Origin of the sequence: Marinimicrobium agarilyticum DSM 16975 (assembly GCF_000423345.1) — a bacterium.
Classification (GTDB): domain Bacteria; phylum Pseudomonadota; class Gammaproteobacteria; order Pseudomonadales; family Cellvibrionaceae; genus Marinimicrobium; species Marinimicrobium agarilyticum.
The window spans coordinates 705,571-756,692 of the sequence record NZ_KE384008.1 but is presented as its reverse complement, the minus strand read 5'-3'; the positions used below and the strand labels follow the sequence as shown (position 1 = coordinate 756,692).

Annotated in this window: 43 protein-coding genes, 2 tRNA genes and 2 pseudogenes (1 of these 47 running past the window's edge); 30 read left to right on the top strand and 17 right to left on the bottom strand. The window is 57.8% G+C overall.

Annotation, left to right across the window (positions count from 1 at the left end):
- Window positions 1-153: 153 nt before the first annotated feature.
- The gene (murI, locus tag G547_RS0119290; protein ID WP_027331231.1) at window positions 154-966 is read right to left on the bottom strand and encodes a glutamate racemase; all 813 of its coding nucleotides are present in this window, start codon (window positions 964-966) and stop codon (window positions 154-156) included.
- Between the two features lie 212 nt (window positions 967-1,178).
- Here murI and G547_RS22370 point away from each other — a divergent pair, with 212 nt between their 5' ends.
- Window positions 1,179-2,720 carry a DNA recombination protein RmuC gene (locus G547_RS22370; protein WP_036189401.1) on the top strand — a complete coding sequence of 514 codons (1,542 nt, stop codon included), beginning with the start codon at window positions 1,179-1,181 and terminating at the stop codon, window positions 2,718-2,720.
- 4 nt (window positions 2,721-2,724) lie between these two features.
- A complete protein-coding gene (locus G547_RS22365) occupies window positions 2,725-3,186 on the top strand; it encodes a DUF2489 domain-containing protein (RefSeq protein WP_027331230.1) in 462 nt (153 codons plus the stop codon).
- 27 nt (window positions 3,187-3,213) lie between these two features.
- Here the strand turns inward: G547_RS22365 and trmA are convergent, their stop codons facing one another.
- The 3 genes from trmA to G547_RS22360 form a co-directional block, all read right to left on the bottom strand.
- A complete protein-coding gene (gene trmA, locus G547_RS0119275; protein WP_027331229.1) occupies window positions 3,214-4,302 on the bottom strand; it encodes a tRNA (uridine(54)-C5)-methyltransferase TrmA in 1,089 nt (362 codons plus the stop codon).
- A 71-nt stretch (window positions 4,303-4,373) separates the two neighbouring features.
- Complete coding sequence (locus tag G547_RS0119270) at window positions 4,374-5,138, bottom strand: hypothetical protein (RefSeq protein WP_027331228.1); 765 nt, start codon at window positions 5,136-5,138, stop codon at window positions 4,374-4,376.
- The gene (locus G547_RS22360) at window positions 5,135-6,703 is read right to left on the bottom strand and encodes a two-component system sensor histidine kinase NtrB (RefSeq protein ID WP_051235735.1); all 1,569 of its coding nucleotides are present in this window, start codon (window positions 6,701-6,703) and stop codon (window positions 5,135-5,137) included. Before G547_RS22360 ends, G547_RS0119270 begins: the two co-directional genes overlap by 4 nt.
- Before the next feature lie 289 nt (window positions 6,704-6,992).
- On the opposite strand from G547_RS22360, the gene G547_RS0119260 reads away from it, so the two are divergent.
- The 10 genes from G547_RS0119260 to pepN all read left to right on the top strand — a co-directional run bounded on the left by G547_RS0119260 (window position 6,993) and on the right by pepN (window position 16,943).
- Window positions 6,993-7,068: transfer RNA gene (locus tag G547_RS0119260), tRNA-Val, on the top strand.
- A gap of 43 nt (window positions 7,069-7,111) precedes the next feature.
- A tRNA-Asp gene (locus G547_RS0119255) sits at window positions 7,112-7,188 on the top strand.
- 585 nt (window positions 7,189-7,773) lie between these two features.
- Entirely contained in the window at window positions 7,774-7,905 is a 132-nt protein-coding gene (locus tag G547_RS23985; protein ID WP_281167796.1) for a hypothetical protein, read from the top strand.
- A 179-nt stretch (window positions 7,906-8,084) separates the two neighbouring features.
- Window positions 8,085-9,428 (top strand): synaptonemal complex protein 1, encoded by a 1,344-nt coding sequence (locus G547_RS0119245; RefSeq protein WP_051235734.1) that lies wholly within the window; start codon window positions 8,085-8,087, stop codon window positions 9,426-9,428.
- Window positions 9,429-9,501: 73 nt separating this feature from the next.
- Window positions 9,502-10,641: a cyclic nucleotide-binding domain-containing protein gene (locus tag G547_RS22355; protein WP_051235733.1), complete on the top strand. Its 1,140-nt coding sequence runs from the start codon at window positions 9,502-9,504 to the stop codon at window positions 10,639-10,641.
- 150 nt (window positions 10,642-10,791) lie between these two features.
- Window positions 10,792-11,688, top strand: a complete 897-nt coding sequence (locus G547_RS0119235; protein ID WP_027331226.1) for an NAD(+) kinase — start codon at window positions 10,792-10,794, stop codon at window positions 11,686-11,688.
- A 9-nt stretch (window positions 11,689-11,697) separates the two neighbouring features.
- The gene (locus tag G547_RS0119230) at window positions 11,698-12,663 is read left to right on the top strand and encodes a metallophosphoesterase (protein ID WP_027331225.1); all 966 of its coding nucleotides are present in this window, start codon (window positions 11,698-11,700) and stop codon (window positions 12,661-12,663) included.
- A 49-nt stretch (window positions 12,664-12,712) separates the two neighbouring features.
- Complete coding sequence (locus G547_RS0119225) at window positions 12,713-13,561, top strand: rhomboid family intramembrane serine protease (RefSeq protein ID WP_027331224.1); 849 nt, start codon at window positions 12,713-12,715, stop codon at window positions 13,559-13,561.
- A gap of 58 nt (window positions 13,562-13,619) precedes the next feature.
- The gene (locus G547_RS0119220; RefSeq protein WP_027331223.1) at window positions 13,620-13,880 is read left to right on the top strand and encodes a YeaC family protein; all 261 of its coding nucleotides are present in this window, start codon (window positions 13,620-13,622) and stop codon (window positions 13,878-13,880) included.
- Between the two features lie 381 nt (window positions 13,881-14,261).
- Window positions 14,262-16,943, top strand: a complete 2,682-nt coding sequence (pepN, locus tag G547_RS0119215) for an aminopeptidase N (RefSeq protein ID WP_027331222.1) — start codon at window positions 14,262-14,264, stop codon at window positions 16,941-16,943.
- 111 nt (window positions 16,944-17,054) lie between these two features.
- Here pepN and G547_RS0119210 read toward each other — a convergent pair whose 3' ends face one another.
- Both G547_RS0119210 and G547_RS0119205 read right to left on the bottom strand, forming a co-directional pair.
- On the bottom strand, window positions 17,055-17,777 hold the full coding sequence (locus G547_RS0119210; RefSeq protein WP_027331221.1) for a UDP-2,3-diacylglucosamine diphosphatase: 723 nt from the start codon (window positions 17,775-17,777) through the stop codon (window positions 17,055-17,057).
- A gap of 9 nt (window positions 17,778-17,786) precedes the next feature.
- Entirely contained in the window at window positions 17,787-18,296 is a 510-nt protein-coding gene (locus G547_RS0119205; RefSeq protein ID WP_027331220.1) for a peptidylprolyl isomerase, read from the bottom strand.
- A 199-nt stretch (window positions 18,297-18,495) separates the two neighbouring features.
- On the opposite strand from G547_RS0119205, the gene tmk reads away from it, so the two are divergent.
- Window positions 18,496-19,113, top strand: a complete 618-nt coding sequence (tmk, locus tag G547_RS0119200) for a dTMP kinase (protein ID WP_027331219.1) — start codon at window positions 18,496-18,498, stop codon at window positions 19,111-19,113.
- A 51-nt stretch (window positions 19,114-19,164) separates the two neighbouring features.
- Here tmk and traF read toward each other — a convergent pair whose 3' ends face one another.
- Together traF and G547_RS0119190 are read right to left on the bottom strand one after the other, a co-directional pair.
- Window positions 19,165-20,418 (bottom strand): conjugal transfer protein TraF, encoded by a 1,254-nt coding sequence (traF, locus tag G547_RS0119195; RefSeq protein WP_027331218.1) that lies wholly within the window; start codon window positions 20,416-20,418, stop codon window positions 19,165-19,167.
- A 164-nt stretch (window positions 20,419-20,582) separates the two neighbouring features.
- Complete coding sequence (locus tag G547_RS0119190) at window positions 20,583-21,206, bottom strand: RluA family pseudouridine synthase (protein WP_027331217.1); 624 nt, start codon at window positions 21,204-21,206, stop codon at window positions 20,583-20,585.
- Between the two features lie 137 nt (window positions 21,207-21,343).
- Here G547_RS0119190 and G547_RS0119185 point away from each other — a divergent pair, with 137 nt between their 5' ends.
- From G547_RS0119185 to rfaH, 6 genes are all read left to right on the top strand, one after another.
- Entirely contained in the window at window positions 21,344-22,357 is a 1,014-nt protein-coding gene (locus G547_RS0119185) for a DNA polymerase III subunit delta' (protein WP_027331216.1), read from the top strand.
- Between the two features lie 141 nt (window positions 22,358-22,498).
- Window positions 22,499-22,849: a PilZ domain-containing protein gene (locus tag G547_RS0119180; RefSeq protein WP_027331215.1), complete on the top strand. Its 351-nt coding sequence runs from the start codon at window positions 22,499-22,501 to the stop codon at window positions 22,847-22,849.
- Window positions 22,850-22,943: 94 nt separating this feature from the next.
- Window positions 22,944-23,729 carry a TatD family hydrolase gene (locus G547_RS0119175; RefSeq protein ID WP_027331214.1) on the top strand — a complete coding sequence of 262 codons (786 nt, stop codon included), beginning with the start codon at window positions 22,944-22,946 and terminating at the stop codon, window positions 23,727-23,729.
- A 172-nt stretch (window positions 23,730-23,901) separates the two neighbouring features.
- Entirely contained in the window at window positions 23,902-24,522 is a 621-nt protein-coding gene (locus G547_RS0119170; protein ID WP_036189396.1) for a dUTP diphosphatase, read from the top strand.
- A 75-nt stretch (window positions 24,523-24,597) separates the two neighbouring features.
- Complete coding sequence (locus G547_RS0119165; protein WP_027331212.1) at window positions 24,598-25,926, top strand: UDP-glucose dehydrogenase family protein; 1,329 nt, start codon at window positions 24,598-24,600, stop codon at window positions 25,924-25,926.
- A gap of 194 nt (window positions 25,927-26,120) precedes the next feature.
- Entirely contained in the window at window positions 26,121-26,618 is a 498-nt protein-coding gene (rfaH, locus tag G547_RS0119160; protein ID WP_027331211.1) for a transcription/translation regulatory transformer protein RfaH, read from the top strand.
- Window positions 26,619-26,696: 78 nt separating this feature from the next.
- On the opposite strand, the gene cysN is transcribed toward rfaH, so the two are convergent.
- The 4 genes and pseudogenes from cysN to G547_RS0119145 form a co-directional block, all read right to left on the bottom strand.
- Window positions 26,697-28,601, bottom strand: coding sequence for a sulfate adenylyltransferase subunit CysN (cysN, locus tag G547_RS0119155; protein ID WP_027331210.1), 1,905 nt, complete (start codon window positions 28,599-28,601; stop codon window positions 26,697-26,699).
- 150 nt (window positions 28,602-28,751) lie between these two features.
- Window positions 28,752-29,657, bottom strand: a pseudogene (gene cysD / locus G547_RS23910) (sulfate adenylyltransferase subunit CysD); the annotation flags it as partial.
- Between the two features lie 666 nt (window positions 29,658-30,323).
- Window positions 30,324-30,509 (bottom strand): annotated as a pseudogene (locus G547_RS23905) (helix-turn-helix domain-containing protein); the annotation flags it as partial.
- 537 nt (window positions 30,510-31,046) lie between these two features.
- Window positions 31,047-32,048 (bottom strand): Rpn family recombination-promoting nuclease/putative transposase, encoded by a 1,002-nt coding sequence (locus G547_RS0119145; RefSeq protein ID WP_027331208.1) that lies wholly within the window; start codon window positions 32,046-32,048, stop codon window positions 31,047-31,049.
- A gap of 232 nt (window positions 32,049-32,280) precedes the next feature.
- Here G547_RS0119145 and G547_RS0119140 point away from each other — a divergent pair, with 232 nt between their 5' ends.
- Both G547_RS0119140 and G547_RS0119135 read left to right on the top strand, forming a co-directional pair.
- Complete coding sequence (locus G547_RS0119140; RefSeq protein WP_027331207.1) at window positions 32,281-32,532, top strand: type II toxin-antitoxin system ParD family antitoxin; 252 nt, start codon at window positions 32,281-32,283, stop codon at window positions 32,530-32,532.
- Window positions 32,529-32,807, top strand: coding sequence for a type II toxin-antitoxin system RelE/ParE family toxin (locus G547_RS0119135; RefSeq protein WP_027331206.1), 279 nt, complete (start codon window positions 32,529-32,531; stop codon window positions 32,805-32,807). Before G547_RS0119140 ends, G547_RS0119135 begins: the two co-directional genes overlap by 4 nt.
- A gap of 51 nt (window positions 32,808-32,858) precedes the next feature.
- Here G547_RS0119135 and G547_RS0119130 read toward each other — a convergent pair whose 3' ends face one another.
- The 3 genes from G547_RS0119130 to G547_RS23720 form a co-directional block, all read right to left on the bottom strand.
- Window positions 32,859-33,239: a type II toxin-antitoxin system VapC family toxin gene (locus tag G547_RS0119130; RefSeq protein WP_211224596.1), complete on the bottom strand. Its 381-nt coding sequence runs from the start codon at window positions 33,237-33,239 to the stop codon at window positions 32,859-32,861.
- Window positions 33,226-33,477: a type II toxin-antitoxin system Phd/YefM family antitoxin gene (locus G547_RS23255; RefSeq protein WP_084646238.1), complete on the bottom strand. Its 252-nt coding sequence runs from the start codon at window positions 33,475-33,477 to the stop codon at window positions 33,226-33,228. Before G547_RS23255 ends, G547_RS0119130 begins: the two co-directional genes overlap by 14 nt.
- Before the next feature lie 147 nt (window positions 33,478-33,624).
- Complete coding sequence (locus G547_RS23720; RefSeq protein WP_027331204.1) at window positions 33,625-35,061, bottom strand: YecA family protein; 1,437 nt, start codon at window positions 35,059-35,061, stop codon at window positions 33,625-33,627.
- A 183-nt stretch (window positions 35,062-35,244) separates the two neighbouring features.
- On the opposite strand from G547_RS23720, the gene G547_RS0119120 reads away from it, so the two are divergent.
- Complete coding sequence (locus G547_RS0119120) at window positions 35,245-35,508, top strand: type II toxin-antitoxin system RelE family toxin (RefSeq protein ID WP_027331203.1); 264 nt, start codon at window positions 35,245-35,247, stop codon at window positions 35,506-35,508.
- 566 nt (window positions 35,509-36,074) lie between these two features.
- On the opposite strand, the gene G547_RS0119115 is transcribed toward G547_RS0119120, so the two are convergent.
- Window positions 36,075-37,088 carry an Rpn family recombination-promoting nuclease/putative transposase gene (locus G547_RS0119115; protein ID WP_027331202.1) on the bottom strand — a complete coding sequence of 338 codons (1,014 nt, stop codon included), beginning with the start codon at window positions 37,086-37,088 and terminating at the stop codon, window positions 36,075-36,077.
- A gap of 396 nt (window positions 37,089-37,484) precedes the next feature.
- On the opposite strand from G547_RS0119115, the gene G547_RS0119110 reads away from it, so the two are divergent.
- Entirely contained in the window at window positions 37,485-38,909 is a 1,425-nt protein-coding gene (locus tag G547_RS0119110) for an MBL fold metallo-hydrolase RNA specificity domain-containing protein (protein ID WP_036189393.1), read from the top strand.
- 38 nt (window positions 38,910-38,947) lie between these two features.
- Here G547_RS0119110 and G547_RS0119105 read toward each other — a convergent pair whose 3' ends face one another.
- Entirely contained in the window at window positions 38,948-39,973 is a 1,026-nt protein-coding gene (locus G547_RS0119105) for an Rpn family recombination-promoting nuclease/putative transposase (protein WP_027331200.1), read from the bottom strand.
- A 387-nt stretch (window positions 39,974-40,360) separates the two neighbouring features.
- Between G547_RS0119105 and G547_RS0119100 the strand changes: the two genes are divergently transcribed.
- The 7 genes from G547_RS0119100 to wecB form a co-directional block, all read left to right on the top strand.
- Window positions 40,361-42,967, top strand: a complete 2,607-nt coding sequence (locus tag G547_RS0119100; protein WP_027331199.1) for a hypothetical protein — start codon at window positions 40,361-40,363, stop codon at window positions 42,965-42,967.
- Window positions 42,968-42,969: 2 nt separating this feature from the next.
- Window positions 42,970-44,052, top strand: coding sequence for a hypothetical protein (locus G547_RS0119095; RefSeq protein ID WP_027331198.1), 1,083 nt, complete (start codon window positions 42,970-42,972; stop codon window positions 44,050-44,052).
- Between the two features lie 315 nt (window positions 44,053-44,367).
- Window positions 44,368-45,738 (top strand): hypothetical protein, encoded by a 1,371-nt coding sequence (locus tag G547_RS0119090; RefSeq protein WP_027331197.1) that lies wholly within the window; start codon window positions 44,368-44,370, stop codon window positions 45,736-45,738.
- Window positions 45,739-46,047: 309 nt separating this feature from the next.
- Window positions 46,048-47,610, top strand: a complete 1,563-nt coding sequence (locus tag G547_RS0119085; protein ID WP_027331196.1) for a coiled-coil domain-containing protein — start codon at window positions 46,048-46,050, stop codon at window positions 47,608-47,610.
- 169 nt (window positions 47,611-47,779) lie between these two features.
- On the top strand, window positions 47,780-49,753 hold the full coding sequence (locus G547_RS0119080) for a coiled-coil domain-containing protein (protein ID WP_027331195.1): 1,974 nt from the start codon (window positions 47,780-47,782) through the stop codon (window positions 49,751-49,753).
- A 22-nt stretch (window positions 49,754-49,775) separates the two neighbouring features.
- Complete coding sequence (locus G547_RS0119075) at window positions 49,776-50,060, top strand: hypothetical protein (protein WP_027331194.1); 285 nt, start codon at window positions 49,776-49,778, stop codon at window positions 50,058-50,060.
- 26 nt (window positions 50,061-50,086) lie between these two features.
- On the top strand, window positions 50,087-51,122 hold the 5' portion of the coding sequence (gene wecB / locus G547_RS0119070; protein WP_027331193.1) for a non-hydrolyzing UDP-N-acetylglucosamine 2-epimerase. It continues 83 nt past the right edge of the window; the window shows 1,036 of its 1,119 coding nt (coding positions 1-1,036); the start codon lies at window positions 50,087-50,089; its stop codon lies beyond the right edge, outside the window.

Here is a 51,122-nt window from a genome sequence, read left to right as displayed (position 1 = left end):
ACGATGAGGTCTCCATTCTGATGCCGCCGGACCAACGCTACGGCGACGAGGAAGACGACGATGAGCGCTACTCCGCAGACTACTGAGCGGGGCAGTCATCACCATGGAATCACAGAGGCCGTAACAGCCAGTTGGGAGAGTGATCCGTTTCGCTCACATTAAGCGCCACTCCACGGTGTCAATCCCCAGTACCTTTAACGCGGGCTTCAACCCCTCAACATCCTCGGAGTGGCGGGTGAATACAGCCGTGTGCTCTGTCGAGGTCGCCCCGGGTGTCAGCTTGAGCTCATCCAGCCAATAGCTGACCCGACGGGCAATGGCCTCCCCCGAATCCACCAGGGTGATGCGGTCGCCGAGCAATGCCTGCAGTTGCGGCCGCAGCAGAGGGAAGTGGGTGCAGGCCAGCACCAGGGTGTCCATGTCGGCAAACCTCGGGTGAGCGAACAGTGGTGAGAGCAGCTCCCGCAGGGATTCGGTGGTTACGGTTTTGCCCCGCAAGTGCTCCTCGGCTCGGTGAACCAGCTCCGAACTCCCCTGGGAAACCACCGTGCAGTCCGAGGCGAACCGGGCGATCAGGTCCCGTGTGTAGGCACGCGCGACGGTGCCCGGCGTGGCGAGTAAGCCGATGACCCTGGAGCGGGATTGCGCCGCTGCCGGCTTGATGGCCGGGACGACCCCCACGATGGGCACGGTGAAATGGGCGCGAATCTGTGGCAGGGCCAGGGTGCTGGCACTGTTGCAGGCCACCACCACCACGTCGGGCTCAACCTTATCGATCAGCGCCCGGAGGACGGCGTCGACGCGCTCGACCAGTTCCGCCTCGCCCTTGGTGCCATAGGGGAAAGCGGCATTGTCCGAGGCGTAGGTAATGGCGCAGCCAGGCAGCAACTGTTGGACATCGGCCACAATGCTCAGGCCGCCGACACCGGAGTCGAAGATCAGAAGGCGGGGGGCGCGGTGGTTCATGGTAGTGTGAGTCCTGGCAGCAAGTCGGCAATGGTGATCAGCAGAACCCAGCCGGCCGCAGGCCATTCATAACGCGGCTTGGGCAGGGCCAGCCAAGCTTGGTAGAATGCACGCCGTGCCGGTGGGTCGCGTAACGAACTGGTGATTGTATTTTGCCCCCCGGTTCCACACAAGCGAACCGGCCTAAAAATGGGAACCACTCTTTGCCTCTGATGAATCTGACATTGTTAATCGCCGCCGGTGGCGGTTTTCTGGCCGGGCTGGTGATCGCGGCACTTCTCTACTACGGGCGCATCAAGGGTGCTTTTGCCGCCCGCCTTCAGGCGCAGGAACTTAGCCTTCAGCGCGCGGAGGGCGACTGGGCGCTGAAGGAGTCCGGTTATCGCCACCAGCAAATGCAACTCGAACGCCAGCTCTCGGAACGGCGGGAGCGGGAGCAGGAGCAGCGCCGGCAATGGCAGGAGGTGCAACAACAGCGGGAGGCGGTGCAGGGCCGCCTGGGCGAGACCCAGCAGGAACTGGCCGCCGCCCGGGAAAAGCTCCAGTACCTCAACGAGATCCAGCAGGAGCTGCGCCAGCGCGATGCTCAATTGGCGGAGAGCCGCAGTCAGGTCACCGAGCTGCAGACCCGGCTGGGGCAGGAGCGCGAGCACTTCGAAGCGCAGCTGGCACTGCTGCAGGATGCCAAGAAGCAGCTTACCGGTGAGTTTGAAAATCTGGCCAACCGGATTTTTGAAAGCAAGCAGCAACAGTTCTCCAACAGTAGCAAGACCCTGCTGGAAACCACCATTGATCCGCTCAAATCCCAGTTAACCGAATTTCGCCGAAAAGTCGAAGATGTCTACGATAAAGAGAATGCCGAGCGCAATCGGTTGGCCGGGCAAGTCGTAGAGCTGCAAAAGCAGGCCCAGAAGATCGGTCAGGATGCGGTCAGCCTGGCCCAGGCCCTAAAGGGCAACACCAAGTCCCAGGGCAACTGGGGCGAGGTGGTGCTTGAGCGGCTGCTGGAGCAATCGGGGCTGCAGAAAGGACGCGAATATGAGACCCAGGTCAGCTTTGCCAGTGCGGACGGCGGACGACGCACCCCGGATGTGATCGTGCGTCTGCCAGAGAACAAAGACATCATTATCGATGCCAAGGTCTCGCTGGTGGATTATGAGAAATACTGCAACACCGAGGATGCGGCCGAGCGCGAGCAATACCTGGCGCAACATATTCAGTCTTTACGCAACCATATTCGTGGATTGAGCGTAAAAGACTATGAGCAGCTCGAGGGTGTGCGGGCGCTCGACTTCGTTTTCATTTTCGTCCCCATCGAAGCGGCGTTTATGTTGGCGCTGCAGCAAGACCCGAAACTCTACAGTGACGCCTACGACAAGCACATCATCCTGGCGAGCCCGACCACGCTGCTGGCGATTCTTCGGACCGTGGAAAACATCTGGCGGTACGAAAAGCAGAACAAAAACGCCGAGCGCATCGCTCGGGACGCGGGAAAACTGCACGATCAGTTCGTGTTGCTGCTGGATGCTCTGGACACGGTGGGCAATCACATCGATAAAAGCCGGGAGGCCTACGAGACCGCGCGCAAGCGCCTGGCCTCGGGCAACGGCAACCTGCTGCGTCGGGTGGACAACATTCGGAAGTTGGGCGCCAAAACCAAGAAAACGATCGGGCGGGACAAACTGGAAGACGCGGATGAGCTCGACGGGCTCGAAGCGTTGGATGACCCCGCTGAACAAACGAGTGAGGAATAACCCTATGAGTGTATGGCAAGGCCTGGCCGTCGTTGGCGCCGTGGTGATACTGATACTGGCCGTGGTGGCCGGGGTGCTTCAGTACAAAGTGCATCGATTGAACCGCGCGCGAAAGGCCCAGCAGCAGGAGCTGGAAGCGGCGAGCGAGGCGCAGCGCGAGCGCATCAACAAGAGTATTCAGGTGATCGCCCACTCCGTGGGCTCGAACGATATCACCCTCACCGAAGCCAGCATCCGCATCAGCGTGCTGCTCGACAGTCTGGGTGTGGAAGATCCGGTGCGCGAAGAGTTCTCGGCGTTTTACGAGCTGAAGACCGCGACCGAACACATTCCCATTCTGCAGGCCTGGAAGGATCTGAGCACCAAGCAGAAATTCAAATACGACCGTGACCGCACCACTCAGGAGCAGTTTCACGAGAAGGCCGTTGTGGAGGCCGCCAAGCGGATTCGCGGCCGTCAGTTCTGACCGGCCGCGAGGCTTAGGGCCGGTCGGTCAGCGCCGGGTCAGAATGACCCCACACTCCAGGTGATGGGTGTAAGGGAACTGATCAAACACCGCGAAATGCTCAATGCGGTGGGTTTGCGTGATGGTGTCCAGATTGTGTTTTAGCGTGTCCGGGTTACAGGAGACGTACACAATGTGGTCGAACCGTTGGGTGATACGGGTGGTGTGCGGATCGAGACCGGCACGGGGCGGGTCGACAAAAATGGTGCTGAATTCATAGCTGTCCAGGTCGATGTGGCGCAACCGGCGAAAGGGCCGCACCTTGTCCATTGCCTGGGCGAAGTCCTCGCTGGACATGCGAACCAACGTCAGATTGTCGACCCCGTTCAGGTTCTGGTTGAATTCGGCCGAGGCCAACGAACTTTTGGCCAGCTCGGTCGCCAACACCTGGCGAAAGTTCTGTGACAGGGGGAGGGTGAAATTGCCGTTGCCGCAGTAGAGTTCGAGCAGGTCCCCGCCAACACCTTCGGTATGGCCCACGGCCCAGGAGAGCATTTTCTCGCAGATTCGGGCGTTGGGCTGGGTAAAGCCGGTTTCGACCTGTTGGTACTGAAACTCCCGCCCCCTGACCTGCAAACGCTCAATCACATAGTCCCGGTCCAGCACGATTTTCTGTTTCCGGCTGCGGCCGATCAGGCGAATGTTGAGGGCATCCTGCAAAGGCTTCGCCTCCGCCTCCCACTCTTCACCCAGGCGTTTGTGGTAGAGCAGGGTAACCAGGGCTTCCCCGGAAAGGGTGGTCAGAAACTCCACCTGAAACAGTTTCAGGCGCAGCATCGGGTTTGAGTTGATCGCCTCCAGCAGCGGCGCCATCAAGTCGTTGATGCGCTGGGAGGCCACCGGAAACTCATCAATAAGAAAGGGCTTTTTGTATTCCCCGGGTTGGTACATGGCGTAGTTCGCGCGACCGTCTTCCTGCCACATCTTGAATTCGGCCCGCATCCGGTAATGCTTGTCGGGCGAGCGGAATACCTCGATCTCCGGCAGGTTGAAGCGGGCAAAACTCTCCCGGAGCTGTTCCACTTTCTGGGCCAGCTGGCGCTCGTACTGCTCCGGGAATACTTGATGTATGGCCATAGGGTCGGATCTTCACCGGTGGAAAAAGGGCCGCGATTGTACCAGTTGTTTCCCCACCGGTGAAAAACGCGTCAGGGCGCGCGGCATTCGCCCCATTCACAGACCACAAAGCTCTGGCTCTGCTCACCACAGTAGATGCCGTAGGCTTCGTGGGGCCAGGTGTTATGAATGACCACCAGGGCCGCATCCGGGCACCGGCCCTCCATGCGTTTCTCGATCTCCCGGTAGCTGCGCCCGGGTTCCAGGTCCCGGGGAACGTCGGCGGCAATCGTGGGTACCTCGGCCAGGGTGACCGGCCCGTCCGCCGCCTCAATCAGTTGCTCGTGGATCATGGCGTCTCGCTCGGAGGCCGGGTCCAGGTAGGCCTTCTCCGTCAGCGTCGTCTCGAGCTCATCGAAGCGACGCTCACAGACAATACGCTGATTATCCGCGCCTCGGGCCCGAAGCCGCAGCTCCGCCACCGCCCGGTTCTGATGGCGGTGCTTGAACCGAACCGCTCTGAGGGCGAGCGGTTGCTCCTGGTAGATGGTGACCTCATCGGCCAGCGACTGCGAATACTGGGCGTCGGCCCCGGCAAGCACATCCCCGTGGCTGTACATCCACATGGCGCGCAAGTCCTGAGCGTAGTTTTTCAGTTCCGGGCCCACACCACCGCATTCGGACAGCAGCGTCTCGGTATATACAGCGTCAGCCAGTACAGCGCCGGCCATCAGGTCCAGTTCCTCATCGGTGGGCGGCACGACTTCCGGCGCGGCGCAGCCGGCCAGCCAGGAAAAGAGCACGGTTGCCATGAGTGATTTGCCGGTCGTGGTGAATCGTTGGTAGCTCAATGTCATGTTGTTGACCCCGAAGAATGTGAATTGCTCGTGGTAAGCGAATTAACAGTGCGGTGGTGCTCGGTGTGGCCCGCCAATGGTAAGCGGATGGTAAAGCATGACCCTTCACCGGGTATAGAGTCCACTTCGATGGTGCCGGAATGGTGCTCGGTGATAATGAAGTAGGAAACGGACAGCCCGAGACCTGTGCCCTGGCCCACATCCTTGGTGGTAAAAAACGGCTCGAAAATGTGGCGCCGGATTTCCTCGGTCATCCCCGGGCCATTGTCCTCGATCTGAAGAACAGCGCTGCCCCGGTCCAGAAAAGCGCGCAGCCGGATAACCGGTGGCGAGGCCGAGTCACTGGCTTGAAACGCCTGTACGGCGTTGCGCAGCAGGTTGAGAATCACCTGTTGGATTTCCGCTGCCGACCCTACCACCGGAGGGATGCCCTCGGCCAGTTCGGTGATCACCTGGGGGCGTTGCTGACCCTGGCTGGTCTGCTGACTCAGCGTATTGTCTCCCAGCTCCAGCGTGTGGCGGACGATGCGCACCAGGTCAAAATGATCGTGGGAGCGGCTGTTGCCGCGGGAGAATTCCAGCATATTACTGACAATATGCATGGACCGCTCGCCGGCCTCGCGAATGTCGTCCAGAAAATGGAACACCCGCCGGTGGGCCAGGTATTTGTGGAGTTGCTCAAGGTCCACGCCCAGCTCCCGGGCGACTTTCTGGTTCTGCGGCAGTTCCAGCGAGGTTCGCCGCTGAATGTTCTGCACGCCGTGCAACACCGTGCTCAGCGGGTTGTTGATCTCGTGAGCCATGCCCGCCGCGAGCTCTCCCAGCGACATCATCTTCTCATTCTGGATCATCATGTTTTCAATGCGCACGCGCATGGTGATGTCATCCAGGCGAATGACCGCGCCAATCGCCTGAACGGCAATCAGGGGGTAGATGCTGAGGTCGGTGTAGTGGGCGTTGCTCCCCTGGCCCTCCTGGAGGTTTTCGTTGAGATAAGGCACACCGCTCTGGATGGTGCGATTGACGGTCTCCATGGTCACCGGCAAATCGGGGTAAACCTCCGTCAGCGGCTGGCCCAGGGCATGGTCGGAGTCGACGCCGGTTATCCGCTCGGCGGCGCTGTTCCAGTGAGTGACAAGGCCCTCGGGAGTCACGCCAATCAGTACCGAGGGCATGGCGTTGATGACGCTGTGCAGGTAGTCCTGGGTTTCGCGCAACAGAATTTCCGTAACCTGGTGGTGCGCCACCTCATCCTGCAGTTGTTGATTGGTCTGGTTAAGGCTCTCCGTGCGCTCGGCGATTCGGGCCTCAAGATCGGTCTGGTTGCGCCGCAACGCGTTGCGGGCGCGTTTATTGTTCAGGCGGCTGCGCTGCAATCCGATGATCAGCAACGTCTGCAACAGCAGCAACATCGCAATCACCGACCAGAGTAGGGCCGTGGGCCACCCCGCCGGTTCCTGAGCGTAGGCGACACCGGGCCATGTCAGGAGGCTGCTCCCCGCCAACAAACCGAAACCGGCGGGGAGGGGGTCTTGTGCAAGCGGGTGCGCAATCAAAAGAGGCATCACTCGTGTTGTTATCGGTGACAAAGGTTCATTCTAACCCCCCGGGCCCGGAACTTCTAACGAACTGCGTCATAATTATCACCTTCCTCCCGCGCCCCGTTTACTGTCCAAAACCATCCGCTGAAAGCACCCTTGAAGACGGTTAAATAAGATGGTTTTGGTGACATGTGCCAGGCCTGTAAATGATCAAAAAATGTCCAACAATCAATATCTTGGCTTTTTTCCCAACAATTCCCAGAAAGTGTTTGACACCCGATCGGATTTCGGTAGAATGCGCAGCCCATGGCGAGGGTGGTTAGCTCAGTTGGTAGAGCGGCGCCCTTACAAGGCGTAGGTCACAGGTTCGACTCCTGTACCACCCACCAGTTTAGCTAAAGTGACACGATTTAGCCCTTGCCATGACAAAGCGGACCGGTAGTTCAGTTGGTTAGAATGCCGGCCTGTCACGCCGGAGGTCGCGGGTTCGAGTCCCGTCCGGTCCGCCATATTACGAAAAAGCCCCATACGTTGGGGCTTTTTTGTGCCCGAAAGAAACTGCCGTGGTACGTCGCGGACGGGGCTCGAACCCGCGGGGTCGACCAATTTGTCGGGAACAAATTGGGACGGCGCAGCCGCCCGAAGGGCGAGCCTCAGGATGAGGCGAATCACTAAATGGCAGGATAGCCATTTTGCACAGCCGCAGGCTGCCCGAAGGGTGGGCGCCATGGGCCGAGAACTGCTCCTGCGTTTTCGGCATTTCCGCCATCCATGGCGGCCATGGCGCCCATGACTAAACGGCAGGATAGCCGTTTTGCACAGCGGAGGCTGCCCGCAGGGCGAGGGCCATGGATGGCCCGAGTGAGCCCCGTCCGGTCCGCCGCAGCGCGAAGCGCTGCCGCTCAGAATCTCGTTTGGCTGCCATTAAAAGACCTAAAATGGTAGGTGGCGGGCTCACGCCCTTACCAACCCTACGCCGGCCGATGTGTTCCTCCAGTCAAGCTTCCGATATTTTTGCCTCCCTCTAAATTTCTCCGGAACCAATCACAAAATTGTCACACCAAGCCCTTACTCTATTCATGACGGATCGGCGCATGGAAGGGATTCCACTATTAACTCACCCACTTCCGGAGGAAAAAGCCGTGGAAGACTATGTAGAAGACCTACTGGAATACAGCTTTGATGACGCGGAGGACGAAGGCGCGGAAGACTACTCCGACCTGTAACTCCCTCTGCTCCCACCTTTCCCGCCCATTCGGGCGCTGCCCTGCGGGGCGAGACCCATTCCATTTCTGCCGACCGGTTCACACCTTTGGTGCCAAACACCCGGCATAATTCCCTCAAGCGCTTGAGTCTTCGCGAATTTTGGCGTTAACTGAAACAGTCGACGGCGCCCGAGTTATCTATGGCCACTCCCATCTCGGAACATACCGAAGCGGTATACCTTTTTTCTGGTGACAAGCTTGCCAGGGAGATGCTGTATCCGGAATTTGAGGCTGTACTGGATGGTTTTGTACCGGTGCCCGAATACGCCGGTCGCACCGCTAAAGCGGTATACCTGACCATAAGCCCCCAACTGACCATCAGTGCCCTGGTTTTCTTCGTGATTGAGTTCGACACCGGTGGCATGGCTGACCGGCGTTGGAACCTTCCCCTTCAGCAATTGATTCAACAGGCCTCCCGAGGCCCCGATCTTGGCGGTGGGCCGGTGCGCCTGGTGTGCTTCAGCCAGTGTCCGGTCGCGTGGCAGCAGAAACACCTCTGGGACCCGCAGATGGAGCCGGGCCGGAACAGTTTTGTGGCACTGCGCAAGGCCGTGGCACGCAACCGTCTGGGGCTGGTACGCAGCGAGCCCGAACCGGCACCGGCCGCGGAAAGAGAGCCCGAAATCGCCCCGAAGGCAGCTCAGCAGCTGAAAAAAGTCCTCCACGAGCACTATTCGCAGGAAATGCGGGACCGTCTGGCCCGTATGCTGAAAGAACAGCGCCTGCGCATTACCACTCTGGCGAACCAGCAGACGCGCAAAATCGACAAACTCAACCAGACCCATCAGCAGCGTCTGCAGGCCTATCGGGACAAGGTCAAACAGCTTCAGGCCCAGAACAGCGAGCTGACCGAACGCCTGGAAACGCTCAAGGAAAACTTCGACGCTCAGGTTCAGAAGATCGAAGGCATGCGGGAATATTTCAGCCATAAGCTGAAGGCAGCCCACGCCGACGAGAACCTTCAGCTTCAGACGCTGCAGGAAAATTATGAAATGGAGCTGGCGGCAAGGGTCCACAGCGCCACGTCCGAGCTGGAAGAGCGGCTCGAGATGCGGGAAATGGAGCTCTTCTACCGTCATCAGCAGGAAAACAACCTGAAAGAAGAAATCTCCCGCCTGCGCCTCGAAAACCAGACCCTGTTGGAGCAGGGGGGTGGACAACTGCTGGAACGGCTGGACACTGCCGGCATCAGTTTTGTGGCCTTCCATGCCGGCGTGGGGCAGCTCACCGTCCCTCCGGCGGAAATGGCCGCGTACCTGGATGACCCCGACACCTTCGCCGCCCGAGCCCTGGGCGTAGAGCCGGAATTGTACAAGGGCTGGCTGGCCCATGGGCGCAATCCGCATTGCACCGGCGTGGATCCCAATGGCAACCTCTGTGGTCGGGAATTGCCGCGCGTGGCGCGTCCTTCCGACTTCCACCCCGGCGAAAGTGACCGTTGTCCGGCGCACCAGACTTTGGTGACTCAGCGCTTGGCACAGTAAGTAAAACGGCGCACAATGAGTGCAAATAAACGCGCCAATGGCCAGTGGCCAATGGAATGGAAAGGAAGTAACCATGCTGTCATCACAGCCGCAAGCGCCCGACAATAAAGCGTCTTTTGATCTGGCGCTGACCCGCACGCTCGTGCCCCTGAAAGACATGAGCGAGAGTCACCTTGAAGACCTTCTCTCGCAAAGCCAGGCCGACGTGGTATTCGCCGGCCAGACGCTGTTTCGTGCCGGTGAGTACGATGGTCGACATGTCTATCTGTTGCATGGCGATGTGCGGCTCGAAGCCCCCAACGGCGACGTCACCCCGATCAAAGGCCGTTCGACCTTGTTGCCACTGGCGCACCAACAGCCACGCGCCGTGTCGGCCATCGCGCAGACCGACTGCAGCGTACTGCGCATCGACAGTGAGCAACTGGACAAACTGCTGACCTGGAGCCAGGTATCCGACTACCTGCAACTCAACATTTCCCGTCAGCGCGACCTGGACGAAGACATCGACTGGATGACCACCGTCCTGCGCTCCAATCTGTTTTTCAAAGTCCCGCCGCTGAATGTCGAGCAGATTTTCTACCGGCTGCGGCCCCAGGTGGTTCACGCCGGTGACATCGTGATTCGCCAGGGCGAAATGGGTGACTGCTGCTATTTCATCAAGGAGGGTGAAGCGGAAGTGCATCGGCGCGGCGAAGCCGGATGGACCCATCTGGCGGATGTGGGCAAAGGCCGTTGTTTCGGTGAGGATGCCCTGGTCAATGATGCCCCCCGCAACGCTCGGGTGCGCATGCTGAGTGATGGCGTGCTGATGGTGCTGGATAAACAGGACTTCTACCGCCTGCTCAAAGCGCCGGAAGTGCCCACCATTCCCGTGAAAACCCTCCCGGAGGTGCGCGAGCGCAACGCAGTCTTGGTGGATACTCGCAGCGAGGAAGAATACAGCCAACGGCACCTGTCCCGTGCGGTCAACATTCCCTTGAGCCTGCTGGCCATCAAATCCCGCCTGCTGGCCGAAGAGCAGGAATACGTCTGCTATTGCGATACCGGCCGACGCAGTCGGGCGACCGCCCACCTGCTTCGTCAGCAGGGCTATCGTGCCCAGGCACTCGATCACTGCCCGCAATTGTTTTCCGACCCGCAATGGGAGACTATGCTCGAATCCGACGTGCGCTATGTGTTAAAAGAGGGCAAAGCGCAGGCGGAACAGCCCTGAGCGTTGCCCAGAAACACAGCCTTGAGCTGTCTGGTTAGACAGCCCTGAGCGGCTGGTTAGAAAGCCTTGAGCGGCTTGGTTAAACAGCCCTGAGCGGCTGATTAAAAAGCCCTGAGCATTCTCCCGTAATTCCGGTTAGTGAGACACTGAATGTCCGAATTCACCACCATCGGTCTGATTGTACGCCGCAACAGCGAGCGTGCCGTTTACTCCCTGAAGCGCCTGATCCGCTTCCTCCAGTCCAACGGCCGTGACTTCGTGCTGGAGCAGGAAACGGCCGACCACTTGCCCGACCAGAGCCTGCGGGATGAAGCCAACCATACGGCCTCCCTCGCGGAATTGGGCAAGCACTGTGATCTGGTCATCGTGGTCGGGGGCGACGGCAGCATGCTCAGCGGCGCCCGTGCCCTGGTGGAGAGCGGCGTCCCGCTGCTGGGCGTCAATCGCGGCCGCCTGGGCTTTCTCACCGACATCACCCCCGACGACATCGAAGACAAAGTGGGCGAAGTGCTTGCCGGCAACTACTTCGAGGAAAAGCGCTTCCTTCTGGATATGCAGGTCATCCGCCAGGGGCAACTGGTCAGCGCCGGAGACGCGCTCAACGACGTGGTACTGCACCCCGGTGAATTCATCCGCATGCTCGAGTTCGAGCTCTATGTGGATGGCCACTTCGTCACCAGCCAGCGCTCCGACGGCATGATCGTCTCCACCCCGACAGGCTCCACCGCCTATGCCTTGAGCGGGGGCGGCCCCATCCTGCATCCCAGGCTGGATGCCATCGGCCTCGTTCCCATGAACCCCCATACCCTGAGCAGTCGACCCATGGTGGTGCCCGGGGACAGCGAAATTCGAATACTGGTGGGCGAGCACAACAACACCAACCCTCAGGTCACGTGTGACGGACAGATTCACTTCGTCGCCTGCCCGGGCGATGAAGTGGTCATCCGGAAAAAACCCAAAGAACTCACCCTGATTCACCCACAGAACCACAACTTTTACGAGCGATGCCGATCCAAGTTGGGGTGGGGCGGGCACCTGCTGGACTGAGGAGTATTGATGACCGATGCAGTAACCCCTGGGCTCCAAGGCTATGACGTGATCGGTGACGTTCACGGCTGCGCCGATACCCTGGAGCGGTTGCTGGACAAGCTGGGATACCACCTCGGGCCCAACGGCTACCACCATCCCCGCCGACAGGTCGTGTTTGTGGGGGACATCATTGACCGGGGCCCCAGAATCCGGGAAGCGCTGCTACTGGTTCGCACCATGGTAGAGTCGGGCGCGGCGCACATGGTGCTCGGCAACCACGAATTCAACGCCCTGATGTACTGCACACCCAACGAGGGGCCTGAGGGCGGCTACCTGCGGCCTCACTCCCCCCGCAATGCCTGGCAATTGGCCGAAACCCTGGAGCAGTTCGCCGACTATCCCGACGAGTGGCAGGATCACCTGGACTGGTTTCAGCGCCTGCCGCTGTTTCTCGAATGGCACAGCTTCCGGGTCGTACACGCCTGCTGGGACGCCCACCTGATCGCCTGCCACCGGGCCCGCTTCGGCAGCGGGCACTTCGACCGGGCGTTTCTGCAGGAAACCGCCGACTCTCATAGCGTCGCGGCGCGAACCAAACAACGGTTGACCAGCGGCATCGATCTACCGCTTCCCCAGGGGATGAGCATCGTCTCCAGCGACGGGGTCGAACGGACCCACTTCCGCACCAAGTTCTGGGCCCCGGAGGCCGAGACCTACGGCCAACTGCTGTTCCAGCCCGACCCCTTGCCCGAAGGCGTGTCTGAGCAACCCATCGACCCGGCCCATCGGGAGCGCATGATCACATATGGCGAGAACGAAAAACCTGTTTTCGTCGGCCACTATTGGCTCAAGGGGCGTCCCGCCCCGGTCGCCCCCAATATTGCCTGCCTCGACTACAGCGCCGTGAAATTCGGGCGACTGGTGGCTTACCGGTTTGACGGTGAAAAGCAACTCGATCCGAAAAAATTTGTCTGGAGCTATGTCGATCCCTGACAATACCCGTACAACTCCCACAATGATGCCCACAACCTAGAGAGAACGAGTGAACTGGATTCCCGTCAAACAGCTCCCACTGGACCGAGACCTGACCGAGCTGAGCCGCTTCCTGCACCAGCGCGGACTGGTACACCGCATCACCGATGAAGGCCAACACCAGGAGATCTGGGTTCAGGACCCGGCCATGGTCGACCCCTTGGGGGAGCTGACAGACCGCTGGCTAAAAGGGGAGGTGGAACTGCCCGAGGGCGAGCAACCACGCCGGACCATGCCCAAAGGGCCGAGCCCGCGTCAGTTCCCGGCGACCGTCGTTCTCCTGCTCCTGAGCGCCGCCGGCGCTCTGATAGGAATGCAGATACTCGGCGGTGCCCTCGTCCCCTACCTGACGTTCCAACCCGTAGGCATGGGCTTTAACGGCCCGGAGTTCGGTGACTGGGGCGAGGCCATGGCGAGCGGCGAGTTCTGGCGATTGCTCACCCCGGCGTTTCTCCACTTCAGCATGTTTCACATTCTGTTCAACGGCCTGTGGATCTGGGAGCTCGGCCGACGCCTGGAAGCCGTCCTCGGGCCCTGGCGCTACTTGCTATTCGTTGTGGTGACTGCCATCGCCGCCAACCTTGGCCAGTTTCTGGCGGGTCCTTCCGTATTCGGCGGTATGTCCGGCGTGGTCTACGCCCTGATCGGTTACCTCTGGATGCGCCAGCGCTTCAACCCCCACCCGATGCTGGCGGTCCCTCCGGGCATCATCGGATTTATGCTAGTGTGGCTGGTCATCTGCATGACGGGCATCGTTGATAAGTTCATTGGCGGCTCAGTCGCCAACGGCGCTCACCTGGGCGGATTGGTGGCCGGGGTGGTCTGGGGCATCCTTTCCTCCGGTCGGCGCGTATCGTAAGGTAGAGTGGGGCGGGGGTTTGTTATACTGCACCCTGAAGTAACTGTGGGATTTGTGCATGAATTACAGTGATTTGCTCGAACGCATCACACCGGAGATTTACGAGAACCTGAAGCGTGCGGTGGAGCTGGGCAAGTGGCCGGACGGCCGGGTGGTAACCCCCGAGCAGCGTCAGCATTGTCTGGAGGCGGTGATTGCTTATGAGCACCAGCACCTGCCCCCGGAGGAGCGCACGGGCTACATTCCTCCCAAACCCCACACTCACTGTGGCGGAGAGGGCGAGGTCGCCGAAGCTGATCAACCTCTTAGGTGGAAATAGGTTTTCTACATTTAGGGTTTGACGAAGTCGCATCGTCCGGCCTGGAGTGGTGTATACCGTTGGGAGACCCGCCGTGAACCCATCCATGGGGGCTTCTCATCGGCATCCATGCCTCAGAGAGTCTCCCAACGGTATACACCACTCCAGGCCTCTCAACTATCGTTAGAACCATGTGGTGGTTGTTACTTGCATTCACCACTAAACAACAATTGTGGCACGGAGGCCGTAGGCGGGGTGTACCCTTCAGAGACTCTCTGAGGCATGGATGCCGATGAGAAGCCTACAGGGATGTATTTACGGCGGGTCTCTGAAGGGTACACCCCGCCTACGGCCGGACTTCCCGTCTACCACCACATTCGCAATTCTTTGTTGGAGTTAATTATGTCCGCACGTGATGCACAGCCGAAAGCCATCCAGTTGAAGGACTATCGGCCGCCGGAATACCTGATCGACCGGACCGAACTGCACTTCGACCTCAAAGACGACAAAACCCGCGTCACCAGCACCTTAAAACTGCGTCGCAACCCCGAGGTTAACGCCAGCGGAAACGAACTGCCACTCAATGGCCAGGAAATCGACCTCATCTCCGTCGCCATTGACGGCAAAACACTCGACGACAAACAATACCGCCTCGACGACGAAACCCTCACACTGCTCAACGTCCCCGACGAATTTGAACTCGTTACCGTCGGCGACATCGACCCCAAAAACAACACCTCACTCGATGGCCTCTACCAGTCCAAAACCATGTACTGCACCCAGTGCGAAGCCGAAGGCTTTCGCAAGATCACCTGGTACCTGGACCGGCCCGACGTCATGAGCGAGTTTTTTACCACCGTCGTCGCCGACAAAAAACGCTTCCCCGTGCTGCTCTCCAACGGCAACCCCATCGAGCAGGGCGATACCGACGACGGTCGGCACTTTGCCACCTGGCACGACCCCCACAAAAAACCCGCGTACCTGTTCGCCCTTGTGGCCGGGGATCTGGAACAGATTGAAGACAGCTTTACCACCCAATCCGGCCGGAAAGTGGCGCTGCGCATTTTTGTCGAAGGAAAAGACCTGGATAAATGCGACCACGCCATGACCTCCCTGAAAAACGCCATGCGTTGGGACGAGGAAATGTATGGCCGGGAATACGATCTGGATATTTTCATGATCGTCGCCGTGGACGACTTCAACATGGGGGCCATGGAAAACAAAGGCCTGAATATTTTCAATACCGCCTGTGTGCTGGCCAAACCTGAAACCACCACTGACGCCGGCTTCCAGCGGGTCGAAGGCGTGGTGGCGCACGAGTATTTTCACAACTGGTCCGGCAACCGGGTCACCTGTCGGGACTGGTTCCAGTTGAGCCTGAAAGAAGGTTTTACCGTCTTTCGCGACGCGACTTTTTCCGCGGACATGGGCTCGCCCACGGTCAAGCGGGTGGAAGATGTGTCCGTGCTCAGAACCATGCAGTTCGCCGAAGACGCTGGCCCCATGGCGCATCCGATTCGGCCGGACTCCTATATCGAAATCTCCAACTTCTACACGCTGACCATCTACGAGAAAGGCCACGAAGTGGTTCGCATGTTGCGCAACCTGTTGGGGTGGGAATTGTTCCGCAAGGGCACCGACCTCTACTTTGAGCGCCACGACGGCCAGGCGGTGACCACCGAAGACTTTGTCGCCGCAATGGAAGACGTCTCCGGTCGGGACCTGACCCAGTTCAAACGCTGGTACTCCCAGGCTGGCACCCCCCGGCTCAACGTGACGGACCACTGGGACGAAGCATCCGGCGAATACCGGCTGACCATCGCCCAGAGCTGTCCGCCCACGCCGGAGAACCAGAACAAGCAACCGTTCCATATTCCCGTCGCCATGGGGCTGCTGGGCAGCGCGGGTGCGCTGCCGCTGAAACTCAAAGGCCAGGCGCCGGACCCGGAAACCAGTGACAATACTCACACCGTTCTGGAACTGACCGAGCCCGAGCACACCTTTGTGTTTGAGCAACTGCCGGAAAAACCGGTGCCTTCATTGCTGCGCGGCTTCTCCGCCCCCGTGAAGCTGTATTACGACTACGGCCGTGATGACCTGATGCGCTTGATGAGCGCCGACCCGGACGGCTTCTGCCGCTGGGATGCCAGCCAGCAGTTGGCCATGCAGGTAATCGACGATGTCATGACCGCCTACCACCGCGGTGAGGACGTAAACACCGCGTCGGTGGATGAACGCCTGATCGAAGCCTATCGGCGCGTGCTGCAGGATGACTCCCTCGATAAAGCCATGGTCGCGTTGATGCTGACGCTGCCCTCGGAAGCCTACCTCAGTGAACAGGCCGATAAAATCGAGGTGGAGGCCATCCACTACAGCCGCGCCGCCGTCAAGCGGGCCCTGGCGAAATCATTGACGCAGGAAATGCGCGAGATTTACGAACGTTACGATCACCGCAAAACCTACCGCCCGACGGCCGAGGATATCGCCGAGCGCAGCCTGAAAAATGTTGCCCTCAGTTATCTGATGGAACTGAACGACGCCGAGCGGTTGAAAGCCTGTGACGCTCAGTACCGCGCGGCCAACAATATGACCGACGCCATGGCCGCGTTGACACAAATCGTGAACAGCGAGGCCGAGGGCGCCGATGCGGTGCGCGAGCGCGCGCTTGAGGACTTCTACGAGCAGTGGAAGGACGAGCCGCTGGTGGTGGATCAGTGGTTGCGGGTTCAGGCCACCAGTACCCAGCCCAATACCCTGACGCGGGTGCGGGAGCTGGAAAAACACGCGGCCTTCGAACCCAACAACCCGAACAAAATTCGGGCCCTGGTGGGCGCCTTCACCAACGCCAATCCCGTCAACTTCCACATTGCCAGTGGGGAAGGGTACGGCTTTCTGGCCGAGCAGGTGTTGCGCCTGAACCACACCAACCCGCAGATTGCGGCGCGGTTGTTAACGCCGTTGACCCGTTGGAGACGCTACCCGGAGAATTTGGGCAACGCCATGAAGGCGGAGTTGGAAAGGATTAAAGCCGAGCCGAAATTGTCGAAGGATGTGTATGAAGTGGTGAGTAAGAGTTTGGTTTAAGACGCTAGCGTTAGGGTCTGTTTTGGTAGGTGGCGCTTCGCTTACCTACCCTACACATCTTTCCAACCGCGTAGGGTAGGTAAGCGCAGCGCCACCTACCAAAAAAACCGCCTACAACGTCCAAGACTCCAAATTCAAAATACCCGGCGCGGCCACCAGACACCAGCCCCGGTCGTGCCAATCTCCCAACACAATCCGCTCCGCGGGCTCGCCATTCAATTCCAACGGATGGCGCGCGGGCCGGTGGGTGTGGCCGTGAATCAACAAGGGGGTTTTCTCCTTGCGCATCGCCTTGGTCACTTCCTCCGGTGTCACATCCATGATGTCCTGCGCTTTGTTGCTGTTCATACTCTGGCTCTGCTGGCGCATCTTGCGGGCCAGCTCACGGCGTTCCTCCAACGGCATGCCCAGCACTTCGGCCTGCCATTGCGGCGCCCGCACTTTGCGCCGGAACGCCATGTACTCCTTGTCCTGTGTGCACAGACTGTCGCCGTGCATCAACAGGGCCGGGCGCCCGTAAAGGTTGATCACGCTGGGGTCAGATAATAACTCGGCCCCCGCCGCTCGGGTGAAATCTTTGCCGAGCAGAAAGTCCCGGTTACCGTGCATCAGGTAAAGCCGGGTGCCATTATCCGACAGGGTACGAAGGGCGTGGATGACTTCCCGTGAGAGCGCGCTGTCATCGTCGTCGCCGATCCAGGCGTCGAAGAAATCACCGAGAATATAGAGCGCCTCAGCCCCATGAGCGCGGTCTCTGAGAAACCGCATGAACCCTTCCGTAACCTGGGGCTGGTTCTCGTTCAAATGCAAATCCGCTATAAACAACCTCGTCATAAGGCGCGCTTACTCGCTGACCGTGACCTTTTTAATCATCACCGGGTCAACGGGAACATCCTGGTGACCACCCTTGCTGCCGGTTTTCACCGCCTTGATTTTGTTGACGGTATCCATGCCCTCAGCCACTTTACCGAACACACAGTAACCCCAGCCCTGCATGCTCTTGTCGCGGTGGTTCAGGAAACTGTTGTCCTGCACGTTGATGAAAAATTGTGCAGAGGCGCTGTGCGGATCACTGGTGCGGGCCATCGCCACGCTACCGACCACATTACCCAGGCCGTTGTCGGCTTCGTTTTCGATGGGGGCGCGGGTGGGCTTCTGCTGCATGTCTTCCGTCATGCCGCCGCCCTGAACCATGAAGTTGCTGATCACACGATGGAAAATGGTGTCATCGTAAAAACCTTCCTGCGCGTACTGGGCAAAATTCGCAGCGGTTTTCGGGGCCTTCTCGTGGTTCAGTTCAATGGTGATGTCGCCATAGTCGGTGTGCAGAGTAACTTTGGATGCTGTGCTCATGATTTGTCCCGTCGCAGAGTGTCAAATGAAAGGGCGAAATCTTAACACAGTTCAGTGCTCGGCCGGGTCGCCGAGACCTTGCGTATTCGGGTGATGCTGGGCATTACTCGGCCGATGGGGAAGAGTGTTAAACTGCGACATCTGCACCTTCTATCAGTCGCGGAAGGTCAACTGATGTCATGAACAGAAGAGTCAACGAGTGAACCAGGGCCGATTTATTACTGTGGAAGGCACCGAAGGTGTCGGCAAAAGCACCAACCTCGCTTTTATTCAGCAATGGCTGGAGGCGCAGGGGCACAAGGTGCTCGTCACCCGGGAGCCGGGCGGCACGCCCATGGCCGAAGAGGTGAGGGCGCTGCTGCTGACTCCGCGAGAGGAGCCCGTCGCGCCCACGGCGGAGCTGCTGTTGATCTTTGCGGCCCGGGCGCAGCACCTGGAGCAGGTGGTGAAGCCGGCGCTCGCCGCAGGCACCTGGGTATTGTGCGACCGTTTTACCGATTCCACCTATGCCTATCAAGGGGGCGGGCGCGGTTTTGACCAGAGCGCGATCGCGGAACTGGAGGCCCTGGTGCAGGGCGATTTGCGGCCGGACCTGACGTTGATTCTGGATATCGACGTGCAAACGGGCCTGGCCCGAGCCAGTGCCCGCAGCGAGCCGGACCGTTTTGAAGGGGAGGCCGTGGCATTTTTTGAGCGGGTCAGGGCTGTCTACCGGGATCTGGCCGCGCGTGCGCCCGAGCGTTACCGAATCGTGGATGCGGGCTCGCCACTTGAGCGGGTACAGGGGGATATCCGGGCGATTTTGGAGCAGCTATAAATAAAAAGCCCCGCGAGAGCGGGGCCAGAAAAGCGGGTGTCGGGTCGCTTGCTAGAAGCGCATGCCCAACTGAAGGGCTGCCCCGCCGGTATTGGTATCGCCGCTGCTGAGCTCGCCCAGATCTTCCGCGAACACCGCCAGGTCGACATTGACCACATTAAACGGGGAGAAACCCACGCCCACGGAAACCATGTCCGCTACGTTGTCTTCCAGGTCGCGCTGAAAACCCACACGCAACTGAGCCCAGTTGGCCGCGTTCAGCTCCGCACCGACACGAGCGTATTTGGTGTCTTCGCCGGTCGCGAAATTCGGGCTGGTGTTAAGGTCGACAGAGGCTTCCGCCGTAAACCAGCTGCTCTTGTACCCCAGCGCGGTGGTAGCGCGCGGCTCCAGCTTCAGTGTGCGAGTCGGGTCGATGGTCTCATACTCGCCACTGATGGCGTTGGCCACAGTCAGGGCATAGCGCATGTTGCCGCACTGGTAGGTTGCGCCCAGGTCCAGGTTGACATCGTTTTCTTCAACGGTGTACTCATCCCCGTCGAAATCGTCCTCGTCGAAAGAGTCCACATCCGCACGATAAATAAAGGTGGCGATGTGCATGTATTTCGGTGTCACCCCCAGTAGCAGGCGAGAATCCTCGCCGGTTTTCAGGCTCTTGGCCATGGTCAGCCCGACTTCGGAAACCGCGGCGCCTACGCCCATCCCGTAGGACTCGAGCTCATCGGCATCAAAGCCGACTTGATTGACCGCGTCCTGGATGTAGGCGTAGTCGTCGTCATCAACGAATGACAGCACGGCCGCTTCCAGATGAGACTTGCCCACGATGCTCAGAGAAAGTACGTCGTTGGGGATGGCCACGACAAAGCTGCCCGAGGCGCCCACTTTGGTGGTCTTGTCATCCACATTTCGCAGCAGACGCGTGGCTTCCTCGGCTTCTTCTTCAAGCAGCTCGCGGGCGTTCTGTTCGAAGGCATCCGGGTTGTTCGGGTCGAATCCACCCACATCATCAATCAGACCGGCAGTGGTGCGCTGCTCAAGCTCGTCCAGATAGTCGGAAAGCTCCTCCAGGCCGTCGAGCAGCTCGTCCTCATCATCACCGATCAGGCCACCGTTCAACACCAGGGCAAAATCATCTTTTTCCCCGTGGGAGGCGCCCAGGCTCGGGTTCAACAGCACTCCATCGGCATAACCACCGGTTGCATAACCCGCGCCCGCCATACCGGTGAGCCGACCATTGTAGTATTCCGCGGCAGCGGTAGTGCCGGAGGCGGCAATCAAAGCCAGACTGAGGAGCGTCTTTTTCATAGTAAAACCTGTGTGAATCAATCGTGGAGCTGGGGCGAACCTGTTAAAAAATGTTAGCGATTGAAGTGTGGCCCAATATATAAGCAACTGCAATAACCAAATAGCTGCTTATTATAAAACAGTCTTGAGTGGTCCTGTTGCAGAAAGTTTGGCAATAACGACGGTCAAAAAACCGGCGTTGAATCACAGTGAACCTGTGAGCCAGTCCTTGGGTGGGTAAATTCAATGGAAGCGGCGTGCAGCAACAGGCGCTCAGACGCACTTATGGTTTCGGAAGTTCCGTAAAGGGTATCACCCAAAATGGGATGACCCAAGGCCATCATATGAACGCGCAACTGATGGGAACGTCCGGTCACCGGCTCAAGGGCCATGCGGGTGCCTGCCTCGTCATGGGAAACCACCCGGTAGCGGGTCAATGCCGGTTTACCTTCAGTGTAGTCCACTTTCTGGCGGGGGCGATTGGGCCAGTCACAAATCAGCGGCAGGTCGACCTCCCCCTCCAGCGGATCGGGCCGGCCGGCAACCACGGCGATGTACCGCTTGTGGACCTGGCGTTGTTCGAACTGCCGCGCCAGATGTTTCTGGGGTTCATACCCCAGCGGAATGATCACCAGCCCGGAGGTGGGCTGATCCAGGCGGTGCACGATCCGGGCATTGGGGTAGTGGGGCAGGATCCGGTTGATCAGGCAATCCTGCTTGTCCGGCCCCCGGCCGGGGACAGTGAGCAACCCGGCGGGTTTTTCCACCACCAGCAAGGCACTGTCTTGGTAAACCACGGGCGGGAGCATGCCGAACCTCTCTGAGCACAAAAGGGCGCCATTCTAACGTGATTCGGGCCAACGGGAATCGGGCGCTCGCAAGACGCTGTCTATTGCAGCGCAAATCCGTACAATAGAGGCTTGTTTTTCCGGCCAACGCGAACCCCATGACCGAACACTTTCCGGCACTGCCGTACCCCTGGCAAAAAGACGAATGGCAACGGCTCAATCGCCACATCGACGAGCGCCAGTTGCCCCATGCTCTGATGTTCTCGGGCCCACTCGGGGTAGGGAAATTCCACCTGGCGCGAGCCTTCGCCCAACGGCTGCTGTGTCAGGCGCCCCAGCAGGGCACCGCCTGCGGTAAATGCCACAGCTGTGGCCTGTTAAAGGCCCAGACCCACCCGGATCTGACCATCCTGCAGCCCGAAGAGCCCGGCAAGGCCATCAAGATCGACGCCGTTCGGGAGCTCACCCGCTCCCTGGGCAACACCGCCCAGCAGGGCGGATACAAAGTGGTCGTGATCGAACCGGCGGAGGCGATGAACGTCAACGCCGCCAACGCCCTGCTCAAAACCCTGGAGGAGCCCGCCGACAAGACGCTATTGCTCCTGGTGAGCCATACCCCCAGCGCGGTTATGCCTACCATTCGGAGCCGTTGCCAGATTCGGCCCCTGCCGCTACCTCCGGCCTCCCGCGTGCTGGAATGGCTCAAGCCCCTGGTTTCGGGCAGCGGTTTTGAAGCCGGTGAGCTGCTGGATCGGGCCCGTGGCGCGCCCTTGACCGCGCTCGGCCTGCTGGATGGGGACCGCCTGGAACAGCGCCGCCAGAGAGAGCAGGACTTTCTCAAACTCTGCGATCAGAAACTGACGGCAATGCAACTGGCGGACAATTGGCAGAAAGGCGACGTGGGCGAAGCCATCGAATGGCTCCTCGGCTGGCTCTATGACCTGGCGCGCTGGCAAGCCGGGGTGGGGGTATCGGCCCTGGACGCACTGCCGGCGCACTTACAGCAGACCCTGACACGGGTTCCGCCCGCGCTCCTGCACCGCTACCTGGAAAAGCTGATAACGGTAAAACGCCAGTGGCTCAGCGGTGCCAACCCCAATAAGCAGCTATTATTGGAAGAGTTGCTGCTGGACTGGGGTGTCGTGCTCCGCCAGGCCATGAAAGCCGCGTAACAGAAGCCGCGTGAAAGCGCCCGCAGGCGCCGGCAAATCTGGCCCCGGGGTTCTGGCAAATCTGGCCCGGGGTTCCGGCAAATCTGGACAGCGCCGAACGAATCCTTTACTGTTTCTTCCAAATCCACTTCGGAGTGAACTATGCACGCACTCGGCGGCGCCCGTAACGGCATACTTTCCCTGACCATCAAAGACAAAGCGGTGCTCTACGCCGCCTACATGCCCTTCGTGCAAAATGGCGGGCTATTCATTCCCACCGGCAAAAGCTACAAACTCGGGGATGAGGTGTTCATGCTTCTGAACCTGATGGACGAGGCGGAAAAAATCCCCGTGGCGGGCAAAGTCGTCTGGGTGACCCCCAAAGGCGCCCAGGGCAACCGGGCGGCTGGCATCGGTGTCCAGTTCAGCGACCAGGACAACACCGCGGTGAACAAGATCGAGACCTACCTGGCCGGCTCGCTGGAATCCGAACGCCCCACTCACACCATGTAGTCGTACCCCGTTTATCCATACTCCGCAGGTCGGTTTCGCGCAGCGTAAACCGACACGCTGATGTTGAACACACTCTCAGACAAAACGCTTGCTCATGCTGACCGACTCCCATTGCCACCTGGACCGTATCGACCTGACCCCCTATAACGGCGACCTAAATGCCGCCCTGGACGCTGCCCGCGAGCGCGGCATCCGGCAGTTTCTGTGTATCGGCGTCAGTCTGGACAACCGCGAAGCGGTGGTCGACATTGCCCGCCAACACCCGGACGTGCACGCTTCCGTGGGTGTGCACCCTTGTGATGTAGAGTCCGGCACCGCCACCGTGGAACAGCTGGTGGAGTGGGGTAGCGCCCCGGAAGTGATTGGCCTGGGGGAGACCGGGCTGGACTACCACTACGCGGAACAGACCAAGGAGCTGCAGCAGGAAAGCTTCGCACTCCACCTCAAAGCGGGCGCCCGAGCCGGCCTGCCGATCATCGTCCATACCCGCGAGGCCCGGGAAGACACCCTGGACCTGATTCGCGAACACGGCGATCCGGCCTCCGCCGGCGTGCTCCACTGCTTTACCGAGACCTGGGAGATGGCCAGCGCCGCCATGGACATGGGGTATTACATCTCCCTCTCCGGCATCGTTACCTTCAAAAGCGCCGAAGCCCTGCGGGAAGTGGCCAAAAAAGTGCCGTTGGACCGCCTTCTGGTGGAAACCGACTCTCCTTACCTGGCGCCGGTGCCGTACCGCGGCAAATCCAATGAACCGCAGTACGTGCGCGAAGTGGCCGAATTCGTCGCGGACCTGCGGGGCATCCCGCTGGAGGCGCTCGCCGAGCACACCACAGACAACTTCCATCGCCTCTTCCCGAAAGCCCAAGGCCACGTATAACCCCTACTTCCGTACTCCCCCGCTGCCCGGCGGCCGTATTGCCAACTTGCCCGCCTGCCGTAGGGTAGGTAAGCGCAGCGCCACCTACCACACAACACCGCCAAACATTCCTATCGCCCCTCAACATCCCGTACAATACTCGCTTTTACTCATCATTCAGCCGGAGCCATCCATGCCCCGTACGCAACAGATTCTGACCATGTTGGAACTTCAAGAGGCAATGAACACCAAAGTCCATCCGGAGTGGCGGGCTCAAGGGTTCGAGTTCTACCGGGCCATCTGGATTGAATGCGCGGAGTTGTTGGAACACTACGGTTGGAAGTGGTGGAAGAAACAGACACCGGATACCGAGCAGGTGGCACTGGAGCTGATCGACATCTGGCACTTTGGGCTGAGCATCCGCCTGCAGGGTAGCGACGACCTCGACGCTCTGGCGGCCGACATTGATCAGGAATTGATCGTGAAGACAGACGAGCCCGATTTTCGTCTGGACCTGGAAGCCTTCGCCGGTGCCACTTTGGCGGACCAGCAGTTCCACATCGGCAAATTCGGCCGGATGATGGCGGGCATCCGCATGAGCTTCGACGAGCTTTACCGCGGGTACGTCGGTAAAAACGTGCTGAACTTTTTCCGCCAGGACAACGGCTATAAAGAGGGCAGCTACCGCAAGAACTGGCACGACGGCCGTGAGGACAACGAGCACCTGGTGGAAGTGGTTCACAGCCTGGACGCCGCCAGCCCCAGCTTTAAAGACGAGCTGTACGCTGCTCTCGAAGGGCGCTACCGGCAATAATTAACGCCCGGGCCGTAGTTGCTTCGGCCGGGCATTCAAATTGTGTTTACCTGAAAGCTAAAAGGATTCAAGTCAATGAAAGTCACCGTATTCGGAACCGGCTATGTCGGCCTGGTGCAAGGCGCCATTTTGTCGGAAGTGGGACACGACGTTATCTGTGTGGATGTGGACGCAGCCAAGGTCGAACGACTGAAGAACGGGGACATCCCCATCTACGAGCCGGGCCTGGAGCCCATCGTCACTGAAAACTATGCCGCTGGCCGTCTGCATTTCACCACCGATGCGGCCGAAGCGGTCAAACATGGGGAAATCCAGTTTATCGCCGTGGGCACGCCCCCGGACGAAGACGGCTCCGCCGACCTCAAATACGTGCTTGCCGTGGCGGAGACCATCGCCACCCATATGGAAAAGCGCCAGGTCATCATCGACAAGTCCACCGTCCCGGTGGGCACCGCCGACAAGGTCAAAGCCAAAGTGGCCGAAACGCTGGAAAAGCTTGGCCGCACTGATCTGGAATTCGATGTGGTCTCCAACCCCGAATTTCTGAAGGAAGGCTCCGCCGTCGCCGACTGCATGAAGCCGGACCGGATCATCATCGGCACCGACAGCGACTACGCCGAAGAAGTGATGCGTGAGTTGTACGCGCCGTTCAACCGCAACCACGACAAAGTCATGATCATGGACGTGCGCAGCGCCGAGCTGACCAAATACGCCGCCAACTGCATGCTTGCCACCAAGATCAGCTTTATCAATGAAATTGCCAACCTGGCCGAACTGCTCGGGGCGGACATCGAGTCCGTGCGCAAAGGCATCGGCAGCGACCCGCGCATCGGCTACCAGTTTATTTATCCGGGGGTTGGCTACGGCGGCTCCTGCTTTCCGAAAGACGTTCAGGCGTTGATTCGTGCAGCGGATCAAATCAACTTCGATGCCAAGGTCCTCAAGTCCGTTGAGGCCCGCAACCACGAACAGAAAACCACGCTGTTCCAGAAGATCAACAAGCACTACGGTGGAGACTTGAAAGGCAAAACCTTTGCACTCTGGGGCCTGTCATTCAAACCCAACACCGATGACATGCGCGAAGCGCCGTCCCGCGTGCTGATGGAAGCGCTCTGGGCGGCCGGCGCCAAAGTCCAGGCCTATGACCCGGAAGCCATGGAAGAGACCCAGCGCATCTACAGCAGCCGTGATGACCTGAACCTCTGCGGCACCAAGGAAAGCGCCTTGCGCGGCGCCGATGCCCTGATCATCGTGACCGAGTGGCAGGCCTTCCGCGCTCCGGATTTCGACCTGCTCAAGGAGCAGCTGGCGCAGCCGTTGATTTTCGACGGGCGGAATCTGTACGATCCCAAGCGAATGGTGAAGAAAGGGTTTACCTACTACTCCGTCGGTCGCCCGGCGTAGGTCCGACCTTAAATGGTAGGTGGCGCTTCGCTTACCTACCCTACGCACGTTTGGCCGTGTAGGGTAGGTAAGCGCAGCGCCACCTACCAATCAAGCCTCCATCCACCTTAATACGTAGGGTAGGCTGGTCCGACGCTTCGGAGCGAAGGCCACCTACCAATAAACATTCAACCGCACACCGCTGTGAAGCGTCTATGACCCAACCCCACTGGTACCTGGTGCAATGCAAACCCCGGCACACCTTCCGGGCCGAAGAGCACCTGACGCACCAGGGCTTTGAATGCTTCTTGCCCACGCACCCGGTCAAGCGCAAACATCGCCAGACCACACGGATCGTCACCGACCCCTTGTTCCCGCACTACCTCTTCCTTCGGCTCGACAACCGCAGCAACTGGAGCGTCATCCGCTCGACCCGCGGCGTGGCTCACGTGGTCACCTTCAATGGCGTCCCCAAGCCCGTACCTGAAACCGTAATCGAAGCCCTGCGCCAGCATTGCGCCATCCTGAACGGTGCCGAACCCGAGCCAATGTTCAAAGCGGGTGAGAAAGTCGTGATTACCCAGGGCGCCTTTCGCGAACTCGAAGCCGTCGTTCACGCCACCAAAGGCGAAGAACGGGTAGTGCTGCTGCTGAACCTGCTAAATCAACCCCAATACCTCGAAGTCCCAGTCCACAGCATCACCACCCGCTAACGCTTCAAACACTCATGAAGTATCCGTAGGGTAGGTAAGCGCAGCGCCACCTACCAATCAACCCCAACACCGGCGCACCTAAACCAAATACCCCCGATCCACCATAAACGCAATCACCCGATCGGCGGCTTCCTCAGCCGACATCTCGGTAGTATTCAACACACATTCCGGATTCTCCGGCGGCTCATAGGGCGAATCAATCCCGGTAAAGTTTTTCAATTCACCTTTACGCGCTTTCCGGTACAGGCCCTTCACATCCCGCTGTTCCGCCACCTCCAGCGGCGTATCCACATACACTTCCACAAACTCATTGGCATCCAGAAGGCTGCGGGCCATATCCCGCTCGGAGCGGAAGGGTGAGATAAACGCGGTAATCACAATCAACCCCGCATCCACCATCAGCTTGGCGACCTCCGCCACCCGGCGAATGTTTTCCACCCGGTCCGCATCGGTAAAGCCCAGGTCCTTGTTCAACCCGTGGCGGACGTTGTCGCCGTCCAGCAGATAGGTGTGGCTGCCTCGGGCGTACAGCTTTTTCTCTACAAGGTTGGCAATGGTGGACTTGCCGGCCCCGGACAAACCCGTGAGCCAGAGCACACAGGGCTTCTGGTTCTTCAGCTCCTGGCGCGCCTGTTTGTTCACATCCACGTGCTGCACAGTGATGTTCTGGCTGCGCCGCAGGGAGAAGTGAATCATGCCCGCGCCCATGGTGTTGTACGTAAGCCGGTCAATCAGAATGAAGCTGCCGGTATCGTGGTTCTCCTCGTAGGGATCAAAGGCAATGTTCTGGTCCAGGTTGATGGTGCACACACCGATGGCGTTCAGCTCCAGCTTCTTCGCCGCCGTATGCTCCAGCGTATTCACGTTCACCTGGTACTTGATATCCGTCAGCGTGGCGGAAACCGTTTTGGTGCCACACTTCATCAGGTAAGTACGGCCCGGCAGCATGGGGTCATCGTTCATCCACACCACGGTGACCTCAAACTGATTGGCCACCGACGCCGGCTCGCTCGCCTGGGAAATCAGATCGCCCCGGGAAATATCGATTTCATCGGTCAATGTCAGGGTGACCGACTGGCCGGCCACGGCCTGATCCAGGTCACCGTCGTGGGTATAGATGCGATCGATATGGCTTTCCTTGCCCGAGGGTAGGGCGCGGACCTTGTCACCGGGGCGAAGCACGCCACTGGCGATTTGCCCGGAGAAACCCCGGAAATCCAGGTTGGGGCGGTTGACCCACTGCACGGGCATCCGGAACGGCGATGCCTGCATCAACTCGTCGTCCACCTCCACAGTTTCCAGGTAGCCCATCAGCGTGGTGCCGCGGTACCAGGGCATCCGTTCGCTCGGGGTAATAATGTTGTCGCCCTTCAGCGCCGAGAGCGGAATGAACGTAATGTTCTCAAGCCCGATCTGCTTGGCGAACACGCGGTAGTCTTCCACAATGCGGTTGAAGGTTTTTTCCGAGTAGTCCATCAAATCCATTTTGTTGATGGCCACCACCACGTGGCGAATACCGATGAGCGCCGCCAGGTAACTGTGACGCTTGGTCTGGGTCAGAATGCCCCGGCGGGCGTCGACCATCAAAATGGCCGCATCGGCGGTGGAAGCGCCGGTCACCATGTTGCGGGTGTACTGCTCGTGCCCCGGCGTGTCCGCCACAATAAATTTGCGTCGATCAGTGGAGAAAAACCGGTAGGCCACATCAATGGTAATGCCTTGCTCGCGCTCGGCGGCCAGGCCGTCCACCAGCAGAGCGAAGTCCATATCCTCGCCCTGGGTGCCCCACTTCCGGGAGTCCGCTTCCACGGCGGCCAGTTGGTCTTCAAACAGCATTTTGGACTCAAACAGCAAGCGCCCGATTAGCGTGCTCTTACCGTCGTCCACACTGCCACAGGTAATAAAACGCAACAGGCTCTTGTGCTCATGCTGCGCCAGATATTCGTTAATGTCTTCCGCGATCAATTCCGATTGATGGCTCATAATCTGTCTCTTCGTTGTCCGGTTTTCTTGGTAGGTGGCGGCTGACGCCTTACCAACCCTACGCTTATATGGCGCGTAGGGTAGGTAAGCGCGCGGAGCGCGCGCCACCTACCAAACAAATCCCAATCCTGTCACTACTGTAAAGGACAATTAAAAATAACCTTCTTGCTTCTTCTTCTCCATCGAAGCCGAAGAATCATGGTCAATCATCCGCCCCTGACGCTCGGAGGTCTTGGTCAACAACATTTCCTGAATAATATCCGGCAAGGTATCCGCCTCGGATTCCACCGCACCGGTTAACGGGTAACAACCCAGCGTGCGGAAGCGCACCTTCTTCATCATCGGCACCTCACCCGGGTTCAACGGCATACGGTCGTCATCCACCATAATCAGAGTGCCGTCGCGCTCCACCACCGGCCGCTCGGCCGAGTAGTACAGGGGCACGATGGGAATCTGCTCCAGGTGGATGTACTGCCAGATGTCCAGCTCCGTCCAGTTCGACAGCGGGAACACCCGGATGGACTCGCCCCGATGCTTGCGTGCGTTAAACAGTTTCCAGATTTCCGGCCGTTGGTTTTTGGGGTCCCACCGGTGCTGAGCGGTCCGGAACGAGAAAATACGCTCTTTGGCCCGGGATTTTTCCTCGTCCCGACGGGCACCGCCGAAAGCAGCATCAAAGCCGTACTTATCCAGTGCCTGCTTCAGTGCCTCGGTTTTCATAATATCGGTATGAATGGCCGAGCCGTGGGTGAACGGGTTGATGCCCTGAGCGCGGCCCTCCTCATTCACATGCACCAGCAGCTTCATGCCGGTTTCATCCGCCATACGTTTGCGGAATTTATACATTTCCTGAAACTTCCAGGTGGTATCCACGTGCAGCAGAGGGAAGGGCGGAATAGACGGTGAGAATGCCTTCATCGCCAAGTGCAGCATGACCGCGCTGTCTTTGCCGATGGAGTACAGCATCACCGGGTTTTCCGTCTCCGCGACCACTTCACGCATGATCTGAATGCTCTCGGCTTCCAGCCGCTGAAGGTGTGTGAGTGCCATAGGGTTCCTCTTGAAAGTAGCAGCGGGCTCGCTTGCAGCCCGGTCGGGTGTAAAAGATAAAGAGTCAGAGTCATGACTCTGCCAATGTGGTGTGGTGACCAATTGCAGTGCGCGCTCCCCGTTCAACCAGGGGGCGAGCACCTTGTGGTTTTCCAGGGAGGGGCTTTTGAAGATCAGAATAGCGTCGGGGAAACGCCCGGCCAGCTGTTCGAGAAAAGCCGCGATATCGTCCGCCTTGAACGGCGAGCGCTGCGTCACCCAGAACAGCCGACCCCGGCCGTCCTGAGCATAGAGCTGATGCCCGTGCGAGCTTTCGCCAGCCTGCTCACCCGAAAACGTGCGAACACTCCCCGAAAGCAATGCCCGCTTTCCCGGGTCAATGCCTTGGTGCGACAGAATAGCCTCAAGTTCGGCCCGGCCCGGCGAATCCGACACCGCCAGCCCCCAGCGCTCCAGGTACCGGGCGACACTGCGCCCACTCACCGAAACGCCCTGACTCTCAAGCCACTCCTCAACCTGCTCCAGTGACCAGAGCTCAGGGTCTCGGTCTGGCGTAGGGTACGGTAAGGGCGAACGCCCGCCACCTACCGAATTGGCCTTATTTGACCCCCCGGAAGCCAATGGCGCGTTCTTCGCCCCAGCCCGCTCAACCTTCGTCCCCTTGGGCGCCCCACGAGCCCGATTCTCCACCGCAGCCCAACCCCCACCCAGAAACTTCTTGTAAGCATCCGAAATGGTAGGCCGGGTCAAACCGGTTATGTCACTGATTTCCTTAAGAGTTTTCTTCTCCAGGCGCAGCCGAACCGCCTCTTTACGAAGCTCGTTGATCCGTTCCGCTGTCAGCCGCTTTCCACTCATGGGTCGCCATCATTAGTCGGGAAAACCCTGATGCTACCGCGACCGACAAGCAATGTAAAACATTTGTTGTCTCGGTATGAATAGCATCGACGAATCGGGCTGGTGAGATCTGCATCACAAAAAACCTCCGTTGTCGTCAATCTCCTACAAACCGTTGCGGGAATCTCGCCTATTCAGGCGACGGCGTCAGCGCGAGAATGTGAATCACAGGGACGCGAAAGGAAACACACCCCCGCCAGACAGAAACCGGCACCAGGAACTCAAGGCAGGAAGCCACCAGGAAGAGCGTTGGCATGAGGCCACAGGACAAAAAGCTCAGAGTAGGGGAACCAAGGATGGCTGCCGCAGTGGACTGACTCTCCCGCAGTACCACGGCCAGGGACGAAAACACCACGGTTCAGGACGAGCCCGCGCGGTCCGCCACGTCAGGCCAAGACCGTTACTACCAGGGGGCCAGCCGAAAGGCTGGCCCCTGTTCTTATGGAAGACGAGAATTCTTTATCGAGCTCCTGGTGTGGGCCGCCACCAGGACTTGCTCTACTCAAAAACCTCCTCAACCGAGTCGGCATCCAACACCCGGTCGCTCCAGCTTTCTATTTCTTGCAATGAAGCGCTCTCCACTCGTTGGAGCGTCACACCATCTAACGGGCCAAAGCGCTTGACCAAAAAACGAATCAGCATGGCGGCGGCTTCCTGCTGGCGCCCTTGCATTACGCCTTGCTCCAAACCTTCTTTGCGGCCAGCCTCCAATCCCTCTCGCTTCCACTGCTCTGTCCAGTCAGCCAGATTTTCAGACAACATGACGTCTACCTCATGTAAGTTATGAAGCTCAGGTATTGCTTCGTTTCTAAATCTTACTCTCAACAGCCGGTTAAGCCAAATGGCTACCGAGCGCTGCAGCGGGCCGCTATCCGGAGCGCTCAGCAGTGCTCTCAGTTGCTTGATCCGGTGATGCATTTCATCGGCACTCCGGCTGAACCCCAGCGCGATAACGTGTCCCAGCACGTTCTCAGGGTGAACCTCGCTGAATCGCTTTGGAATATCGCGCTCTTCCACCAAGCAATAACTCAAATCTGGCACAAACCGGGCCAGGGCCGGGTGGGGTCGGTGCACCAGGTTCGCTATGTTCACCGGTCCGGTCCAATTGCCGCTGCCCGAGTAGAGAACCACAGGCAGCACCGATGGCAGTTTTTGCCCCTTTTTGAGTGGTTCATGCCGAATAATGTCTTGATACAGCAACCCCACATAGGTCATGATCCGGCAAGCCATAAAGTGATCATCAGAGGACTGGAACTCAATCAGCAGATACAAATACAGCCAGTCCGGCCCTAATTTCACCCGCCAGATACTGTCGTCATGGCGCTCGCGTAAATCATCCGTCGAAAAACTGGCCTTGAACGGCTCCAGTGTCTGGAAGTCAATCTCGTCAACCCACTCCGGCTTTACGAACCCTTCAAGCAGATCTTGAACGATTTTTGGGTTGCTAAACAGCAACTTATAGCCAGCGTCGAACGGGGTAGAATTCTTGTTCTTGGGCATGATGACTCCTAAAAACTGTATGAATAAACAGTATTTCAGGCTTGCCGGCTTGTCAACGCTGTATATAACGCCAAGGCTGGCCCCCAGGCGCTGAGAGAACAGCCTTGAGACCTGGTTCACAAAAAACCTCCATTGTCGTCAATCTCCTACAAACCAGTGCGGGAATCTCGCCTATTTGTGTTGTTGACAAGGTTTGCCATAAGTCGGATTATGGGCGTCGGAGGTATCCACTATGGCGACAATGAACATTTCCCTGCCCGATCCCATGAAGTCCTGGGCGGAACAGCAAGCCAAGACAGGCAAGTACAGCAACACCAGTGACTATGTCCGGGATCTGATCCGAAAAGATCAGGAAAAGGCGGAAAAAATAGCTCATCTCCAGGGCTTGGTGGACCAGGGGCTCAGCAGCGGTCCCGGTTCGGCCGACATGAAAACTCTCAAAGATATCGCTAGAAAGGCATGGCTGGGAGGTCGTGGCGAGTGAGCTACCAATTAAGCAGGGAGGCGGAACAAGACATTCTGAACATCTTTCTGCACACAGCTGAAGAATTTGGAATAGCTCAAGCTGAGCGATATCACGACAAGTTAGCGGCCTGCTTTGAATTTCTGGCGGAGAACCCATCGGCGGCCCCGCTCCGCCGTGAAATCATCCCGCCCGTTCGAATTCATCCTATCGGTGCTCACATCGTCGTCTATACCCTAGATGAAGCAGGCTGCCTTTTTGTCGTGCGCGTCCGCCATCAACATGAAGACTGGTAGCAAGCGGACGAAACAACCAATGACGGACAGCTACCCCGGTTTGAGGTGCTACTACGGGCGAAAGACCTCAATCTCCAGATTGTCAATAAACCGGTAATGCTTATCGTTGGCTGTAACAAGAGTCTCACCGATGGTGATGGCGGTTGAGGCGATCAGCGCGTCCGCCAGTTGCAAGCCGTGGCTGAGCGAATACTCTTCGACCAAGTACATGGCCCGGGAGGAAACCGCCTCGGAAATAGGCTCAATGTCCGCTTCCCAATAATGCATAGCCTGTCGTAGCGCTTTAAGTTCCGCCTTGTTACGCAACCCCTGAACCAGTTCCATATAAGTGACGGCGGAAAGCTGGAGCTGAGGTTGTGCGTCCAGGAATTCCCGCGCACGCTCATTCCCTCGCAAATTCCAAATCAGAACATCCGTGTCAATCAACATCATCAAAGCTCCTGGGCTGGCGCAATTGTCGAACCAGGTCGTCCACGCTGGTTGGCTCTTCCAGGTTTGCCCACAAACCGAAAAGCGGGTTCGCACCACGGCGCGTGGGGAGGGTGTTATCTAAAGGCACGAGCTTCGCCCGTTTTTTCCCACGGTAGGAAATAATAACTTCCTCTCCACGCGACGTGGCGGCCATTAGCGATTTGGTGTGTAGTCGCAAGTCTTTGGTTGTCGCTTCCATAAATCACCCAGTAAAGTTACACTTTAAATTGTAACCAGCCTTATTGATTGTGGCAAGCGTGCGTTTCATCGGGGGTGTCCTTCCTTGCAGAGCTGGTTTTCGCGCCTGACAATCTGTTACAACCTCGTTCGATAAACCGACGGGGCTTTACGATGGCATTCCCAAACGCTCACGCAAAACGTCAACATCCGGGTCAAAGGGGGTGCCGCTCTCTTTCCCCTCAAATTCCAATAGCAACAACTCGAGCCGCTCCCGTCCGCTGGCGGTGCGGCTCGCCTGGCGGGGTGTTTTGTCATCCAGCGCCGGCAGCGGGTCGTCCAGCCACTGCTCCCAATGGGCGCGAGCCATATTTGCAATAGCCTCCTGAACTTCCGGTGCCTGCATCAACTCGTCTTGGGAGGGGGCGGTTGACGGGGCATTTTCGCTCGCCTCCAAATCATCAAACGATCCCTCGACTTCCCCCACAAAGCGAGCGCGGCCACCGTTCAGGCGCTGGCCAATGCGCCGCTTGATGGAGGTGGCGCGAGCCTCGGAGTTGACCTCAACCTCCAGGCGGGAGCCTTCGATAATAATCCTTGCCATCACCGTTTTCTTTAAATGCGGATCTGTGGCGTTCCCCCGACGTAGCCAGGGGAACGAGGCCCGAATAAGAGCACCGCTGCCGTCGTACTCAGCCTCCGCCAGCACCTCCTCTTCGCTGCCACCGTTTTGGATATTCAGCGTTTTTAACGCTTGGACGGCCTGCTCCGGGGAACAATCCAATTCATAGCGCAAGGTAATAAAGGTCAGTGGATCACCATCGGTGTTGGTCAATTCCGGCGGGGCGGGGTTGAGCAACATATTACGGAGTTCACCGTACAATTCACGCAGCTCGGGGGCGACTTCATGCAAGGCCTGAGTGTCGAGAGCGCCGAACATCTTCACGAAGCGGTCCCGCTCCTGGAGAATGGGCCCCGAATAGCCGCCGGGAATAATAACCGGCGCCGTACCGAGCATGACGGTGGCGTTGTCGACCGATACGATGCGGGTAAATAAAATATGCCCTAAGCGTACCGACTCACTCGCCATCTGCTCCAGCACCGTGACCTCGCGGTTGAGCAGTAGGTCTCTCAACGTTATTGAGTGGCTGGGCGTTGCGTCGGTCACTACAAAAAAGCTGAAGGGTTCGGCCGTGGCTGCCTCTATAAACCGTTGTGTGTAAAGGTCCGCCCGGCGACTCCCGTGCCGCAGATAGTGTTCGGCGATGGTCTCCTCGGGCCAGTGTTCGGCTTCTGGCAATTCCGCATTATCGGGAATCCAGTTGTACAGCATCCAGGGCAAGAAGATCGTTTCCACTTCCGCCGTGTCTTCCGAGAGGGGCCAATCGAAACCGACTTTGAAGTCCACCCAGGCCTCCATCATAAACTCCGCGCCGTAGGCACTTTCAGCATGGCGCAAGAGCGGTTCTACCAGAGTGGCCTCGGTTTTTCTAAGGCGCTGGCGGGCGAGATCGCTGACGGGCGCGGGCGCATTGAGTAGGCAACACTTCTTATACTTGCGTCCGCTACCACACGGGCAGGGATCATTGCGGCCGGTTTTGCTCATTAAAATACCTCTTGCAAGTGTTTTGGCGCCCAGCTTCTCAGAGAGCGCTTCATCTTTAAATTTTACTCTCAGCAACCGGTTAAGCCAAATGGCCACCGAGCGTTGCAGTGGGCCGCTGTCCGGCGCACTCAGCAGCGCCTTCAGTTGCTTGCTATGAGGCCCTGCTGAACGACCTGAAGGCTCATGGCAAACTATAAGCTCGTCTTCAGAAAGTCGGTCTCCAAAGACCTTTGGCCCATTCCGAACAACGATGTGGTCCGCATTCTTCAGTGCATAGAGGAATTGCAGGACAACCCTCGCCCCACCGGCAGTGAAAAGCTCTCAGGGCAAGAGCGCTACCGACTTCCACAGGGTGTGTACCGAATCATCTATGAAGTAAAAGAGGAGCTGCTTGTCGTAACGGTTGTGAAGGTGGGTCATCGCAAGCATGTCTATAAGCGCCGCTAACCCGCGATGCAATTGACGCTCTGAGGGCGCTCTAAAAGGCGGGTAGCGCTGCAGGGATAGTCTAATCTGCGTGGCAAGTAACCGGCGGACGTTACGTCATTCCGCTTCACCGCTACGGCCGAAAGACCTCAATCTCCAGATCAGAACATCCTTGAGACCTGGTTCACAAAAAACCTCCGTTGTCGTCAATCTCCTACAAACCGTTGCGGGAATCTCGCCTATTCAGGCGACGGCCTCAGCGAGAGAATGTGAATCACAGGGACGCGAAAGGAAACACACCCCGCCAGACAGGAACCGGCACAAGGAACTCAAGGCAGGAAGCCACCAGGAAGAGCGTTGGCATGAGGCCACAGGACAAAAAGCTCAGAGCAGGGGAACCAGCCAGGATGGCTGCCGCAGTGGACTGACTCTCCCGCAGTACCACGGCCAGGGACGAAAACACCACGGTTCAGGACGAGCCCGCGCGGTCCGCCACGTCAGGCCAAGACCGTTACTATCAGGGGCCAGCCGAAAGGTTGGCCCCTGTTCTATATTAGGGATAAAAGCTTATGAATAAGGACAACAGCCTACTTACAGAATACCTCTTCGACGGTTTCGGCGTCCAGAATGCGCTCTCCCCACGCTTCCAACTGCTCTGTGGGAGCGGCCTGAATACGTTGGTGATGGGTGTCCGTCAATGGACCGAAGCGTTTTTCCAAAAGCTTCAGAAGAAAGGCAGCCTCTCTTTGCCGGCCTTCTTCCAGGCCTTGTTGCAGGCCTTGCTCCAGACCTTCTTTGCGGCCAGCTTCCAATCCTTGTTGCTTCCATTGTTCTGTCCAGTCAGTCAGTTTTTCAGACAGCATGGCGTCTACCTCATTTAGGTTATGAAGCTCCGGTATTGCTTCGTTTCTAAATCTTACCCTTAACAGCCGGTTAAGCCAAATGGCCACCGAGCGCTGCAGCGGGCCGCTATCCGGAGCGCTCAGTAGCGCTCTCAGTCGCCTGACCCGGTGATGCATCTCATCGGTACTCTGGCTGAAACCCAGCCCGATAACGTGTCCCAGCACGTTTCCAGGGTGAACTTCGCTGAACTGCTCCGGAATATCACGCTCTTCGACCAGGCAATAACTCAAATCCGGTACAAACTGGGTCAGGGCTGGGTGAGGTCGGTGAACCAGGTTCGCTATATTTGCCGGTCCGGTCCAATTGCCGCTGCCCGAGTAGAGAACCACAGGCAGCACCGGCGGCAGTTTTTGCCCCTTTTTGAGCGGTTCATGCCGAATAATGTCCTGATACAGCAACCCCATATAGGTCATGATCCGGCAAGCCATAAAGTAATCATCAGAGGACTGGAACTCAATCAGCAGATACAAATACAGCCAGTCCGGCCCTAATTTCACCCGCCAGATACTGTCGTCATGGCGCTCGCGTAAATCATCCGTCGAAAAACTGGCCTTGAACGGCTCCAGTGTCTGGAAGTCAATCTCGTCAACCCACTCCGGCTTTACGAACCCTTCAAGCAGATCTTGAACGATTTTGGGGTTGCTAAACAGCAACTTATAGCCTGCGTCGAACGGGGTAGAATCCTTGTTGTTAGGCATGATGACTCCTAAAAACTGTATGAATAAACAGTGTTTCAGGCTTGCCGGCTTGTCAACGCTGTATATAACGCCAAGGCTGGCCCCCAGGCGCTGAAAGAACAGCCTTGAGACCTGGTTCACAAAAAACCTCCATTGTCGTCAATCTCCTACAAACCATTGCGGGAATCTCGCCTGTTCAGGCGACGGCGTTAGCGAGAGAATGTGAATCACAGGAACGCGAAAGGAAGCACACCCCCGCCAGACAGGCACAAGGAACTCAAGGCAGGAAGCCACCACGGTTCAGGACGAGCCCGCGCGGTCCGCCACGTCAGGCCCAGACCGTTACTACCAGGGGCCAGCCGAAAGGTTGGCCCCTGTTCTATATTAGGGGTAAAGGCTTATGGAGAAGGAGCACCTATGACGAAACAATCAATGACGGAAAGCTACCCCCGGTTTCTCCACCACGGCGGCGCCGACGGCGTGACGGGCAGCTGCCACCGCTATATCGCCAGCCCCGAGCACGCCATGCTGGTGGACTGCGGCCTATTTCAGGGGCAGGACGCCGACCACCTCGACAGCCTCGAACAGCACCGAATTCGCTTCGACCTGGACAGCGTCTTCGCGCTGGTCGTCACCCACGTTCATATCGACCACATCGGTCGCTTACCCTACCTGATGGCGGCCGGCTTCGACGGGCCCATCTACTGCTCTGAACCCTCTGCCAAACTGCTGCCCCTGGTCATCGAAGACGCCCTCAAAATCGGCTTCACCCGGGACCGGCGCCTGATCGAGCAGTTCCTGAACAAAGTCGACCAGCAGCTGGTCCCGCTCCCGTACAAAACCTGGAAAACCGTGCTGGACGAGAAGGGGCGCCGCGTTCAAATCCGCCTCCAACGCGCCGGCCATATTCTCGGTTCCGCCTACGTGGAAGTGGACCAGAGAGAACCGGACGGCCAGACTCACCGCACCGTCTTCTCCGGCGACCTGGGCGCGCCCTACGCACCGCTGCTGCCGGCTCCGAAATCCCCCTACAAGGCCGACACTCTCATTATTGAAAGCACCTACGGCAACCGCCTCCACGAAAGCCGCAAGGACCGACGCCTGAAACTCAAGGCCGCCGTCGAACACGCCCTGGAAAACGAAGGCACCGTCATCATTCCCGCCTTCAGCATCGGCCGTACCCAGGAGCTACTCTACGAACTGGAAGACCTGATCCACCGCGGTGGCGAGCGCTGGCAGGCCATGGAAATCATCGTCGACTCCCCGCTGGCCGCCAAATTCACCCAGGTCTATCGCGAACTCAAACCCTTCTGGGATGCCGAAGCCCAAACGCGTATCAAAGCCGGCCGCCACCCCCTGAGCTTCGACAACCTCTACACCGTCGACAGCCACGACGAGCACCTGCAAACCGTCAGCTACCTGGCTAAAACCGGCCGCCCGGCCATCGTCCTCGCCGCCAGCGGCATGGCCACCGGGGGCAGGGTGGTGAACTACCTCAAAGCCATGATCGAAGACCCGCGTCATCACGTGCTGTTCGTCGGCTACCAGGCCGTCGGAACACCCGGCCGAGCCATTCAGCAGCACGGCCCCGAGCACGGTTGGGTTGAGCTCGATGGCGAACGCAAAACCATTCGTGCCGGCGTCACCACCATCGGCGGTTACTCGGCCCACGCCGACCAGAAGGACTTGCTCAACTTCCTCAAACGCATGAAGCAATGGCCCAACACCATTCGCCTGGTTCACGGCGATTGGGAAGCGCGGGAAGAATTGAAGAGAAAGTTCGAGCAACTGGGCGCCGAGCGACAGCACCGGCTCGAGATAGTGCTACCGGGGAATGAATAACACACTCAATCTTCCTTGAAGCATCGGACAATTTCGAGCTACTGCGGAAATACCTCCTCGACGGTTTCCGCATCCAGAATGCGCTCACACCACACTTCCAACTGCTCCACTGGGGCAGCCTGAATGCGTTGGTGATGGGTGTTCGTCAATGGGCCGAAGCGTTTCTCCAAAAGCTTCAGAAGAAAGGCAGCTTCTTTTTGTCGTGCCTGCTCCAAACCTTGTTCCAGACCTTGCTTTCGACCCTGTTCGCGACCCTCAGCTAACCCCGCTTCCAGGCCTTCCTGTTTCCACTGTTCCGTCCAATCAGCCAGCTTCTCAGACAACATGGCGTCTACCTCGTTTAAGTTGTGAAGCTCCGGTATTGCTTCGTCTCTAAATCTTACTCTCAACAACCGGTTTAGCCAAATAGCCACCGAACGTTGCATAGGGCGATAACCGGTTCGGCTCATTAGCTCACGGAGCTGGCGCAAACGTTGACGCATGTCAGCGGTATTCCGGCTGAAGCCGAGGCCAATGATATGCCCTAAAATATTATCAGGATAATCGTCGCTATAACTCTCGGGAATATGCCGCTCTTCCACCAGATAATAACTCAAATCCGGTACAAAACGCGCCAAAGCGGGGTGAGGGCGATGTACGAGCTCTCCCATGTTTAACGGCCCAGTCCAGATGCCAGACCCACTATATAGAACGACAGGCAATACCGGTGGCAGCTTGCGGCCCCGTTGTAGAGGCTCGTGACGGATAATGTCCTGATACAGCAAGCCCATGTAGGTCATAATCCGACAGGCCATGAAGTAGTCATCGGAGGATTGGAACTCAATCAACAGGTATAGGTACAGCCAATCCTGTCCCATTTTTACCCGCCAGATACTGTCGTCATGGCGCTCGCGTAAATCGTCTGTCGAAAAACTGGCCTTGAAAGGCTCCAGTGTCTGGAAATCAATTTCGTTGATCCACTCGGGCTTCACGAACCCCTCAAGCAAATCCTGGACGATTTTAGGATTGCTGAACAGCAGCTTATAGCCGGCATCGAACGGGGTGGAATCCTTGTTGTTAGACATAACGGCTCCTTTATCTGTATGTATAAACAGTATTTCAGGGGCGCGGTTTTGTCAACGCTGCATGAGATGCCACCGGGCGCTCGCGGTGTAGGCCAGCTCCATAAAAATCAAACGACTCTGACCCCTTTGGTTCCTGACCCCTTTGGTTTTAGTGACGAAAAATTGGCGAAGGTTTTGGTAGTGGCGGCCATTTTAGTTGGTGCGTCATGAATTCCGCACATTGTACAAAAATCGAACCGTTATCGAAGACAATTGCTTCTTTTTGCCGATTTTTTTCTTTACTTCACTGGAGTGCGTACGTTAGATTTGACGCCAACAGCCTCGCGCTGTTCGTCTATTGGATGGGCCCATCTGTGGCCTCCGGTAAAAAGGAATCAAGGAGATACTATGCAATTCCTCAAAGCCCCTCTCACTGCAATTTCTGTCGCTACGCTGGTCGCTCTGGTCGGTTGTGGCGGATCATCATCCGGCTCCGGCAACACCCCCGACCCTACCGACCCCGGCGACGGTGGTGGCAACGGTGGCGGTGATAGTCAGGTAATGATTACCGGTGAAGCCATCAAAGGGGTGCTGAAAGGCGCACAGGTCACCGCTTACGAGCTGGACGAGCAGGGCGAGCGCTTCCCGAACGCCGTCGGCACCGCACAAACCGACGAGCAGGGCGAGTACGAACTCTCGCTGAGTGCGGACTACACCGGCGGACTGATTGAAGTGGAAGTGACTGCCATTGACGGTCAGACCACCATGGTCTGCGATGCCAGCCGCTGCGGAGACGTGGCACAGGGCGAAGATGTTGCCGTGCCGGGCGATTTCGCGCTGCGTTCCATCGTCGAGCAGGAGGAGGGCAGTGACACCGTCTCCGCCTCTGTGACTGCCTGGTCCACCATGGCCGCCAGCCGCGCCAAGGCGCTGTGGGAAAACGGCGCGAGCGCCTCTTTGAAAGACGCCCGTCGCCAGGCCAACGCCGAAGTCAGCCAGGTCGTGGGCTTTGACGTCTCTCGCTCAAGGGCTCGCGGTCTGTCCCAGCTGGACGGTGCGGATACCGAACAATCCCAATACGCGCTGGTGAACGCCGCCGTGGCTGAAATCGTCTTCCGCGACAACGGCGCCGAGAGTATTTCCGACCAACTCAACCGGTTCACCGCCGCCTTGAATGACGGCCGCCTCGGTAACGATGAAGACGGCTTTTCCTCCGCTGAGCTGGGCCAGGCGGTCAGCCGCGTTATCACCGCCAACGCCGAGCGCGTGGGCAGTGAAGCCAGCGATGCGCTCGCCAACCAGGCCGCACGGCTCGAGTCCGCCGGCGGCAACGGTTTTGAACCCGACTACGACGAAGACCTGGACCTGGGTGAAGACGCCAGCGACGCCGACAAAATCGCCGCCTATAAAACCTTCGTAGGCCAAACCCGCACCTGGTTCTCATCCATGGATGAACTCAGCTCAGAAGAGCTGACCGCTTCCGTCAACATTGACGAAGACACCCTGCGGGCGACCATGGACAGCGAAACCCAGGCACGTTTCCAGTTTTTGGGTGAAGTGGTTGGCCAGGTCAGCGAATACGCCATCGGCAACGTCGAGACCTTGGTCACGCACCTGGAAAACGGCGGCACCGAAACCATCGACATTAAAGACGAAGCCGGCAACACCGTTGGTCAGGCGGAGCTTGTTTTCGCCGACAACGACGGCCTCAGCATTACCGCCAAAGGCACCGCCACGGGTGGAAGCAGTGGCGCCTTTGTGCCGTTTGAAGTCAGCCTGAACACTTCGATTCCCACCGACGATATCACCGTTGAGCATGCCAACGGCGAAATTATCAGTGCTCGGCTGGCCCGCCTTTTGAGCACCACTGAAGTTAGCGTAAACGGTCAGGTCGGCGCTGAAGATAGCGACCACCAGGTGAGCCTGAACAACGTCGCGCTTTCATTGGAACTGGACTCAACGGTCAGCAGTGACGAGCAGGGCAATTTTGACGGTGAGCAAGTCAATAGCGCACTGGTGGGCGCAAGCTTCTCCGGTGACGTTGCCATCAATAGCGCCGGCTACCGCTTCAACGGCGACGCCAATGTCGAGTTGGTTCGCCTCAGCAACGACGCTCGTATGTTTGTGGATACGGATCTTGAAGGCGGCCCGCTGGCACCCAAAAGCGCCCGTTTGAGTGGCGAGTTTATTTCCGCCAACAACGTGACTCGCTTCAACGCTGCAGTCAATTTGAATATTCGCAACGCGGCTGCTTTTGATACCTTTAGTTGGCTTGATAGTGTTGGCACTTCAATGGTAGTTGGCGGTGAAATGACCGGAGATGACTATCTATGGCTTAAGGATACGTTCTGGGAAAGCAGTCTGGAGCCACAACGGCTGGGTATTTACCTTTACCCCCGGTGGTCCGAAATTTACGCCTATGCGCCCGCAGAAGAAAGGAGCGATGATGTTCAGTTCTTCCGGGAGCTTACACAGCCAGAGCGAGAGGAGGTGCAGGAGTTCGTCCGTACGAAAGTGGACGAGAGAATTTCCGCAGGCGCATCATATGAAATCGAAAGAGCTGCGTTTGAGTACTCTGAACACACTAGTAGGTGGCAGTCAATAGTCGTGCTGTCAAGCTTTGAAAATAGCGATTATTATCTTCAGGGTTCCATTACTGCATCACTGGGCATAGCGCTGCCGGAGATACCCGCAGCGCAAGTCACCGCAACCTTCAACCGCACAGGGTTCGAGGCGGGCACCGTCCGCACCAACATCGACTGGGATGGCGGCAACTACACTCTGGAGATCGGCGGAGACAACCTGGACAACCCCGAGGCGCTCGCGCTCCGTTTCTTCAACGCCCAGGGTTACGAACTGGCGATGACCGCCACCTTTACCGACGGTGAGGTCAGTGACCTGACCGGTCAGGCGCTGATCGACGGCGACGAAGTCGGGCAGGTGGAATGGCGCGAAGGCCAGCCCGTTCTCGTATTCCAGGACGGTGAAGAAACCCAGATTGAATCCCTGTTCTGAGAATGAACAACCGAAAATTTTGGCGAGGCTTCGGCCTCGCTTTTTTTTACCTTTGCTCTCCCGCACTGAGCGCCGACACCGGCTGGTTCGCCGGAGTGTCCACCGACGCCTATAGCGAGCCCGAGCCCGTTTCAGCGACAGTGAAAGACTGGGGAGACAACTTCCAATACGGCGAGCACCAGTGGCTCACCTCCGAATTCACTCTTGGCTACCGCTTCGCCAGCGGCCTTGAACTTTCCTGGCAACGGCGAGCCCAGGCCAATACCCGCATCAACCCCGAGGCGGCCGACTTCTACGGCCGCATCCAACGCAATGAGCCGCTCCCCAAGGGCGAGCCGGTCCCCCTGACGCTCACCGCCAGCAGCTTCGCCGCACACAGCCTCAGAGTAGGCTACCGGCACCACTGGTCCGATGGCTGGATAAGTGCCGGGATCAGTTACCTCGACACCAGCCACCTGGTCGACGGCACACTGGAAGGCACAATCAGCGCACGGACGGACACCGAGTACCAGATTCAGGCCAACATCGACTATGTCTACTACCGCGACCCCGTCTTTAATCGCCCCGACATAAACCGCGCAAGCGGTCGGGGCGCCGCGCTGGATGTACAGCTGCATTGGCTGCCGAGCAACCAGTGGCAACTCGAGGCCACCGCCAAAGACCTGCTGGCGACAGTGCGGTGGAAAGACGCTCCCCACACCCTGGGCCAGGCCGACACCGGCCGAAAACACATTGGAGAGGACGGTTACGCCCGGTTCAACCCGCTGTTCACCGGTCGGGAAGGGTACAAGGACCAGTACACCCAGCGCATCGCCCCCAACATTCGCACCCAGGTTTCCCGCCACTGGGCGCCTTGGCAACTGCACGCCGTCTGGCAACGCCGGTTCGACGTGAACCACTGGGGGCTGGGTACGGGCTACCGGCTTCGCGGAGGAGCCCAACTCGAGTTGACCGTCTGGCCCAACCGGGAAGGGCTTGAGCTCACATGGAACCAGGCCAGCTGGCAGTTGGGCTTAATGGCGGATCAAAGCCGCTGGCGCGACGCCCACAGCTTGAGCGTCAACCTCAGTTACAACCTCCCTTGAGCTACAGACACCACATACACCTTTTCACAATCCCTCACCGAACTCCAACAGATTACCTTCAGTCCAAGACTTAGGATTTAGCATCGACGCAAGCTCATGTTAATGAGTAGGAGTACTTGTGACTATTTTGCTGCCAAACGAAATGCCCAAGGGGTATTTGGCGCCAAATTGGGATGCCTATCACAAAACCGCCTTGGAATTGAAAGGGGAGCGGTATAAAATCGCGCCTTCATTCAGAATCAGCGAGCCGCGGGCGCGGCGGAATTGCCGCTCGGGGATCACTCGCGCTGGCGAAGTCTGCACAAGGGAACTGTGATGAAAAACCTACGGAGTACGCAAGCCGCTCACGCCTTTAAAAAAGGCCATTACCACACCGCTCGTAACCTGTATCGGTCCCTTGCCGCCGAGCTGGGTGAACACTTGTTCGCCAACATTATTGAACTCTGCAACCGCGCCGAACGGGCCCGCTTTCTCAACCAGAGAGCGCCGCGCTCCGGTAGTCCCGGCTTTCAAGAAGAACACATCACCTACTGTGTGCCCATTTTCAACCGCCTGGGCGACTTGAAGAAGACCTTGCTGCACAATCTTGATGTGCTCTCCCAGTTCCGCCATGTCAAACTCATCGTCAATCTCTTTGACCGTGATGATGAAGCCTATCTGTGGATCACTCAGGCGGGGGCGGTCTATCTGGATGCCGGACTACTCAGCGTCAACCAAATGCCCCCACTTAAAACCTGGCATTTCCCCAGAGCCAAGAACTCCTTTGCGAATCTTGTACAGACGGGTTTCTACTCCAGTCTTGACGGAGACAATTACCTCACTGTGGAGGAGGTGGTTCGCACCAAGCAGGCTATGGCGGAATTTGGTCCCTGTATAATCCACCACTTCTCAGGGACTTGGGGCGACGGCACGTGTGGGCGGGTTACCTTACCAGCCCGCCTGTACAGGGAAGGCGGTTACAACAACAACCTGTTTCCCCGGCAGTTCGACGAGTTTTCATTGATTCTGAATGCCTTAAACATAGAGCCTGCTAGCCCCCTCGTTGTCAGGGAGGGTGTCGAAATCTTCAGAAAATCCCATTATATGGGCCTGTTGAAGGACGTCGACGGCTGGGTAGATACCTCTTTGCAGTGCAATCTTGGCGCCGAAATTACCCCTGAGAACCCGAAGGTCACCAATTACACCCAAAAAAGCGCTGTGCTGCGGCTGTTTGGTAAAATTAATGGCTACTACTCGCTCACCAGAGTTGCCCGCACCGAGGCTGGAAAATGGAGGTTTCACCAACAGTTGCAAATCGAGTTGAGAAAGGCCGAATCATCTGACGTTCTTCCAGCTTTGGCGGAGTATGTTTTTAACCATCAGAGAAAAACCTTGCCTCAGGCGCCTACTGCCCAAAACACGCGTGTTGCTCTGGTTAAGCGATGCGACCTAAGGGCGTTGGCCTGGATTGCGCGTCAGCGGAGTGAAGGGGTGAGCCAGTTTCTAGTGGTTGAGTTTGGTGAACCAGTGACCGGCACTTCTCCCATCCTAGGGAAAGATGTGATAGTTCTGAGGCCAGAAGTGGGTGACGAGTTGTCATTCAGCGGCTTCTGGCTTCGCTGTTTAAAAGCTCTTTACAATATTCCGCACACTCTTCAAACTCCCCACCTTTCCTTTGCCCAACTAGCAAATCAGTGCGAAGCCTAGTTGGCGCCCACGGTGCGCCGGCCGCTTGGCGAATACCGAGATGTAGGATTTGCTTCTATTTTCGCTAAAATTCGGCGAACGTTCCTCGAATGTCCGGGAATTTACGTAAATGAGTTGGCTCGGACGACATGCAATATGCCATTTTGTCAAACGAGTGGCGACTATGTTGGTGGTGCCGTCATGACAAGGTAGGGCGGTAGCGTACCTTCAGTGAAAAATGTAAAATTTCGCAACGTTTAGCACCAGCACCCACGGGACCCTGACGGGCGGCCCAATAGCAGCACGGAATACACCGGAGTGAACCACCGAATGCCCCTGACGATCGGCGTAACCCCTTTTGCCCCCTGGGCTTGCCTGAAGCCCTTGCTTGAACAACTCGGCTGGCAAAGCACCTCAGAACCGGGACCACTGAACGCCGACGAGCTTGATAGTAAAAGTTCAGGTCCCTGGGTACTGCTGCACGCTCGCCCCGAGTACGCAATTGCCAGCGCTCTTGATGAGGGGCGGGACGGCGAGCGAGCATTGAAGGTATGGCAATCCGATGCCCAGCGTCTTCTAGACTTCTACAAGTCGAACCGCCGTCAGGCTGTCATGGTGGATATCTGGGCGGCGGCCCAGCATCCCGAGCAGTTGGTCGCCTGGCTCAGGCAAAACCACAGCGCTTTCTATCAGTTAGCGCAGCCCGCTAAAAGCGATATTCAGTCGCCCGCTCGGCCTTCTGAGTTTAACGTATTGCTGGCGACTCAATGGGTGGCTCAGTCGTCCTCTCACTTGGCCCCATTGTTGGCGCAGTTGGAGGCCAGTAGCGTCCCCTTGGCTGATGCTCATTTTGAGCCGCCAAAGCCCGATCTCCAGAGTATCGCGCGGCAACTCGGCCAAGCTCCACGGAGCAGTCAATCCGCCGATCAAAACGCAGACGTGCAGGGTGAAATTAACGAGTTAAGCGTCAAGCTCCAGCAGAGCGAAGACTCTGAGCGAGAAATTAAAGACGAGAATGACCTGCTGCTTAAGCAGTTGTTTCAGACGCAGGAAGAGCTGGAAAAGTATTTTCTGGCGTTGAACGAAAAAGAGCGTGAGCTAACGGAGGGCAATGACAAGCTCAAAGGCCTCCAGAACCAATTCAAAGACAGCCAGCATCAAAATGAATCGCTTAAGAGCCAGCTAAAGACGCTTGAGGCACAAAAAGTCAATCTAGAGAAGCAGCTGGAATCTGAGCGCACCGAGACACAAACGTTACTCAAAAGGCAGCAAACACAGCAAAAAACAATTGAAGAGCTGAAGGGGAAGATCAGCCGAGGCTTGCGCATCGAGAACGATAAGGTGCTGAGACAGCTGGTCAGAGTTCAGGAAGAGTTGGCCTATCACCAGAGTAGCAACCGCACGCTGCGCGCTGACATGGAAGCGCTTGAGGTGCGTAATGCGCAACAAGCCGGTGAGCTAGAGAAGAACCAACGGGCGTTGAGCAATGCTGAAAAAGAGAACGCAGAGCTCAAAGAAGTTGTGCAAGTGCTCAGGAAAAGCCTTCAGGTCGAGCAGGCTCACAAACAGAAAGGGTTGAGTTTCCGGAAGCTTGCCGCGCCCGTGCTGAGTTTTCGGCGCTCCCACAGGCAGCTCAAGGCGCAAGAAAAGCTGGTGCGTGACAGCGGTTGGTTTGATTCTGACTGGTACATGAGAAAGAACCCGGACGTTGCCGCTGAGTTCCCCAACCCCATTGAGCATTTTGTGCTGCACGGTGGCCCCGAAGGGCGATCTCCGGGCCCTAAATTTGATGCTAAAAAGTACTTGAGAAACAATCCGGATGTCGCAGAAGCTGGGCTGAATCCACTGGTGCATTACCTGCTCCATGGTAAAGAGGAAGGCCGTAAGATCTGACTTTCATGATTTTTGTGTGGTAAAATGCGCCACTTTGCGGGTGCTTGTTCCAACGCCAAGGGGGCTCCGTGATGGATGGAGTTAAAGACCCCGTAAAGGCTCAATCCTGATTGAAACCGAACCAATAAACTCGCAATCCATACCAAACATTGGATCAATGGACCCCCCAATGACTGAATTACCCGAGAACCTGGAAACCATCCTACACATCGGCGCAGGATACGGCGAAGAGCTCCCCTCGTACTTGGACTCTGATGCCAAACGCATCCTCCTGGTAGAGCCCTCTTCAATCCTGGCCGATTCGCTGCGCCGCCGAGCGGCACAGGACGGACGCGTTCAAGTCTTGGAAGTGGCCGTCACGACTGACCCCTCCCTCAATCAGCTGAACGAATACAACCTTCCCGAAGCCGCCAGCCTCTATCGGCCTACCGGCCTGCGGGACCTGTTTCCCGGCCTGCGCATCACCGCCCAGCATCAGGTCGATACCCAAACCCCGGAACAGCTCCTGGCTCAGTTTCCCCTCAAAGGCGAACGCAACCTGCTGGTACTTGAGACTCCAGGCGCCGAGCAGACCATTCTAAAGGCCCTGGCCGAAGCGAAACTGCTCGATAATATCAGCCATATCTGGCTGACCTGTCCGCGGAATGTGTACTACGAAAGTGCCAGCCGCGCCACTGACGCCCTGGCCGAATTAGAGCGCGCCGGCTACCAGATCAAGGCCGAACACCACAGCCAAACCGACTGGCCCCAGTGGCACTTGGCCTGCAACCCCATGGCCCGTCAAGCCCAGGCCCTGGAGCTGGAAAAGCAGGAACTCACCACCCGCCTGGAAAACGCCATGCAGCACTCCAGCGAGATGGATAACACGGTTGCCAAGTTGCAAGAGCGGGAAGTGGAGCTGGGTGCGGCACTCAATCAGGCCAACAGTATGGCTACCCAACTTCGTAAGGAACTAGCCGAGATTCGGGAGAAATTCGCCACTACCGGAGAGGAACTCAAACAGACCAAAGCGGGGCTCAGTAAGCTCAAAAATGAAGCTGAAGAGGCTAAGCAACAGTTAGAGCAGGAACAGCAAACCAGCAAAGCCGCGCAACAGCAGCAGCAAAAGCTCAAAGAGCAGCTCGACGCCGAACGGGCCGAGCACAGCACCACTCAGGAAGAACTGCAAAAGCACAAAACCTACCTAGCCAACCGCAAAAAGCAGGTGGAGGAAGCAGAGCAACAAAATCAATTCCTCGAACAGCAAAACCAAACCCTGCAGCAGCAGCTGAAAGAGCAGGGCGACAATGCCAAGCGCTTTGAACAACTCCAAGCGCAACTGGCAACAGTGACACAGAACATTACCCAAAACGTTAACAGCCACATGGATCGGAAGCTCGAGCGCAATAGCGAGCAACTGGAGAATACCCTTGCGTTGCAAGGCTACCTGCAAAACGGCAATCTGCCCATGAAGCAAGTAGGTACCGCGCTCAGTGCTCAGCTTGCGCTCTACGTGGCCGAAAAAATTGAAACCAGCCAATACGACCTGATCATCGAGTTTGGCAGCGGCGCTTCCACTGGCTTTCTGGCCAGAACTGTGCTCAAGCGAGCCACTCGTCACCACAATGAACAGAAACAGCTTGGCTACAATGGCGAATCCCAAAACGGCAAAGAACTTGCCTTCGTCACCCCGGATGACGACGACTTGCCCAAACGCATCATCAGCTTCGAGCATCGTAAAGAACAGCACGCCAAGCTCGAACAGGTCCTGGCCACGAACGGTCTGCAACAAGTGGTCGAGTTGGTGCACGCTCCGCTGATTGATTATCGTCATCAGGGGCAGGATTACCTCCACTACGGCTGTGACAGTACCCTTGAGCAGATCACCCGTCTATACGAAGGCCGTACCGCCAAGTTTTTGATTCTGGTCAATGGCCCGCCGAGTAAAACCGGTCCCAATGCCCGTTTCCCAGCCTTACCGAAGTTGTTAAATGCCCTTGGGAATCATACAATAGATGTGGTTTTAAGTGACACTTTGCGCGAAGAAGCGCACACCATTACCGAGCGCTGGAGCACACTACTGGAACAACGTGGCATTGCTTTTCGCAAGGAGATCATTGATCTGGAGAAAGGGGCCACACTGATGGCCATCAATAACGTTTAACCACATATGGAGACTGAATCAAATGGATGCTCAGCCCATCGTCCCGCAAGCCGTCAGCGCATTTTACTCCGGCCAATACCAAACGGCACTGGACTTCTACCAGAGAGCCAGTGAGCGCCTTGGGAAGACCTTGTTCGAGGCAAACATCGCCCTTTGCCAGCGCCGTCTAAAAAACAATGCGACGTCCAATCTCATTGGAAGCGAGGAGGGCATCTCTCTGGAACAACAACTTCAAAATACCCAAGAGTTGTTGGAGTATTATTTCAATCGAAGTCAGGAGCTGGAGTATCAGCTGTTGGATAAGTAATTACATAAGATGTCGACCGGTTTTCTATGAAGGTACTAACAGTATTTGGCACTCGACCCGAGGCCATCAAAATGGCGCCCTTGGCGCTTCAATTGGCTGAAGACAAGCGCTTCAATGCCAAAGTATGTGTTACCGCCCAGCACCGGGAAATGCTTGATCAGGTGCTCAGCCTGTTCGAACTCACCCCGGACTATGACCTTAACCTCATGAAACCGGGGCAGGACCTGACCGACGTCACCACCGGCATCCTCCAAGGCATCAAACCTGTGCTGGCGGAATTCAAACCCGATATCGTTTTGGTTCACGGCGACACAGCGACCACCTTTGCCACCACCCTGGCGGCCTATTATCAGCAGATCCCTGTGGGTCATGTCGAAGCCGGGCTGCGCACCGGTAACCTTTACTCACCGTGGCCGGAAGAGGCCAACCGTAAGCTCACGGGTGCCCTGGCAGCTAAGCATTTCGCACCTACGGACACCTCCAGGCAGAATCTCCTGCGAGAAGGCATAAGCAACGCCAGTGTCCACGTGACCGGGAACACCGTGATTGATGCTCTGTTGGAAGTGGTTCATAAGCTGGATACGCAAGACGCCTTGTCTGCGGAGCAGCGCAGCCGTTTCCCGTTTCTGAACGACGAGCAGCGCATGATTCTGGTCACCGGCCACCGCCGGGAAAGCTTTGGCGGTGGCTTTGAACGCATCTGCGAGGCGCTCGCGCAAACCGCCGACAAGCATCCCGAGTGCCAGATCGTCTACCCGGTACACCTGAACCCCAACGTTCAGGAACCGGTCAACCGCCTTCTGGCCAGCCACAGCAACATCCATCTGATCGAACCGCAGGACTATCTGCCGTTCGTTTACCTGATGAACCGCGCCCACATCATCCTCACCGACTCCGGTGGCATTCAGGAAGAGGCCCCCTCTTTGGGTAAGCCTGTGCTGGTGATGCGCGATACCACCGAGCGACCCGAAGCGGTCGACGCTGGCACGGTAAAACTGGTGGGTACTGACGTAAGTACCATTACCCGGGAACTGAACACCCTGCTAACGGATGATAGCGCCT

Excerpts from the sequence above, each read along its gene's own strand:
- G547_RS0119180 (WP_027331215.1), top strand. The coding sequence starts at position 22,499 with ATGCACGCACTCGGCGGCGCCCGTAACGGCATACTTTCCCTGACCATC.
- G547_RS0119095 (WP_027331198.1), top strand. The coding sequence starts at position 42,970 with ATGAACAACCGAAAATTTTGGCGAGGCTTCGGCCTCGCTTTTTTTTAC.
- G547_RS0119170 (WP_036189396.1), top strand. The coding sequence starts at position 23,902 with ATGCCCCGTACGCAACAGATTCTGACCATGTTGGAACTTCAAGAGGCA.
- G547_RS0119130 (WP_211224596.1), bottom strand. The coding sequence starts at position 33,239 with ATGATGTTGATTGACACGGATGTTCTGATTTGGAATTTGCGAGGGAAT.
- G547_RS0119205 (WP_027331220.1), bottom strand. The coding sequence starts at position 18,296 with ATGAGCACAGCATCCAAAGTTACTCTGCACACCGACTATGGCGACATC.
- G547_RS22370 (WP_036189401.1), top strand. The coding sequence starts at position 1,179 with ATGAATCTGACATTGTTAATCGCCGCCGGTGGCGGTTTTCTGGCCGGG.
- G547_RS0119080 (WP_027331195.1), top strand. The coding sequence starts at position 47,780 with ATGACTGAATTACCCGAGAACCTGGAAACCATCCTACACATCGGCGCA.
- G547_RS0119140 (WP_027331207.1), top strand. The coding sequence starts at position 32,281 with ATGGCGACAATGAACATTTCCCTGCCCGATCCCATGAAGTCCTGGGCG.
- G547_RS0119190 (WP_027331217.1), bottom strand. The coding sequence starts at position 21,206 with ATGCTCCCGCCCGTGGTTTACCAAGACAGTGCCTTGCTGGTGGTGGAA.
- G547_RS22365 (WP_027331230.1), top strand. The coding sequence starts at position 2,725 with ATGAGTGTATGGCAAGGCCTGGCCGTCGTTGGCGCCGTGGTGATACTG.
- murI (WP_027331231.1), bottom strand. The coding sequence starts at position 966 with ATGAACCACCGCGCCCCCCGCCTTCTGATCTTCGACTCCGGTGTCGGC.
- cysN (WP_027331210.1), bottom strand. The coding sequence starts at position 28,601 with ATGAGCCATCAATCGGAATTGATCGCGGAAGACATTAACGAATATCTG.
- G547_RS0119235 (WP_027331226.1), top strand. The coding sequence starts at position 10,792 with ATGTCCGAATTCACCACCATCGGTCTGATTGTACGCCGCAACAGCGAG.
- G547_RS0119185 (WP_027331216.1), top strand. The coding sequence starts at position 21,344 with ATGACCGAACACTTTCCGGCACTGCCGTACCCCTGGCAAAAAGACGAA.
- G547_RS0119105 (WP_027331200.1), bottom strand. The coding sequence starts at position 39,973 with ATGTCTAACAACAAGGATTCCACCCCGTTCGATGCCGGCTATAAGCTG.
- G547_RS23720 (WP_027331204.1), bottom strand. The coding sequence starts at position 35,061 with ATGAGCAAAACCGGCCGCAATGATCCCTGCCCGTGTGGTAGCGGACGC.
- pepN (WP_027331222.1), top strand. The coding sequence starts at position 14,262 with ATGTCCGCACGTGATGCACAGCCGAAAGCCATCCAGTTGAAGGACTAT.
- G547_RS0119175 (WP_027331214.1), top strand. The coding sequence starts at position 22,944 with ATGCTGACCGACTCCCATTGCCACCTGGACCGTATCGACCTGACCCCC.
- G547_RS22355 (WP_051235733.1), top strand. The coding sequence starts at position 9,502 with ATGCTGTCATCACAGCCGCAAGCGCCCGACAATAAAGCGTCTTTTGAT.
- G547_RS0119210 (WP_027331221.1), bottom strand. The coding sequence starts at position 17,777 with ATGACGAGGTTGTTTATAGCGGATTTGCATTTGAACGAGAACCAGCCC.
- G547_RS0119245 (WP_051235734.1), top strand. The coding sequence starts at position 8,085 with ATGGCCACTCCCATCTCGGAACATACCGAAGCGGTATACCTTTTTTCT.
- G547_RS0119110 (WP_036189393.1), top strand. The coding sequence starts at position 37,485 with ATGACGAAACAATCAATGACGGAAAGCTACCCCCGGTTTCTCCACCAC.
- G547_RS0119270 (WP_027331228.1), bottom strand. The coding sequence starts at position 5,138 with ATGACATTGAGCTACCAACGATTCACCACGACCGGCAAATCACTCATG.
- G547_RS23985 (WP_281167796.1), top strand. The coding sequence starts at position 7,774 with ATGGAAGGGATTCCACTATTAACTCACCCACTTCCGGAGGAAAAAGCC.
- G547_RS23255 (WP_084646238.1), bottom strand. The coding sequence starts at position 33,477 with ATGGAAGCGACAACCAAAGACTTGCGACTACACACCAAATCGCTAATG.
- G547_RS0119220 (WP_027331223.1), top strand. The coding sequence starts at position 13,620 with ATGAATTACAGTGATTTGCTCGAACGCATCACACCGGAGATTTACGAG.
- traF (WP_027331218.1), bottom strand. The coding sequence starts at position 20,418 with ATGAAAAAGACGCTCCTCAGTCTGGCTTTGATTGCCGCCTCCGGCACT.
- G547_RS22360 (WP_051235735.1), bottom strand. The coding sequence starts at position 6,703 with ATGCCTCTTTTGATTGCGCACCCGCTTGCACAAGACCCCCTCCCCGCC.
- G547_RS0119090 (WP_027331197.1), top strand. The coding sequence starts at position 44,368 with ATGAAAAACCTACGGAGTACGCAAGCCGCTCACGCCTTTAAAAAAGGC.
- G547_RS0119165 (WP_027331212.1), top strand. The coding sequence starts at position 24,598 with ATGAAAGTCACCGTATTCGGAACCGGCTATGTCGGCCTGGTGCAAGGC.
- G547_RS0119100 (WP_027331199.1), top strand. The coding sequence starts at position 40,361 with ATGCAATTCCTCAAAGCCCCTCTCACTGCAATTTCTGTCGCTACGCTG.
- rfaH (WP_027331211.1), top strand. The coding sequence starts at position 26,121 with ATGACCCAACCCCACTGGTACCTGGTGCAATGCAAACCCCGGCACACC.
- G547_RS0119145 (WP_027331208.1), bottom strand. The coding sequence starts at position 32,048 with ATGCCCAAGAACAAGAATTCTACCCCGTTCGACGCTGGCTATAAGTTG.
- G547_RS0119115 (WP_027331202.1), bottom strand. The coding sequence starts at position 37,088 with ATGCCTAACAACAAGGATTCTACCCCGTTCGACGCAGGCTATAAGTTG.
- G547_RS0119230 (WP_027331225.1), top strand. The coding sequence starts at position 11,698 with ATGACCGATGCAGTAACCCCTGGGCTCCAAGGCTATGACGTGATCGGT.
- G547_RS0119085 (WP_027331196.1), top strand. The coding sequence starts at position 46,048 with ATGCCCCTGACGATCGGCGTAACCCCTTTTGCCCCCTGGGCTTGCCTG.
- trmA (WP_027331229.1), bottom strand. The coding sequence starts at position 4,302 with ATGGCCATACATCAAGTATTCCCGGAGCAGTACGAGCGCCAGCTGGCC.
- G547_RS0119075 (WP_027331194.1), top strand. The coding sequence starts at position 49,776 with ATGGATGCTCAGCCCATCGTCCCGCAAGCCGTCAGCGCATTTTACTCC.
- G547_RS0119120 (WP_027331203.1), top strand. The coding sequence starts at position 35,245 with ATGGCAAACTATAAGCTCGTCTTCAGAAAGTCGGTCTCCAAAGACCTT.